Source organism: Streptococcus devriesei DSM 19639 (assembly GCF_000423725.1).
Classification (GTDB): Bacteria; Bacillota; Bacilli; order Lactobacillales; family Streptococcaceae; genus Streptococcus; species Streptococcus devriesei.
Map to the genome: position 1 here is coordinate 57672 of NZ_AUIN01000014.1, position 57671 is coordinate 115342.

54 protein-coding genes and 2 tRNA genes (2 of these 56 cut by a window edge) are annotated in these 57671 nt (G+C 42.8%); 45 read left to right on the forward strand and 11 right to left on the reverse strand.

Annotated features, from left to right (window positions below; all coding sequences use genetic code 11):
- From G573_RS0103780 to G573_RS0103805, 6 genes are all read left to right on the forward strand, one after another.
- A protein-coding gene (locus tag G573_RS0103780; protein WP_027975461.1) for a glycoside hydrolase family 1 protein crosses the window boundary here: on the forward strand, positions 1-1121 show its 3' portion. Its footprint begins 343 nt before the window's first position; the window shows 1121 of its 1464 coding nt (coding positions 344-1464); its start codon lies beyond the left edge, outside the window; it ends in the stop codon at positions 1119-1121.
- A 177-nt stretch (positions 1122-1298) separates the two neighbouring features.
- Entirely contained in the window at positions 1299-2306 is a 1008-nt protein-coding gene (mvk, locus tag G573_RS0103785) for a mevalonate kinase (RefSeq protein ID WP_027975462.1), read from the forward strand.
- A 185-nt stretch (positions 2307-2491) separates the two neighbouring features.
- Complete coding sequence (locus G573_RS0103790) at positions 2492-3211, forward strand: metal ABC transporter ATP-binding protein (RefSeq protein WP_027975463.1); 720 nt, start codon at positions 2492-2494, stop codon at positions 3209-3211.
- Positions 3212-4060 carry a metal ABC transporter permease gene (locus tag G573_RS0103795; protein ID WP_027975464.1) on the forward strand — a complete coding sequence of 283 codons (849 nt, stop codon included), beginning with the start codon at positions 3212-3214 and terminating at the stop codon, positions 4058-4060.
- A gap of 23 nt (positions 4061-4083) precedes the next feature.
- The gene (locus G573_RS0103800; RefSeq protein WP_027975465.1) at positions 4084-5004 is read left to right on the forward strand and encodes a metal ABC transporter substrate-binding protein; all 921 of its coding nucleotides are present in this window, start codon (positions 4084-4086) and stop codon (positions 5002-5004) included.
- Between the two features lie 109 nt (positions 5005-5113).
- The gene (locus G573_RS0103805; RefSeq protein WP_027975466.1) at positions 5114-5764 is read left to right on the forward strand and encodes a metal-dependent transcriptional regulator; all 651 of its coding nucleotides are present in this window, start codon (positions 5114-5116) and stop codon (positions 5762-5764) included.
- A gap of 174 nt (positions 5765-5938) precedes the next feature.
- On the opposite strand, the gene G573_RS0103815 is transcribed toward G573_RS0103805, so the two are convergent.
- A complete protein-coding gene (locus G573_RS0103815) occupies positions 5939-6625 on the reverse strand; it encodes a helix-turn-helix domain-containing protein (protein WP_027975467.1) in 687 nt (228 codons plus the stop codon).
- Positions 6626-6868: 243 nt separating this feature from the next.
- Here G573_RS0103815 and G573_RS0103820 point away from each other — a divergent pair, with 243 nt between their 5' ends.
- The 13 genes from G573_RS0103820 (at position 6869) to G573_RS0103885 (ending at position 19297) form a co-directional block, all read left to right on the forward strand.
- On the forward strand, positions 6869-7135 hold the full coding sequence (locus G573_RS0103820; RefSeq protein WP_027975468.1) for an ACT domain-containing protein: 267 nt from the start codon (positions 6869-6871) through the stop codon (positions 7133-7135).
- 17 nt (positions 7136-7152) lie between these two features.
- Positions 7153-8490: a PFL family protein gene (locus tag G573_RS0103825; RefSeq protein WP_027975469.1), complete on the forward strand. Its 1338-nt coding sequence runs from the start codon at positions 7153-7155 to the stop codon at positions 8488-8490.
- 72 nt (positions 8491-8562) lie between these two features.
- Positions 8563-9273, forward strand: coding sequence for a histidine phosphatase family protein (locus G573_RS0103830; RefSeq protein ID WP_027975470.1), 711 nt, complete (start codon positions 8563-8565; stop codon positions 9271-9273).
- Positions 9257-10009, forward strand: coding sequence for a M15 family metallopeptidase (locus G573_RS0103835; protein ID WP_027975471.1), 753 nt, complete (start codon positions 9257-9259; stop codon positions 10007-10009). The genes G573_RS0103830 and G573_RS0103835 overlap by 17 nt, the downstream gene beginning before the upstream one ends.
- Positions 10010-10012: 3 nt before the next feature.
- Positions 10013-10600, forward strand: coding sequence for a glycoside hydrolase family 73 protein (locus G573_RS0103840; protein WP_027975472.1), 588 nt, complete (start codon positions 10013-10015; stop codon positions 10598-10600).
- Between the two features lie 401 nt (positions 10601-11001).
- Positions 11002-12036 (forward strand): heat-inducible transcriptional repressor HrcA, encoded by a 1035-nt coding sequence (gene hrcA, locus G573_RS0103845; RefSeq protein ID WP_027975473.1) that lies wholly within the window; start codon positions 11002-11004, stop codon positions 12034-12036.
- Between the two features lie 77 nt (positions 12037-12113).
- Complete coding sequence (grpE, locus tag G573_RS0103850) at positions 12114-12656, forward strand: nucleotide exchange factor GrpE (protein ID WP_027975474.1); 543 nt, start codon at positions 12114-12116, stop codon at positions 12654-12656.
- Between the two features lie 460 nt (positions 12657-13116).
- Positions 13117-14949, forward strand: coding sequence for a molecular chaperone DnaK (gene dnaK, locus G573_RS0103855; protein WP_027975475.1), 1833 nt, complete (start codon positions 13117-13119; stop codon positions 14947-14949).
- Positions 14950-15354: 405 nt separating this feature from the next.
- Entirely contained in the window at positions 15355-16488 is a 1134-nt protein-coding gene (dnaJ, locus tag G573_RS0103860; protein ID WP_027975476.1) for a molecular chaperone DnaJ, read from the forward strand.
- A gap of 253 nt (positions 16489-16741) precedes the next feature.
- Positions 16742-17491: a tRNA pseudouridine(38-40) synthase TruA gene (gene truA, locus G573_RS0103870; RefSeq protein WP_027975477.1), complete on the forward strand. Its 750-nt coding sequence runs from the start codon at positions 16742-16744 to the stop codon at positions 17489-17491.
- A complete protein-coding gene (locus G573_RS0103875) occupies positions 17481-18248 on the forward strand; it encodes a bifunctional hydroxymethylpyrimidine kinase/phosphomethylpyrimidine kinase (protein WP_027975478.1) in 768 nt (255 codons plus the stop codon). Before truA ends, G573_RS0103875 begins: the two co-directional genes overlap by 11 nt.
- A complete protein-coding gene (locus tag G573_RS0103880; protein WP_027975479.1) occupies positions 18238-18702 on the forward strand; it encodes an ECF transporter S component in 465 nt (154 codons plus the stop codon). Before G573_RS0103875 ends, G573_RS0103880 begins: the two co-directional genes overlap by 11 nt.
- A gap of 31 nt (positions 18703-18733) precedes the next feature.
- A complete protein-coding gene (locus G573_RS0103885; RefSeq protein ID WP_027975480.1) occupies positions 18734-19297 on the forward strand; it encodes a TIGR01440 family protein in 564 nt (187 codons plus the stop codon).
- A gap of 45 nt (positions 19298-19342) precedes the next feature.
- Here the strand turns inward: G573_RS0103885 and G573_RS0103890 are convergent, their stop codons facing one another.
- Both G573_RS0103890 and G573_RS0103895 read right to left on the reverse strand, forming a co-directional pair.
- On the reverse strand, positions 19343-20206 hold the full coding sequence (locus G573_RS0103890) for a mechanosensitive ion channel family protein (RefSeq protein WP_027975481.1): 864 nt from the start codon (positions 20204-20206) through the stop codon (positions 19343-19345).
- 183 nt (positions 20207-20389) lie between these two features.
- Entirely contained in the window at positions 20390-21205 is an 816-nt protein-coding gene (locus tag G573_RS0103895; protein WP_027975482.1) for a formate/nitrite transporter family protein, read from the reverse strand.
- A 236-nt stretch (positions 21206-21441) separates the two neighbouring features.
- Here G573_RS0103895 and tig point away from each other — a divergent pair, with 236 nt between their 5' ends.
- The 7 genes from tig (at position 21442) to G573_RS0103935 (ending at position 27551) form a co-directional block, all read left to right on the forward strand.
- Positions 21442-22725 carry a trigger factor gene (gene tig / locus G573_RS0103905; protein WP_027975483.1) on the forward strand — a complete coding sequence of 428 codons (1284 nt, stop codon included), beginning with the start codon at positions 21442-21444 and terminating at the stop codon, positions 22723-22725.
- Positions 22726-22892: 167 nt separating this feature from the next.
- A complete protein-coding gene (locus tag G573_RS0103910; RefSeq protein WP_027975484.1) occupies positions 22893-23555 on the forward strand; it encodes an HAD family hydrolase in 663 nt (220 codons plus the stop codon).
- Between the two features lie 114 nt (positions 23556-23669).
- Positions 23670-24260: a DNA-directed RNA polymerase subunit delta gene (gene rpoE, locus G573_RS0103915; RefSeq protein WP_027975485.1), complete on the forward strand. Its 591-nt coding sequence runs from the start codon at positions 23670-23672 to the stop codon at positions 24258-24260.
- 153 nt (positions 24261-24413) lie between these two features.
- Positions 24414-26018: a CTP synthase gene (locus G573_RS0103920; RefSeq protein WP_027975486.1), complete on the forward strand. Its 1605-nt coding sequence runs from the start codon at positions 24414-24416 to the stop codon at positions 26016-26018.
- A gap of 169 nt (positions 26019-26187) precedes the next feature.
- A tRNA-Leu gene (locus G573_RS0103925) sits at positions 26188-26273 on the forward strand.
- Positions 26274-26405: 132 nt separating this feature from the next.
- A complete protein-coding gene (locus G573_RS0103930) occupies positions 26406-27287 on the forward strand; it encodes a class II fructose-bisphosphate aldolase (RefSeq protein WP_027975487.1) in 882 nt (293 codons plus the stop codon).
- 191 nt (positions 27288-27478) lie between these two features.
- A tRNA-Thr gene (locus tag G573_RS0103935) sits at positions 27479-27551 on the forward strand.
- A 64-nt stretch (positions 27552-27615) separates the two neighbouring features.
- Here the strand turns inward: G573_RS0103935 and G573_RS0103940 are convergent.
- Entirely contained in the window at positions 27616-28947 is a 1332-nt protein-coding gene (locus G573_RS0103940) for a hypothetical protein (protein WP_027975488.1), read from the reverse strand.
- A gap of 165 nt (positions 28948-29112) precedes the next feature.
- Between G573_RS0103940 and rpmB the strand changes: the two genes are divergently transcribed.
- The 4 genes from rpmB (at position 29113) to G573_RS0103960 (ending at position 32847) form a co-directional block, all read left to right on the forward strand.
- Entirely contained in the window at positions 29113-29301 is a 189-nt protein-coding gene (gene rpmB / locus G573_RS0103945; protein ID WP_027975489.1) for a 50S ribosomal protein L28, read from the forward strand.
- Between the two features lie 98 nt (positions 29302-29399).
- Positions 29400-29765 carry an Asp23/Gls24 family envelope stress response protein gene (locus G573_RS0103950; RefSeq protein ID WP_027975490.1) on the forward strand — a complete coding sequence of 122 codons (366 nt, stop codon included), beginning with the start codon at positions 29400-29402 and terminating at the stop codon, positions 29763-29765.
- Positions 29765-31426, forward strand: a complete 1662-nt coding sequence (locus G573_RS0103955; RefSeq protein WP_027975491.1) for a DAK2 domain-containing protein — start codon at positions 29765-29767, stop codon at positions 31424-31426. Before G573_RS0103950 ends, G573_RS0103955 begins: the two co-directional genes overlap by 1 nt.
- A 203-nt stretch (positions 31427-31629) precedes the next feature.
- Positions 31630-32847, forward strand: a complete 1218-nt coding sequence (locus G573_RS0103960; protein ID WP_027975492.1) for an MFS transporter — start codon at positions 31630-31632, stop codon at positions 32845-32847.
- Between the two features lie 4 nt (positions 32848-32851).
- Here G573_RS0103960 and G573_RS0103965 read toward each other — a convergent pair whose 3' ends face one another.
- On the reverse strand, positions 32852-33730 hold the full coding sequence (locus tag G573_RS0103965) for an Rgg/GadR/MutR family transcriptional regulator (RefSeq protein ID WP_027975493.1): 879 nt from the start codon (positions 33728-33730) through the stop codon (positions 32852-32854).
- 304 nt (positions 33731-34034) lie between these two features.
- On the opposite strand from G573_RS0103965, the gene G573_RS0103970 reads away from it, so the two are divergent.
- The 5 genes from G573_RS0103970 (at position 34035) to G573_RS0103990 (ending at position 39947) form a co-directional block, all read left to right on the forward strand.
- Complete coding sequence (locus G573_RS0103970; RefSeq protein ID WP_027975494.1) at positions 34035-35738, forward strand: acetolactate synthase large subunit; 1704 nt, start codon at positions 34035-34037, stop codon at positions 35736-35738.
- Complete coding sequence (gene ilvN, locus G573_RS0103975; RefSeq protein WP_003090251.1) at positions 35731-36213, forward strand: acetolactate synthase small subunit; 483 nt, start codon at positions 35731-35733, stop codon at positions 36211-36213. The genes G573_RS0103970 and ilvN overlap by 8 nt, the downstream gene beginning before the upstream one ends.
- Before the next feature lie 56 nt (positions 36214-36269).
- On the forward strand, positions 36270-37295 hold the full coding sequence (gene ilvC / locus G573_RS0103980; RefSeq protein ID WP_483855115.1) for a ketol-acid reductoisomerase: 1026 nt from the start codon (positions 36270-36272) through the stop codon (positions 37293-37295).
- A gap of 450 nt (positions 37296-37745) precedes the next feature.
- Positions 37746-38996, forward strand: a complete 1251-nt coding sequence (gene ilvA, locus G573_RS0103985) for a threonine ammonia-lyase IlvA (RefSeq protein WP_027975496.1) — start codon at positions 37746-37748, stop codon at positions 38994-38996.
- Between the two features lie 63 nt (positions 38997-39059).
- Complete coding sequence (locus G573_RS0103990; RefSeq protein ID WP_027975497.1) at positions 39060-39947, forward strand: SPFH domain-containing protein; 888 nt, start codon at positions 39060-39062, stop codon at positions 39945-39947.
- Positions 39948-40070: 123 nt separating this feature from the next.
- Here G573_RS0103990 and G573_RS0103995 read toward each other — a convergent pair whose 3' ends face one another.
- From G573_RS0103995 to G573_RS0104020, 6 genes are all read right to left on the reverse strand, one after another.
- Positions 40071-40715, reverse strand: a complete 645-nt coding sequence (locus G573_RS0103995; RefSeq protein ID WP_027975498.1) for a TetR/AcrR family transcriptional regulator — start codon at positions 40713-40715, stop codon at positions 40071-40073.
- 19 nt (positions 40716-40734) lie between these two features.
- Positions 40735-41886 (reverse strand): ABC transporter permease, encoded by a 1152-nt coding sequence (locus tag G573_RS0104000; protein ID WP_027975499.1) that lies wholly within the window; start codon positions 41884-41886, stop codon positions 40735-40737.
- Complete coding sequence (locus G573_RS0104005; protein ID WP_027975500.1) at positions 41886-42605, reverse strand: ABC transporter ATP-binding protein; 720 nt, start codon at positions 42603-42605, stop codon at positions 41886-41888. Before G573_RS0104005 ends, G573_RS0104000 begins: the two co-directional genes overlap by 1 nt.
- Before the next feature lie 241 nt (positions 42606-42846).
- Positions 42847-43455 (reverse strand): hypothetical protein, encoded by a 609-nt coding sequence (locus tag G573_RS0104010; protein WP_027975501.1) that lies wholly within the window; start codon positions 43453-43455, stop codon positions 42847-42849.
- A 144-nt stretch (positions 43456-43599) separates the two neighbouring features.
- Positions 43600-44340 (reverse strand): amino acid ABC transporter ATP-binding protein, encoded by a 741-nt coding sequence (locus G573_RS0104015; RefSeq protein WP_027975502.1) that lies wholly within the window; start codon positions 44338-44340, stop codon positions 43600-43602.
- Positions 44340-45893 carry an ABC transporter substrate-binding protein/permease gene (locus tag G573_RS0104020; protein WP_027975503.1) on the reverse strand — a complete coding sequence of 518 codons (1554 nt, stop codon included), beginning with the start codon at positions 45891-45893 and terminating at the stop codon, positions 44340-44342. The genes G573_RS0104015 and G573_RS0104020 overlap by 1 nt, the downstream gene beginning before the upstream one ends.
- A gap of 145 nt (positions 45894-46038) precedes the next feature.
- Between G573_RS0104020 and G573_RS0104025 the strand changes: the two genes are divergently transcribed.
- The 10 genes from G573_RS0104025 to G573_RS0104070 all read left to right on the forward strand — a co-directional run.
- Positions 46039-47934 (forward strand): DUF2207 domain-containing protein, encoded by a 1896-nt coding sequence (locus G573_RS0104025; protein WP_027975504.1) that lies wholly within the window; start codon positions 46039-46041, stop codon positions 47932-47934.
- Between the two features lie 50 nt (positions 47935-47984).
- Entirely contained in the window at positions 47985-48830 is an 846-nt protein-coding gene (locus G573_RS0104030) for an undecaprenyl-diphosphate phosphatase (protein ID WP_027975505.1), read from the forward strand.
- Positions 48831-48921: 91 nt separating this feature from the next.
- Entirely contained in the window at positions 48922-49641 is a 720-nt protein-coding gene (gene mecA / locus G573_RS0104035; RefSeq protein ID WP_027975506.1) for an adaptor protein MecA, read from the forward strand.
- Between the two features lie 5 nt (positions 49642-49646).
- Positions 49647-50807: a glycosyltransferase family 4 protein gene (locus G573_RS0104040; protein ID WP_027975507.1), complete on the forward strand. Its 1161-nt coding sequence runs from the start codon at positions 49647-49649 to the stop codon at positions 50805-50807.
- 74 nt (positions 50808-50881) lie between these two features.
- Complete coding sequence (gene sufC, locus G573_RS0104045; protein ID WP_027975508.1) at positions 50882-51652, forward strand: Fe-S cluster assembly ATPase SufC; 771 nt, start codon at positions 50882-50884, stop codon at positions 51650-51652.
- A 37-nt stretch (positions 51653-51689) separates the two neighbouring features.
- Complete coding sequence (gene sufD, locus G573_RS0104050) at positions 51690-52952, forward strand: Fe-S cluster assembly protein SufD (protein WP_027975509.1); 1263 nt, start codon at positions 51690-51692, stop codon at positions 52950-52952.
- Between the two features lies 1 nt (position 52953).
- On the forward strand, positions 52954-54195 hold the full coding sequence (locus tag G573_RS0104055; protein ID WP_027975510.1) for a cysteine desulfurase: 1242 nt from the start codon (positions 52954-52956) through the stop codon (positions 54193-54195).
- A complete protein-coding gene (sufU, locus tag G573_RS0104060) occupies positions 54173-54616 on the forward strand; it encodes a Fe-S cluster assembly sulfur transfer protein SufU (RefSeq protein ID WP_027975511.1) in 444 nt (147 codons plus the stop codon). Before G573_RS0104055 ends, sufU begins: the two co-directional genes overlap by 23 nt.
- 13 nt (positions 54617-54629) lie before the next feature.
- Positions 54630-56045, forward strand: coding sequence for a Fe-S cluster assembly protein SufB (gene sufB / locus G573_RS0104065; RefSeq protein ID WP_027975512.1), 1416 nt, complete (start codon positions 54630-54632; stop codon positions 56043-56045).
- A gap of 279 nt (positions 56046-56324) precedes the next feature.
- A protein-coding gene (locus tag G573_RS0104070) for an MmgE/PrpD family protein (RefSeq protein WP_027975513.1) crosses the window boundary here: on the forward strand, positions 56325-57671 show its 5' portion. Its footprint extends 15 nt past the window's final position; only the first 1347 of its 1362 coding nucleotides appear in the window; the start codon lies at positions 56325-56327; its stop codon lies off the right edge, out of view.

The following is a 57671-nucleotide window of genomic DNA, read 5'->3' on the forward strand; positions in this document are numbered from 1 at the left end:
TCTGCTGGAGCCGTATTTTTCCAACGGGTGAAGAAGAGTTACCAAATGAGGAAGGCTTGCAGTTTTACGACAAGGTCATTGATGAAATGGCCAAATATCACATGGAACCGCTGATTACTATCTGTCATGATGAGATGCCGATGCATTTGGCGCTTAAATATGATGGTTGGTCCTCTCGTTACTTAATTGATGCCTATGTTAAGTATTGCAAAGTTCTTTTTGAACGCTACGGAGATCGCTGCCGCTATTGGCTGACTTTTAATGAAATCAATGCAGTGCGGGGCTTTGGTCCGTGCGGCACCAGAAATTCAACAGGTCAGGATCGCTATCAGGCCGTACATCACATGTTTGTTGCCAGTGCTAAGGCTGTTAAACTGGGGCATGAAATGATGCCTGACAGTCAGTTTGGCGCTATGTATGCCATGAGTGAGCTTTATGCTGCCACCTGTAAGCCGGAAGATGTTTTTCAGCGTCTGCAGGAGCGGCGTGAAAATTGGTATTTTATTGACACAATGGGTCGCGGCTACTATCATCCTTATGCCAAAGATCTTTGGCGGAGACACGGCGTTAAAGCTATTCAGATGGCTAAAGGAGATAAAGAACTTTTGCGTGAAGGACAGCTGGATTTTATTTCTTTCAGCTACTATCGCTCTAACACAACTCAGGCGGGAGATGACTGGTTCAATGTCGGCGGCTCTGCTAATCCTTATCTCAAAGAAACACCTTGGGGCTGGGCTGTTGATCCCTTAGGGCTTCGCCATGTGATGAATGAAATTTATGACCGTATTCAAAAGCCACTCTTCATTGTTGAAAATGGAATGGGGGCTGTTGATCAGGCAGATGCAAACGGCTATGTGGAAGATAACTACCGAATTGAATATCTGCGGGATCATCTGCGTGCCATGGCAGATGCGGTGAATATTGACGGTGTTGCATGCCTAGGCTATACCATGTGGGGGCCTATTGATCTGGTTTCCCTTTCAACGGGCGAAATGAGGAAACGCTATGGTTTCATCTATGTTGATATGGATGATAAAGGACAAGGCAGTCTTAAACGAAGTCCTAAAAAATCCTATGCATGGATGAAAGAGATTATTTCCACCAATGGTGCAGCCCTTTAAATTTCTACAATATAGAAAACCTCTTTTTCGGTAAGCGTACGTTTATTAAAAACGGTCAGCAGGAAAAGAGGTTTTGCTGTGTGCAAAAATCACTGCTGCATTGGATCAATATTCTTTGAAAATCAAAAAATATTTTTTAGACTGAGCAGGTCTCAGAAAAGTGATATAATAAAAAGTATGATTAGTCCTCAATTAAAAGAAAAAAGAAACATTATTATTGAAAAGAAGGTTGCTTTAGGGAAGGCATCCGGGAAAATTATTCTAATGGGAGAACATGCGGTTGTCTACGGGGAGCCGGCGATTGCTCTGCCCTTTTCAGCGGTAGAAACAGTAGCAGAAGTAAAAGGAGAGGGTGAAGCGCTGACAGTCACTTGTGACTTTTATGACGGTCTGGTGCATAAAATGCCCGAGATCCTCGAAAGCCTTAAGCACGCCATACGTTTTTCCCTTTACCGGATTGGGGCGCCGCAAGATCCGCCTATCCATATAGATATCCGCTCCACTATTCCTGCTGAACGCGGAATGGGTTCCAGCGCAGCGGTTGCTGTTGCTATTGCCCGAGGCCTCTTTAATTTTTATGGCAAGGACTTAAGTGACAAGGAACTGTGGGAGATTGTTCAGTCATCAGAAAAAATTGCGCACGGCAATCCTTCCGGAATTGATACAGTCACGACCAGCGGTACAGCTCCTGTTTTTTTTGTTAAGGATCAGCCGATTGAGCAGTTAACCATTGACATGAATGCTTATCTGGTTGTTGCTGATACCGGTCAGACAGGACAGACCTTAAAAGCCATTCAAGCCGTTAAGGAGCTCTTGCATGGGGGGGAAAGGATGGATGCTGAGCTGTCTATTAAGGAATTGGGTGAGCTGTCCAGATTGGCAAAAGAAGCCCTTCTTGACAATCAGATTCAGGATTTAGGAGAGGTTATGAATGAGGCTCAGCAGCTTTTAGCTTCGCTGACAGTGTCTAATCCCATGCTTGATCGTTTGGCTCAGGTGGCAAGGCAGGCCGGTGCTTTAGGCGCTAAATTAACCGGCGGCGGCCGCGGAGGCTGTTTAATTGCTTTGGCGGCGACTAAAGAAAACGCAGCAGCGATTGCTGCCAGTCTTTTAGAAAATGGCGCCCGTAAAACCTGGTGTCAATACTTAGGCAGTGTGTCACGCCAGCCGAATAATAAGGTTTAAGAACGGCTGCCAGCAGTTTAACAGTGCATCATTTATTAAGAACAAGACAGCAGAGTGATTTTTCCAATCATTCTGCTGTCTTTTTTTGTTTTGAGCAGCTGCACCGACTTAAAGTCTGTTTAATATTAAAATTAACTTGACTTAATTTTAATATTAAGTTATATTATTTACAAAAGGAGGATAAGATGCTGAAAATAGAAAATTTAAGTGTTGCATATCAAAATCAGCTTGTTCTAGATCATATTTCTTTAGAAATCGCCTCTGCCGCCATTACCGGAATTATCGGGCCTAACGGTGCCGGCAAGTCAACTCTGTTTAAAGGGATTTTAGGAATGGTGGACCATCAGGGGGAGAGTTTCATTGATGGAAAAAAGCTGAGTCAGATGCTTGAACGGGTGTCATATGTCGAACAAAAAGCGGCCATCGATCCTAATTTTCCTATCCGGGTAAAGGAATGTGTGGCTCTGGGTCTGTTTTCTAGGTTAGGTTTCTTTTCGAGGCTGAAAAAACAAGACTGGGATCGTGTTCAGGAAGCCCTTGCCCGGGTTAATCTGGAGGCTTATGCGGAACGCCCTATCAGTCAGCTTTCGGGCGGTCAGTTCCAGCGCATGCTTTTAGCTCGCTGTTTGGTCCAAGAGGCGGATTATATTTTCTTAGATGAGCCTTTTGCAGGTATTGACACGGTCAGCGAAGAGATGATTATGGAGCTGCTGCAGGCGCTTAAAGCAAGGGGAAAGACGATTTTAGTCATTCATCACGACTTAAGTAAGGTTGAGGCTTATTTTGATCAGGTGCTGCTGTTAAACAGAAAAATTTTTGCATTTGGTCCTACTAAGGAGGTTTTTACGCAGGAAAATTTAAGCAAAACCTATGGTTCTTCATTTTTAGCGGCAGGAGGTGTTTAGGTGATTTTAGAATTTTTAACAGGCTTACAACAGTTTCATTTCTTGCAAAATGCCTTGATAACCGCTGTGGTTATCGGTATTGTCGCAGGAGCAATCGGCTGTTTTATTATTCTTCGCGGAATGTCTCTTATGGGAGATGCTATCTCTCATGCCGTTCTGCCGGGAGTGGCCTTATCCTATATTTTAGGGATTAACTTTTTTATCGGAGCCATTGTTTTTGGTCTTTTAGCTTCCCTGATTATTACATTTATCAGGGAAAACAGCATTATAAAGGGAGATACAGCTATCGGAATCACGTTTAGTTCCTTTTTGGCTCTGGGCGTTATTTTGATTGGCTTTGCCAACAGTTCAACCGATTTGTTTCACATTTTGTTTGGCAATATCTTAGCTGTCGAGGATACAGATAAATGGATCAGCTTAGGGATTTCACTGTTTGTTCTTCTAGCGATAGCTCTGTTTTTCAGACCTTTGCTGCTGACTTCTTTTGACCCTACTTTGGCTAAATCCATGGGAGTGCCGGTCACTTATTATCATTATCTGCTGATGGTTTTACTGACTTTGGTATCTGTGACAGCCATGCAAAGTGTGGGAACTATCTTGATTGTTGCCTTGCTGATAACGCCTGCAGCGACAGCCTATCTATATGCTAACAGCTTAAAAACCATGATTTTTTTGTCATCGGCTTTAGGGGCTCTGTCATCAGTCTTAGGACTGTTTGTCGGTTATAGTTTTAACATTGCTGCGGGCTCAAGTATTGTTTTGACCTCAGCGCTGATTTTCTTGTTTTCCTTTATCTTTGCTCCTAAGCAGAGATTTTTAAAAAAGAAAACTGAGAAGTACTCTATTTAAATACAACATAAAGGAGAATTTACATGAAAAAGTTTGCTTTATGCCTGCTTGCCTGCCTATCTCTGGCAATTTTAGCAGCCTGTTCCGGGCAAAAGACGGCCGCTAAAAAGCTGAATGTGGTCACTGCAAACTCTATTATTGCAGATATTACGAAAAACATTGCCGGCAGCAGGGTTAATCTGCACAGCATTGTTCCTGTCGGCCGTGACCCGCACGAATACGAACCCCTGGCAGAGGATGTCAAGAAAACCTCTCAGGCGGATTTGATTTTTTACAACGGCATTAATCTGGAAAACGGCGGTCAGGCTTGGTTTACCAAGCTCGTTAAGAATGCCGGTAAGAAGCCCGGAAAAGATTATTTTGCAGTCAGTGACGGAGTCAAGGTCATTTATCTGAAAGGCGGTAAAAGAAAGGGCAGAGAAGATCCTCATGCCTGGCTTAATCTGCAAAACGGCATTATCTATGCCCGCAATATTATGAAACATCTTTCGGAAAAAGATCCTAAAAACAGATCCTACTATGAGAAAAACTTCAATACCTACCGGGCGAAGCTGGAAAGGCTCCATCAGCAAGCAAAAGAAAAGATGGACAGCATTCCGGCTGAAAAGAAAATGATTGTCACCAGTGAAGGGTGTTTTAAGTATTTTTCGCAAGCTTATGATATCCCATCGGCCTATATCTGGGAGATCAATACGGAAGAAGAAGGAACACCGGATCAAATCAAAAATTTGGTTGAGATTTTGCGGGAAAAACAAGTTCCGGCACTTTTTGTGGAAAGCAGTGTTGATGCACGTCCGATGAAAGCTGTCGCTAAGGACACAGGACTTCCCATTGCCGCTAAGATCTTTACAGATTCCGTTGCTAAAAAAGGACAGGCAGGAGACAGCTACTATGCCATGATGAAATGGAATTTAGATAAAATCACTGCCGGTCTGTCCCGGTAGACTTAGTCACTGCAGCTGTCTGTGCTAAGCAAGGACCCAGACTGAAAACTTTTATCCACTTTTTGTTAACATTTTGATATAATGAGTTTGACAAAGAAGAGGATAAACTATGACACCTAACAAAGAAGACTACCTTAAAATTATCTATGAGCTCGGTGAGCACGGGGAAAAAATCAGCAATAAACAGATTGCGGCCAAGATGTCAGTCTCTGCTCCGGCAGTTTCAGAAATGGTCAAAAAGCTTCTGCAGGAAGGCCTGATTCTTAAAGATAAACAGGCAGGCTATCGTCTGACCAATGAGGGGATGGCTTTGACATCGGCCCTCTACCGCAAGCATCGCTTAATTGAAGTTTTCTTGATGAATCATCTGGGCTATACAGCAGATGAGATTCATGAAGAAGCTGAGGTGCTGGAACACACGGTCTCTGATATTTTCATCGAACGTTTGGACAAGCTGCTTAACTATCCCAAGGTCTGCCCGCATGGAGGTACTATCCCTCAGCAGGGGGAGCCTCTGGTTGAGAAATACCATACGACCCTAAAGGGAACAGCTAAGAAGGGTTCTTACATCTTAAAACGTGTTCAGGATAATTTCCAGCTGCTGAAATATATGGAGCAGCACGCTTTAAAGATTGGTGATGAATTGACGCTCTTAGAGTATGATGATTTTGCCGGTGCCTATACAATTGAAAAAGATGGCAGACAGCTGCAGATTACATCAGCTGTGGCTGCCCAGATTTACGTTGAAAAGAGAGCGTAAGCTGATTTTTACGGTTGTTAGGGTGTCTAAACAGCTAAAAAGCGGAACCAAACCGATTCTTTTTAAAATTATCGGTTTGGCCCCGCTTTTTGCTTTTGCTTGTTGATTTTAAACGGCAGGACTGCTGTTTGCAAGTAAAGATTACAGATGCCCTCATGTTTTTTGATGGCAATTTCAAGCTTCAAGAGGCATAAAGTTGCCGACAATCAGTCCGATAATGCGGGGATTGTCCTCGTAAGGAGCAAATTTATCGGCATATTTTTTATTGAGAGAGACCAAGCGCAGGCCCTTTTCCTCACGATAGACTTTTTTGATATAGGTTTGACCGTTCCAATCTACGGCATAAATAGCACCATCGTAGTCAAATCCTGTCTGCTTGATAAGAGCCACCTCACCGTTAAGAAAAGTGGGTTCCATCGAATCTCCAAAAATCCAAGCCGCAAAATCATGGTCAATTTCCTCATCGTAAAAGACCGTGTCAAAGTTACCGTCGCCAAAATAAGAGTAGCCGCTACCTGCAGATAATTTTTCGTAAACCTTGTAGCTGTAAAGCCTGCTTTCCATTGTTTTCACCGCCTCGTTTTGTTTCCTTAGTAAATCGTGTGAGTAGTTCAGTGTTTTTTTCTGATTTTCCGCATTTAGCTGGCTGTAAATCCGGACAATATCATATTGGGCTGAGAAATAAGCCGGTTCGACCCTCAGCAGCCGAGCTAATTTGGCCAAATTTTTTTGATTGGGTCGGGTTTTATCCGCTTCCCAATTAAAATAAGACGGCCGGGAAATTTCCAGCTGTTCAGCTGTCTGTGCTTGTGAAAGCCCAAGTTCTTCTCTTCTTTTTTTCAACCTTTTGCCTGAAAACATAAGCTCCCTCCTTGTTAGTTTATAAACTAATTACAGTTTATCATCTTTGATGATAAAAGGCAAGCAGGAGCTAGAATAATTCTTTTTCACGGTCAATGTTTAGGAATTTAACAGGTAATACAAACTTTTACGGCTGGACAAGGAGAAAATAGAGGAAAAACCGAACATTAATACATTTTTGAATATAGAATTTTCATCTTTTTTATGCTAAAATAAATAAAATATCATACTTTGGAGGCTTTTATGAAAGCGATTATTACAGTGGTTGGAAAAGATACAACCGGAATTGTAGCAGGTGTGGCAACGAAGATTGCAGAGCTCGGGCTTAATATCGATGACATTACCCAGACTGTTTTGGAGGGTTATTTTACCATGATGACAGTCGTGTCTGCTGATGAGAAAAAAGATTTTGCTCAGCTTAGGCGTGAATTTGAGGAGCTGGGTGATAGCTTGAATGTTAAGATCAATATTCAAAGCTCGGCTATTTTTGATGCCATGCATAACTTATAAGACGGGAGCTTGAAGTAATGGATATTAAACAGGTTACTGAAACAATCGCTATGATCGAAGAGCAGAATTTTGATGTCCGCACCATTACGATGGGGATTTCACTGCTCGACTGTATTGATTCGGATATCAACAAGGCGGCTGAAAAAATATATCATAAAATTGTTGCTAAAGCTGGCAAGCTGGTCGAAGTTGGCGATGACATCTCAGCAGAACTGGGGATTCCCATCGTCAATAAACGTATTTCTGTGACACCGATTTCCATCATCGGGGCAGCGACAGATGCCGATGATTATGTTCCTTTGGCAAAGGCGCTTGACCGTGCGGCTAAGGAGATTGGCGTGAACTTTATCGGCGGCTTTTCGGCCTTGGTCCAAAAGGGTTATCAAAAAGGCGATGAAATTCTCATCAACTCCATTCCGCGGGCTTTGGCGGAAACTGATTTTGTCTGTTCTTCTGTCAATATCGGATCAACCAAGTCCGGTATCAATATGACTGCGGTTGGTGACATGGGGCGGATCATCAAGGAAACGTCTGCAGCTTCTGAGATGGGACCGGCCAAACTGGTCGTCTTTGCTAATGCTGTTGAAGACAACCCTTTTATGGCAGGAGCCTTTCACGGTGTGGGTGAAGCTGATGTTGTCATTAATGTCGGGGTATCAGGTCCCGGAGTTGTTAAGCGTGCTCTGGAAAAAGTTCGCGGTCAAAGTTTTGATGTTGTCGCTGAAACGGTCAAAAAGACCGCCTTTAAAATTACCCGTATCGGTCAGTTAGTGGGAACACTGGCCAGCGAGCGCCTCGGCGTCAAATTCGGAATTGTCGATCTGTCGCTGGCTCCGACTCCGGCTGTCGGAGACTCGGTTGCCCGTGTTCTGGAAGAAATGGGACTGGAGACGGTCGGAACTCACGGAACAACGGCAGCGCTGGCTCTTCTCAATGACCAAGTCAAAAAGGGCGGTGTCATGGCCTGCAACCAAGTCGGCGGTCTGTCGGGAGCTTTTATTCCGGTTTCGGAAGATGAAGGTATGATTGCAGCAGTGCAAAACGGTTCGCTCAATCTTGAAAAATTAGAAGCAATGACAGCGATTTGTTCGGTCGGCCTGGATATGATTGCCATTCCAGCCGATACTCCGGATACAACGATTGCCGCTATGATTGCCGACGAAGCAGCGATTGGTGTTATCAATCAAAAAACAACAGCCGTCCGCATTATCCCTAAAGGCAAAGAGGGGGACATGATTGAATTCGGCGGCCTGCTGGGTGCTGCTCCGGTCATGTCAGTTAATAAAAATTCATCAGCCGATTTTATTGCTAGAGGCGGGCAGATTCCTGCGCCAATACACAGTTTTAAAAATTAAGAGAGCACTTGCAAGTTTTTTGCAAGTGTTTTCATTTAATGATATAATATAGGCTAGATTAGGAGGGTAAAAATGGCAAAGACAAAACTCTATATAGCTAGACATGGGAAAACAATGTTTAATACAATTGGACGTGCCCAAGGTTGGAGTGATACCCCTCTGACAACATTCGGTGAAGAAGGCATACGGGAATTGGGTGTAGGCCTGAGAGAGGCTAAGATCCCTTTTAAGGCGGCCTTCTCCAGTGACAGTGGCAGGACCATGCAGACCATGGAAATTATTCTTCGCGAGACGGGCAATGAAAATCTTCCTTACACACGTGATAAACGCATTCGAGAATGGTGCTTCGGCAGTCTTGACGGCGGTTATGACGGGGATCTGTTTCAGGGAGTTCTGCCGCGGACAGCAGCCTTTAACACAGGCAAGACTTTTACAGAAGTCACTTACCCTGAGCTGGCGGCCAGTCTCGTAGAAGTAGATACGGCTAATTGGGCGGAGCCCTGGGATGTTATTGAAAATCGTATTTACGGCGGTTTTGAAGCCATCGCTCAGTCTATTGAGAAATCCGGTGGCGGCAATGCTATCGTGGTCAGCCATGGTTTGACTATCGGAACTTTCGTGTGGCTGATTGATCATGAGCAAGAAAAGACGGCTATCGATAATGGCAGTGTGACGGTTGTTTCTTATGAGAATCAAAAATTTTCGATTGAAACAATTGCAGATATGGCTTATCGTCATCAAGGAAGACAAATTTTGAAAGAAGCTAATGAGAAAGAAATCTAGTTTACTAACTGTTTTATTGCAAGTTGGGGTTGTTCTGCTCTTTGTTTTTGGGATTTACCTTTTCCTGAATAAAGATCAGCAAGGCAGTCATCACGAGACTGCAAAAAACAAAACGGAACAGACAGCACAAAAGAAGACCTCGGCTCATCAGGCATCAAGTCTGCCTGATGTTTCGCCGGATGACTGGGAGCTGGTTTTGGTTAACCGAGACCATATAACAGCTGAGATGAATCCTGATTTGGCAGATATTAACGGTATTTCAGTAGATTCTCGTATTGCAGAGAATACCCGCAATTTTCTGGCAGCTGCTCAAAAAGTTGATGCCGGCGAACATTTGATATCAGGCTACCGCAGTGTTGCCTATCAGGAAGAGCTTTACAACAATTATGTGGCTCAGGAAAAAGCAAATAATTCCAGTCTGAGTCAGGAAGAGGCTGAAAAACAGGTTCAGACCTATTCGCAGCCGCCGGGAGCCAGTGAGCATCAAACAGGCTTGGCGGTTGATATGAGTACCGTTGACAGCCTGAATGAAAGTGATCCGGATGTTGTTGCCAAGATTGCTGAACTGGCGCCTAAGTATGGCTTTGTCCTGCGTTTTCCTAAGGACAAAAAGAGCGCAACAGGTATTGACTACGAAGATTGGCACTATCGCTATGTCGGCGTAAAATCGGCCAAGTATATGACCAAGCATAATCTGACCTTAGAAGAATATTTAGAAAAGTTAAAGGAGAAATAGGCGGTGAGAGCAAGACTCAAGTTTAAGTTTTTTGTGGTAATTAGTTCAGTTCTGCTTCTGGCTGTTTTCCTGCCGATTTTAGGCAGCGGAGGATTAGCGAGTGCTCAAAAGGAGACTGCCAGCACTTACAGCCATAAAGAATTTATCCGAGAAATTGCTCCGACAGCTCAGAAATTATCCAAAACGTATGGGGTGAGAAGCTCGGTAATCATCGGTCAGGCAGCTTTGGACAGTGATTTTGGCCGGACGCTGCTGGCTAATAAGTATCACAACCTTTTCAGCATCAAAGCCAAAGCCGGTCAGGGAGGTATCCGTCTGAAAAGCCGTGAATATGAAAACGGCCGCTGGCATCCGGTTACTAACCGCTATCTTGTTTATAAGTCGTGGGACGATTCTTTATATGATTATCTGGCGCTCCTGCGGCAGGATAAGATATGGGATAGGGCGCTCTATACGACAATGACGACTTCCAGCGGCTACAAAACAGTTGCCAGAGCTCTGCAGGCTGCCGGTTTTAACAGCGATCCCAACTACGCTGATAAATTAATTGCTACAATAGAAGAGAATGATTTGACAGATTATGACCGATAAAACCGGGATTTGTCCGAGTATGTGCACAGGCTCATACTTAGACAGCCCGGTTTTTTAGTGTACTGAGTGAGACAGCCCGCTCTTCTAGGTCTGAACACTGGCAGCTAGGAATTCTTAAGTGCAGTTACCAAGGTAGATTCCTTAAATGCAAAGCGCTGTTAATCACAGACGAAAAAGCAGAAATCGGGAAAGTCACTGTTCAGCCATGGCTTGGTTTTTATGCTATTTAAAAAACGGACTAGGTCCTGAGATGTATTTTTAGCACTCAAACAAAAAGAGTGCTAAAAAATGATGTTTTTTCCTTGACAGAAATTGTGAATGGAGTATAATGGAATCATGAAGTTAGCAGTCGGATATTGAGAGTGCTAATTTTATTGAGCAGAGATTGGAGGTCAGCTTAGATGATTACCCAACGTCAAAAAGATATTCTCAATTTGATCGTTGAGATTTTTACTAAGACGCATGAGCCCATCGGTTCTAAAACACTCCAAAATTCGATTGCTTCAAGCAGTGCAACGATCAGAAATGATATGGCGGCCTTGGAAAAGCTGGGGCTCTTGGAAAAGGCGCACACTTCCAGCGGACGTCTGCCCAGCCAGGAAGGTTTTCGCTACTTTGCGGAACACTCTTTAAATCCGGATAATCTGGATGAACAGGATGCCTACCAAGTTATCAAGGCTTTTGATTTTGAGGTCTTTCGTTTAGATGACCTTCTGCAAAAAGCCAGCGATGTTCTGGCAGAGCTGACAGGCTATACGTCACTGATTATGGATGTAGAACCAAAGAGGCAGTGTTTGACCGCCTTTGATATTGTTAAGCTCAGCAATCATGATGCCCTGGCGGTTTTAACCTTAGATGAGGCCAGTCCTATAACAGTGCAGTTTGCCATACCTAAGAATTTTTTGGACAGCGACTTGCTCACTGTTGTAAAAATTGTTCGGGAACGTCTCTTGAATCAAACGGTGCTGGATATCCATTACCGTTTGCGAACAGAACTTCCGCAGATTATCCAAAAGTATTTTCCGCGGACAGATAATGTTTTGGATTTATTTGACCATATTTTCAAGCAAATTTTTCAAGAGAAGGCTTTTATCGCCGGAAAAATTAAAACGCTGGAATTTGCAGGGCTTGATACCTATCAATTTCTGGATAATCCGCAATCGGCTGCTTTGGCCATTCGCGAGAGCATCCCGGAGGATGAAACCTATCGCGTACAAATTGCTGAAAGCCGTGAAAAGAGTTTATCAGAGCTTACCGTTATCAGTCAGAAATTTCTTATTCCTTACAGAGGATTTGGCATTTTGACGGTGATTGGTCCGGTAGACTTGGATTATCGGCGAACGGTCAGTCTGCTTACGATTATCAGCCGCATCTTGGCGATTAAGCTTGGTGATTTTTACCGCTATCTCAATAGCAATCACTATGAAGTTCACTGAGCTGATAAGATTTTCAGACCCTTACCGGTTTAAGAAGAAATTTGTTTCATAAAAACACAAAGAAAAGAGGTGCTACCTTGTCGGAAAAAGAGACTAAGGAAGAAATCAAGGAAGAAGCGCAGGCTGCCAAAGAGCAGGAAGAAACCAAATCTGTCGAAGAAACAGCTGAGGAAATTCCTGAAAACAAAGAACTGCAGGAAGCTCTTGAGCGGGCAGAAGATTTTGAAAATAAGTACCTGCGTGCTCATGCTGAAATGCAAAACGTTCAGCGCCGCGCCAATGAAGAGCGTCAAAGCTTGCAGAAGTACCGCTCGCAGGACTTAGCGAAGAAAATCTTGCCGAGTCTGGATAATCTGGAGAGAGCTCTGGCAGTGGAGGGCCTGACAGATGATGTCAAAAAAGGACTCGAAATGGTTCAGGAAAGTCTTGTTCAAGCGCTTAAAGAAGAGGGAGTTGAAGAAGTCGAACTGGAAAACTTTGATCCCAACCTTCATATGGCAGTACAGACTCTTGAAGCAGATGACGACCACCCTGCAGACTCTATTGCGCAGGTCCTGCAAAAAGGCTACAAATTGCACGAGCGCCTGCTGAGACCAGCAATGGTGGTGGTATATAGCTAGTCACTATTGATGGCCATTAGAATGGCTCATCATTAGACGGCAACCGCTGTGACGGATTGCCTAGACTACTTACTAGCTCGCTAGCAAAATGTTATCGATTTTGCTATCTCACGTCGCAACATAACCTGACCGAAATGTCATAAAACTATGAATATAATAATGTTTGCAAGCCATAGGCTTGCTCAAAAACGACATTTTTCGCCGTGGCGAAAGTCAGATAACAATACTTGTTATCTGACAGGGAAATTTTGAGACTTCTGGCTCAAAATTTAGCCATGAAACCAAAGGTTTGCTGGCGTCCCCGCCACCTAAGAAAAATATCAAAACGAAAAAATATTAAGAGGAAAAAAGAAAGGAATTGAACGTTATTATCAGTCACCAGAGGAAGAAAGCGGTGCTTTCTCCATCTCCTGATTGAAACAGTCCATCGGACTATTACAACGTTCTTGGTATCTTAACTATGTCTAAAATTATTGGTATTGACTTAGGTACAACTAACTCAGCTGTCGCAGTTCTTGAAGGAACTGAAAGTAAAATTATTGCAAACCCGGAAGGCAACCGTACAACACCTTCTGTTGTTTCATTCAAAAATGGTGAAATCGTTGTCGGAGATGCTGCTAAACGTCAAGCGGTAACTAATCCGGAAACAATTCTTTCCATCAAATCAAAAATGGGAACTTCTGAAAAAGTTTCAGCTAACGGTAAAGAATACACACCTCAAGAAATTTCAGCGATGATTCTGCAATATTTGAAGGGCTATGCTGAAGATTATCTTGGTGAAAAAGTGACAAAAGCGGTTATCACGGTTCCTGCTTACTTTAACGATGCACAGCGTCAGGCAACAAAAGATGCTGGTAAAATTGCCGGTCTTGAAGTAGAGCGTATTGTCAACGAACCAACTGCAGCTGCGCTTGCCTACGGTCTTGATAAGCAAGATAAGGATGAAAAAATCTTGGTATTTGACCTTGGGGGCGGTACCTTTGACGTTTCTATCCTTGAATTGGGTGACGGTGTCTTCGACGTACTGGCAACAGCTGGTGACAACAAACTCGGCGGGGATAACTTTGACCAAAAAGTTATTGACTGGCTGGTAGAAGAATTCAAGAAAGAAAACGGTATTGATTTATCAACAGATAAGATGGCTCTGCAGCGTTTGAAAGATGCGGCTGAAAAAGCTAAAAAAGATCTTTCCGGTGTCACATCAACTCAGATCAGCCTGCCTTTCATCACTGCCGGAGAAGCCGGACCTCTTCACTTGGAAACAAGCCTTTCTCGTGCTAAATTTGATGATTTGACTCGCGACCTTGTGGAACGTACGAAAACACCAGTTCGTCAAGCACTTTCTGATGCCGGTCTGTCATTGTCAGAAATCGATGAAGTTATCTTAGTCGGCGGTTCAACTCGTATTCCGGCTGTTGTTGAAGCGGTTAAAGCTGAAACCGGCAAAGAACCAAATAAATCAGTAAACCCTGATGAAGTCGTTGCTATGGGTGCTGCTATCCAAGGAGGTGTTATCACCGGTGATGTCAAAGACGTTGTCCTTCTTGATGTTACCCCATTGTCACTGGGTATTGAAACCATGGGCGGTGTCTTCACAAAACTGATTGACCGCAACACAACTATCCCAACATCTAAATCACAAGTCTTCTCAACCGCTGCTGACAACCAGCCTGCTGTTGATATCCATGTTCTTCAAGGTGAACGTCCGATGGCTGCAGACAACAAGACACTGGGCCGTTTCCAATTGACAGATATTCCTGCAGCTCCTCGCGGTATCCCACAAATTGAAGTAACATTTGATATTGATAAAAACGGTATTGTTTCAGTTAAGGCTAAAGACCTTGGTACGCAAAAAGAACAAACAATCGTTATCAAGTCTAATGACGGACTCAGCGAAGAAGAAATTGACCGCATGATGAAAGATGCGGAAGCAAATGCGGAAGCAGATGCAAAACGCAAGGAAGAAGTTGACCTTAAGAACGAAGTTGACCAAGCTATCTTTACAACTGAAAAAACCATCAAAGAAACTGAAGGCAAAGGCTTTGACAGCGAACGCGATGCTGCTCAGTCTGCTCTTGATGACTTGAAGAAGGCTCAAGAATCAGATAATATTGAAGATATGAAAGCTAAACTTGAAGCCCTCAATGAAAAAGCTCAAGCACTTGCCATGAAACTTTACGAACAAGCAGCTGCAGCTCAGCAGGCACAGGCAGGTCAAGAAGGCGCAGCTGATGCTGGATCATCAGATAAAGGCGGCGATGATGTCGTAGATGGTGAGTTTACTGAGAAATAACTCGTTAAGAATGACTAACCACTAAAGCGGTTGTCATTCTACGGCAATCGCTATGGCGAATTGCCTAAACGACTTACTAGCTCGAAAAGCATTTAATGTCGAAATGCTTTTCTCACGTCGTAAAACAATCAGCAGTACGTCTCAAAAATATTAACGGCTAAAAACCAATCGCAGAGGTTGCAACCCAGCCTCTGTTTTTGGGTAATAGCGTCAGCAATAAAAGCGGTCGAAGACCGCACAGCCGATAATTTTTGCCGTGGTGGGAGTAACAGTAGCTTTAGCTGCTGTTACGAGGGGATTTTTGAAACCTTTGGGTTCAAAAATAAGCAATGGAACGACATAGTCGGTCGCTTGCGTCCCCACCACCTAAGAAAATTATCAAAAAAATAACAAAAGGTATTTAAGATGAATAATACAGAATATTATGATCGTCTGGGGGTGTCAAAGAACGCCTCTCAGGACGAAATTAAAAAAGCCTATCGTAAGATGTCAAAAAAATACCATCCCGACATCAATAAGGATCCTGGGGCTGAGGAAAAGTATAAAGAGATTCAGGAGGCCTATGAAACGCTAGGCGATGAGCAAAAACGTGCCGCTTATGACCAATACGGTCCGGCGGGAGCTGGCGGCGGCTTCGGCGGTAATGGTGGTTTTGGCGGATTTGACAGCTCAGGCTTTGGCGGTTTCGAGGACATTTTTTCAAGTTTCTTCGGCGGCGGAGCTTCCAGAAATCCTAATGCACCCCGTCAGGGTGATGATCTCCAGTATCGTGTTAATCTTCAGTTTGAAGAAGCTGTTTTTGGTACGGAAAAAGAGGTTCATTATAACCGTGAAGCAACTTGTGGAACATGTAACGGATCGGGAGCCAAACCCGGCACCAGTCCTGTTACCTGCGCTAAGTGTCATGGATCAGGTGTTATCAATGTGGATACTCAGACACCGCTTGGCATGATGCGCCGCCAAGTGACTTGTGATGTCTGTCACGGCAGCGGTAAGGAAATCAAGGAACCTTGTCAGACTTGTCATGGAACGGGTCATGAAAAGCAAAACCATAAGGTCTCTGTCAAAATTCCTGCCGGTGTAGAAACCGGTCAGCAAATTCGTCTGGCAGGCCAAGGCGAAGCCGGCTTTAACGGCGGCCCTTACGGAGATCTCTTTGTCATTATCAATGTGATGAAGAGCGACAAATTTGAACGTGATGGCTCAACCATTTACTACAGTCTGAACATTAATTTTGTTCAGGCAGCTCTTGGCGATACTGTTGAGGTGCCGACTGTTCACGGTAATGTTGAGCTGGCTATTCCTGCCGGAACGCAGACTGGCAAGACCTTCCGTCTCAAAGGTAAAGGGGCACCGCGTTTGCGCGGCAATGGGCAGGGAGATCAGCACGTGACCGTTAATGTTGTTACACCGACAAAACTGAACGATGCTCAAAAAGAAGCCCTGCAGGCTTTTGCTAAGGCCAGCGGTATTGATCCGGTTCACCCTAAGAAAAAAGGATTTTTTAACAAGGTAAAAGATGCTTTTGATGATATGTAAGAAATAAAAGACCAAGGGAAATCTGAGCTGCCCAAAAGTTGGACAAAAATCTAACGATCAGGGCAGTTCAGGAAATCCTTTGGTCTTTTTTGATTTTAATCGTTTTTAAGACAGCAGCCAAGCTCGGTTTTTTTCTGTATGGCTGGTGCAGGTGGCTGCGACTTGTTCCAATTTCCAAGAGCTTCAAACTGTCCCCGTACAGACGGTGGCACTTTATCTTGTCTCTCGGTTTTCAGCGTGCTATAATGCAGCTATGGTACGTTATAAAGCGATTATTTCTTATGATGGTACAGCCTTTTCCGGCTTTCAGAGGCAGAAAAATGCCAGAACTGTTCAGGAAGAAATTGAGAAAACTCTTTGTCGATTAAATTCCGGTAAGGCTGTTAAACTTCACGGCGCAGGCCGAACAGATGCCGGCGTTCATGCTTATGGTCAGGTTATTCATTTTGATTTAGCTGAAAAACGTGATTTAGAAAGACTGCGGTTTGGTTTGGACACGCAGACACCGGATGATATTGATGTTATCAGGGTTGATTGTGTTTCTGAAAATTTTCATGCAAGGTATTGCAAACACAGTAAAACCTACGAGTTTCTAGTTGATCTGGGACGCCCTAAAAATCCCCTCATGCGCCACTATGCGACGCATTTTCCCTATGCCGTTGATGTTGCTGCTATTGAGCGAGCGATAAAAAAATTGCGTGGGACGCATGATTTTACAGGATTTACAGCTTCCGGAACGAGTGTTGACAACAAAATCAGGACTATTACCCGCGCAGATGTTGCTTTTGATGAGCAGAAACAATTTTTGATTTTTACTTTTACGGGGAATGGTTTTTTGTATAAGCAGGTTCGAAATATGGTCGGAACTCTGCTGAAAATTGGCAATGGGCGTATGCCGGTTGAGCAGATTGACCGTATTTTAGAGTCAAGAGATCGGCATTTGGCAGGGCCTACGGCCGCTCCCAACGGACTGTATTTAAAGGATATTAGTTATGACGAATAAGTTTGTTTTAGCCATTTCAGGCAATGATATTTTCAGCGGCGGCGGTTTGTATGCCGATCTGGCAACCTATACTGTTAATGGTTTGCAGGGCTTTGTAGCAGTGACCTGCCTTACTGCTGTGACAGAAGAAAAAGGCTTTGAAGTGTTTCCTGTAGACAGCGGCGTTTTTGCCAAGCAGCTAGACAGTTTGGCCGGTATCAATTTTTCTGCCATAAAACTAGGCCTTCTTCCCAATGTGGCAATAGCTGAAAAAGCGCTGGATTTCATTAAAAAACAAAAAGGTGTTCCTGTGGTTTTAGATCCGGTTCTTGTTTGCAAGGAAAATCATGATCTGGAAGTCAGCGCGCTGAGGGATGAGCTGCTTCAGTTTTTCCCCTATGCCACTGTTATTACACCCAATCTGGCAGAAGCACAGCTCTTGACCCAAACAACCATAAACAGTTTGGAGGACATGAAAGAAGCAGCCAGGATACTGCATGGTCTGGGGGCTCAAAATGTGGTTGTTAAGGGCGGCAATCGTCTCAGCAAGGATAGAGCTCTTGATGTCTTTTATGATGGCCAGCATTTTCAAGTCTTAGATTATCCTATCTTAGAAACTAATAATACAGGGGCAGGCTGTACGTTTGCATCAATCATTGCCAGTCATCTAGTGCTTGGAAAGACTGTTCAAGATGCGGTCAGGGAGGCGAAAGCGTTCGTCTATCATGCGATTGAAAACTCAAATGATTACGGAGTAAAACAAAATTATGAAAGATAACAAGGTGCGGCGGTTAAGTCTGCTTGCCGTCTTAACCGCCCTAACTCTTGTTCTGGGACTTTTTCTAAAGATTCCGACGCCAACAGGCTTTTTAACCTTTCTGGATGCCGGTATTTACTTTACTGCTTTTTATTTTGGCAGTAAGGCAGCGGCTGCTGTTGGCGGTCTGTCCGGCTTTTTGCTTGATTTGACAGCCGGCTATCCCAATTGGATGTTAATCAGTCTTTTGGCGCACGGAATGCAGGGATACTTTGCCGGCTGGCGCGGTAAGAAGCGCAGTTTAGGCCTCGTTTTAGCTTCCTTGGCCATGGTTGGGCTCTACTTTTTGTTTTCTATTCCTTTTTATGGTCTGGGAGCGTCGCTTGCAGGTATCTGGGGCAATCTGCTGCAAAATTTTTTGGGCCTGCTGGTCGGCTGGTTTCTTAATGCAGCGTTAAAAAGTATGAAGAAATAAAGCCTTATTTTAGAGCAATGTGAGGTGGAAGATGGATTTACAAGAGTTAGAAACAAAGGCACAGGCGATTATTGCTGATTTGGTTGAACGCAGCGGGATTAAAAAAGGTCAGATTTTTGTTCTTGGTCTATCCAGCAGTGAAGTTGCCGGCGGAGTGATAGGGCAGAATTCTAGCCTTGAAATTGGCGAAGTTCTTGTTAAGACGATTTTGTCTTATCTTGATGACAGGGAAATTTATTTGGCAGTTCAGGGCTGTGAGCACCTGAATCGTGCGCTGGTGGTTGAGCGTGAACTGGCTGAGAAAAAAGATTTGGAAATCGTCAATGTTCTGCCGACGCTGCATGCCGGCGGGAGCGGTCAGCTGGCGGCTTTTAAATACATGAAAGATCCTGTTGAAGTTGAAAGGATCACTGCCTATGCAGGTCTTGATATTGGTGATACGGCTATCGGTATGCATGTCAAGCATGTACAGGTACCCTTGCGGCCTGCCCTGCGTGAATTAGGCGGAGCCCATGTCACTGCCTTAGCCAGCCGTCCTAAGCTGATTGGCGGGGCGCGAGCGAACTATCAGCCTGATCCGATTCGTAAATTTTAAAAAACAGCTCCTCAGCAGAATGAATCTGCTGAGGAGCTGTTTTGTTTATTTTTGCGCTTGAGCCTGAGGCATAATATTAGCTGTTGGCAGGGCGATACCGGCAGCAGTGAGCGCTTCTTGATAAAGGCGGTAAAAGATGTAATAAATCTGAATTTGTTTGCCGTTTTGGACAAAGATATCTACTCGAAAAACCATTTGTCCTGTTAAGACAGACGTTGTCGCACCTAAGATATTGGGAACACCGACAATTTCAGGATAGGCCGAAATATTTTCCTCGTTGACCTTTTTGATGATAGAGGTCACTGTTTCAAGGTTAGTATTGGCATAGATGGGAATATCGATCTGAGCACGCATGTCACCGCGTGACAGATTGCTGACAATGGTAATGTTGCGGTTGGGAATGAAATGCAGTGTGCCGTCAAAGTCGCGGATTTGTGTGGTCCGGATGCCAACATTGGAAACCGTTCCGGCAATAGTTCCGGTCACTGCATTGAGCTTGACGGAATCGCCGACATCAAACTGACGCTCGAGCAAAATGAAAAAACCATTGACCAAATCAGAAAGGAAGCCCTGGGCGCCGAGTCCGATAGCAACACCGGCAATTCCTGCCCCGGCCAATAAACTAGAGACCGGCAGCCCGATAATCGCTAACATCCAGTAAATCAGCAGAAAATACAAGCTGTAATCCATCAGGTTATGAAAGAGTTTCGCCAAAGTTTTTTGCCGCGCCTGACTGTATTTAGCCAGAGAGATAGATTTCGAAATGGCTTTGTTAAAAAGGTAGTTGATGACCTTTTTAGCGATAGCGAAAACTAAGAGTAAAAGAATGATGGACAGAAGCTTAGAAGAGAAGTTAAATAGCATCTTCTCAAGATCAAAATTGCCCAGATAAGAAGTCATAAATTTCATGGTTTTAGTGTATCAAAAAAACAGAAAATAAAAAAGAGGATAAAAAGGAAAGTATCCTTCAATCAAGCTAAAAATAACCGGCGCTTTTCATTTTCTCTTTGTTTGCAGGGGCAGGGTAAAATAAAAAACGCAGTAAAATCAATGCTCTACCGATCCTGATTTTACTGCGTTTTTTATTCTTGTTTATTGTTCTTTGTGCGGAGTTTGTGTTTGATTGAGCCAAGCATAGGCTAGGCCGATGAAAACACCGCCGCCAATCCAGTTGCCAAAGAATACGACAGTCCACTGGCGCAGGACATTGATGAAATCAAGTCCTTTGATGCCTTCAACAGAACTGAAAGCCGCCAGCATGAAAGAGGCAAAGTTGGCAATCAAATGCTCGTTGACCAAAAAGACAAACATAAAAATAGCTGAAAGGGCAATTGTGATTTTGGCGCTTTCTTCTTTGAGAAGCATGTAGCCCAGAATAGCGATATTAACGAACATGTTGGCTGTAATGCCTTCAAAGAAGTTTTGCCAATCCGTTTTAGCCAGCTTGGTTTGAACGGCGTTGACTAAAAAACTCTTGTTTGTCAGCTGATCAAAGGAGAAAGACTGATTGAAGAGCCAGGCTAAAATAATAGCACCGATCAGATTGAAAAAAGTACAGGTTAGCAAAATGATTGCAGCCTTTTTGAAGGAAATGTGTTTGTAGTAAGCTCCTGAAGACAGAAACATCATGTTCGATGTTGCCAGTTCGCCGTTAAAGAGCAGGACATAAACCAAGCCGAAACTAAAAATAAAGGCGAAAGCGAAGCGGCCAAAAGCCGGCGAAAACTGGGAGATGATATCAGCGGCAATAGCACCGACAGCAGTACTCATTGTTAAATAGGCGCCTGCAAACATGGAACGCAAGGCATAACGGCCGAGACTTTCATCAAAAAGAGCCTCTTTTTTACGGCAGGCTGCAGCTATCTTTTCCTGAAAAGGACTGGGTGTAGCAGTTGTGGTATGAACCATAAGAGCACCTTTCTAAAAATGATTTTGAAAATTGTTGTTATTCTCCCCTATAGTATACCTTTTTTCGAGAAAAATGAAAAGGGTTTCAGAAAAGGCAGCGTATTTTCGCCGTTAAAAATACACTCAGGCTCTTTTTCTAAAATTTAGCCGCCCTTGAATAGAAGAAAAAACTTCCAAATTGACAATAAATGTGATAAACTGGAAAGTGCAAATAAATTTTAAGGAGAAATGACTTCATGTCTACATCATTTGAAAACAAAGCTACAAATCGTGGGGTTGTTACATTCACGATTGGCCAAGATAAGATTCAGCCGGCTCTTGACCAAGCCTTCAATAAAGTGAAGAAAGATATTTCAGTCCCAGGATTCCGCAAGGGACATATTCCTCGTGCTGTTTTTAATCAAAAGTTTGGTGAAGAAGCTCTTTATGAAGAAGCTTTAAACAGTGTCTTGCCATCAGCATACGAAGGAGCTGTTGCTGAACTGGAGCTTGACGTTGTAGCTCAGCCAAAAATTGATGTTAAATCAATGGAAAAAGGCCAAGACTGGGAAATCACTGCAGAAGTTGTTACTAAACCAGAAGTAAAACTTGGTGACTACAAAAACCTTGAAGTATCAGTAGAAGAGTCTAAAGAGGTTACTGATGCAGAAGTAGATGAAAAAATTGAACGCGAACGCAGCAATCTGGCTGAACTCGTTCTTAAAGAAGATGCAGCAGCTGAAGGCGATACTGTCGTTATTGACTTTGTCGGTTCGGTTGACGGCGTTGAATTTGACGGCGGTAAGGGTGATAACTTCTCACTTGAACTGGGCAGCGGACAGTTTATCCCCGGCTTTGAAGACCAATTGATCGGTAAAAAAGCTGGTGAGACAGTTGACGTTAACGTGACTTTCCCAGAAGATTACCAAGCAGCCGATCTTGCCGGCAAGGATGCTAAATTCGTAACGACTATCCACGAAGTAAAAGCTAAGGAAGTTCCGGAATTAGACGATGAATTGGCTAAAGATATTGACGAAGAAGTGGAAACTTTGGATGAGCTGAAAGCTAAGTACCGCAAAGAACTTGAAGCTGCTAAGGAAACTGCTTATGATGATGCGGTTGAAAGTGCAGCGATTGACTTGGCAGTTGCTAATGCTGAAATTGTTGAATTGCCTGAAGAAATGGTTCACGATGAAGTTCACCGTGCCATGCAGGAATTCATGGGCAATATGCAGCGTCAAGGAATTTCATCAGAAATGTATTTCCAATTGACGGGTACAACTGAAGAAGACCTTCACAAACAATACGAAGCTGATGCTGATAAGCGCGTGAAAACAAATCTGGTTATTGAAGCGATTGCTAAGGCAGAAGGATTTGAAGCTTCAGATGAAGAAATCGAAAAAGAAATCACTGACCTTGCAGCTGAGTACAGCATGGATGCTGAACAAGTGCGTTCACTGCTTTCACCGGATATGCTCAAACACGATATTGCTATGAAAAAAGCTGTTGATACTATTACAAGCACAGCAAGTGTTAAATAAAAGTCAGCGATACGCGGCTTTACTGCTTTTTGTAAATAGGACTTGGGGAATGCTGCTCCAAGTCCTTAATTTTTTCATGTTTTCCAGTAAGAATTTAGCAGCTTGTCATAATAAGGAAGAAGAAATACTTAATTATGTCAGGTTTTTAATACAATAAGGAGTTGTCTATGATAAAACTAATTGTTTTTGATATGGATGGTGTCATTGTTGATACGGAATATCTGGATTTTCAATTACAGCAGGCCTATATAAAAGAAATTGCCAAAGAGCCGTCTAAGCTGACGCATGACGATTTTTCCCGGCTTGTCGGACGATCCGGCAAAGATTTGCTAAGGAGAATTAGAAAACTTAGTCAGTCAGACCTTGCTGAGGAAGAAATTGAGCGTGGCCTGCAAAGGGTTGAGGCGCAAAAATATCGTAAGGAGAGCTACCTGCCGCTGTTTCGACAAGATATCCTTGCTGTTTTAGACTATGCCAGAGCTCATGATATCGCTTTAGCAGTCGCTTCGTCAACGCAAAAGAAATACATTTTTGAAATTCTGACCAATTGCGGGATTCAAGACTATTTTGATGCTGTTGTCAGCGGTGAAGATTTTGAAACCAGTAAGCCCAATCCGGCCATTTATCTGTCAGTCCTTAATCGTTTAGGCATCCCGAGTGAACAGGCGCTTGCTGTTGAAGACTCAGCTTCAGGGATTGCGGCGGCTAAGAAAGCAGGCATGAAGACGGTCGCCTATGAAGAAAAACGCATGGCTATTGACCAGTCGCAGGCTGATTATGTGGCTAAGGATATGCTTGATATTTTGGACTATATCAAATCTTTCAGCTGAGGACAGTGCTGTTTGTACAGAGCCGGCAAAGGGCGGCTCTTGCATAAATCTCTTTTGACTTACTGCTAAAAATATCGTAAAATATAAGTTAACGACAAAATAAGGAGAACCACCTTGGAATTAGAAGTATTTGCTGGACAAGAAAAAAGTGAACTCTCAATGATTGAAGTTGCCCGTGCCATTTTAGAAGAACGCGGCCGTGACCATGAAATGTATTTTAGTGACCTTGTTAATGCTATTCAAGTTTATTTAGAAAAGTCAGATGCAGACATTCGTGAAGCCTTGCCGTTTTTCTACTCAGATTTAAATGTTGACGGCAGCTTTATTCCGCTTGGTGACAACAAATGGGGTCTGCGTTCTTGGTACGGCATCGATGAAATTGATGAAGAAATTGTCACTCTCGAAGATGATGAAGACGGTGCGCCAAAACGTAAGAGAAAACGCGTCAATGCCTTTATGGATGGTGATGAGGATGCTATCGACTACAGCGATGACGATCCTGAAGATGAGAGCTTCGATGCAACTGAAGAAGACACTGACTACGATGATGACAATCCGGATGATGAGAAATCGGAAGTTGAGTCTTATGATTCTGAAATCAGTGAAATTATTCCGGAGGAAGATCTGGATGAAAATGTTGATTTAGATGAAGAAGATGAAGATTACTCCGACGATGAGGAAGAGGAAGACGACGAAGAAGAGTAACTTCCTTCGTCTCAGATGTGTCCATTTCTGCATTGACAAATGAAGTCAGATAGTTTATATTATTTACTGGGCACCTCTTTTGAGGTCGGATAAGCTCCCTAGTTTTAGGGGGCATTTTTCTTTTTTCTCCCAAATTAAGTAAAGGAGCATTTAATGACAAAGTATATTTTTGTAACCGGCGGTGTTGTTTCTTCAATTGGTAAAGGGATTGTGGCTGCAAGTCTCGGCCGCCTTTTGAAAAATCGCGGTCTCAAGGTAACCATTCAAAAATTCGATCCATATATCAATATTGACCCTGGGACTATGAGCCCTTATCAGCACGGTGAAGTTTATGTGACCGATGATGGTGCTGAAACAGATCTGGATCTGGGACATTACGAGCGTTTTATTGATATTAATCTTAATAAATATTCAAATGTGACAACAGGAAAAATATACAGCGAAGTCCTTCGCAAGGAGCGCAAAGGGGAATACCTCGGAGCTACCGTTCAGGTTATTCCTCATATTACAGATGCTCTCAAAGAAAAGATTAAACGTGCCGCTACAACGACCGATTCTGATGTGATTATCACTGAAGTCGGAGGAACGGTCGGCGATATCGAAAGTCTTCCTTTCCTGGAAGCTCTGCGTCAAATGAAGTCTGATGTAGGTTCTGATAATGTTATGTATATTCATACCACTCTGCTGCCTTACCTGAAGGCAGCAGGTGAGATGAAAACCAAGCCAACTCAGCACTCAGTGAAAGAGCTCCGCGGTTTGGGAATTCAGCCCAACATGCTTGTCATTCGGACGGAAAAGCCTGCTGGGCAGGGCATTAAGAATAAACTGGCTCAATTTTGCGATGTGGCTCCGGAAGCCGTCATTGAATCGCTTGATGTGGACCATCTCTATCAGATTCCGCTTAATTTGCAGGCGCAAAATATGGACCAGATTGTCTGTGATCACTTAAAACTGAATGTGCCGCCGGCAGATATGACGCAGTGGTCTGCTATGGTTGATAAGGTGATGAACCTGAAGAAAACCACAAAGATTGCTCTTGTCGGCAAATATGTGGAACTTCCGGACGCTTACCTGTCTGTTGTTGAAGCTCTGAAGCATTCAGGCTATGTCAACGATACAGCTATTGATTTTGACTGGATTAATGCTAATGATGTTAGCGCTGAAAATGTTGCTGAATTGCTGAAAGACGCAGACGGAATTATTGTTCCGGGCGGCTTTGGCCATCGCGGTACCGAAGGCAAAATTGAAGCTATTCGCTATGCGCGTGAAAATGATGTGCCCATGCTTGGTATTTGCCTTGGCATGCAGCTGACCTGTGTGGAATACGCCCGCCATGTTCTCAATCTTGAAGGGGCTAATTCTGCTGAGCTGGATCCGGACACTAAGTATCCGGTTATTGATATTATGCGCGATCAAATTGATATTGAAGATATGGGCGGCACACTGCGTCTGGGTCTTTATCCATGTAAATTAAAACCCGGCAGTAAGGCAGCAGCGGCCTATGACAACCAAGACGTTGTTCAGCGCCGCCACCGCCATCGCTATGAATTTAACAATGCCTATCGTCAGCAATTTGAAAAAGCCGGCTTTGTCTTTTCAGGAGTGTCTCCGGATAATCGTTTGGTAGAAGTTGTCGAGCTTTCAGACAAGAAATTCTTTGTTGCAGCCCAATACCATCCGGAACTGCAATCACGCCCTAATCGTCCTGAGGAATTATATACGGCCTTTGTGACAGCAGCAGTAGAAAACAGTCACTAATTTAAACAGAAAAAGCAACGGCATCAAACCGTTGCTTTTTGAATATTAGAAAGGCATGCTTTAGCTAAATACTGATTGTCTCTGTAAAGACAATTTGAGGATTTTTATAAAAATATGGGAAATATCCTTGACAGCAATATAGGAAGTTGATATAATTTATTTTGTTGCTGCGGGGATGGCGGAATTGGCAGACGCGCAAGACTAAGGATCTTGTGACCGCTTTTGGTCGTGAGGGTTCAAGTCCCTCTCTCCGCATATCAGCTGGCCTTTGGCCGGCTTTTTTGTTTTGATGAGTTTTCAAGAAAAGGCTGGAAATTTTACTGTAAAAGTGATAAAATAAACAATGTAATGGGTTTGACCCAAAAAATATTTAGGAGGCCTTTAAAAATGGCAATCGTTTCAGCAGAAAAATTTGTCCAAGCAGCTCGTGACAACGGTTATGCAGTTGGTGGATTTAACACAAACAACCTTGAGTGGACACAAGCTATCCTGCGTGCAGCGGAAAGCAAGAAAGCTCCAGTTCTTATCCAAACTTCAATGGGTGCTGCTAAATACATGGGCGGTTACAAACTTTGTAAAGTTTTGATTGAAACTCTTGTAGAATCAATGGGTATTACTGTACCAGTTGCAATTCATCTTGACCATGGTCATTATGAAGATGCTCTTGAATGTATCGAAGTTGGTTATACATCAATCATGTTTGACGGCTCACACCTTCCAGTTGAAGAAAACCTTGAAAAAGCTAAAGAAGTTGTTGAAAAAGCACATGCTAAAGGTATTTCAGTTGAAGCTGAAGTTGGTACTATCGGCGGTGAAGAAGACGGTATCGTCGGCCGCGGTGAATTGGCACCAATCGAAGATGCTAAAGCAATGGTTGAAACAGGCATTGACTTTTTGGCAGCAGGTATTGGTAACATCCACGGTCCATATCCAGAAAACTGGGAAGGTCTTGACCTTGGCCACTTGAAGAAATTGACAGAAGCTGTTCCAGGTTTCCCAATCGTGCTTCACGGCGGATCAGGTATTCCTGATGATCAAATTCGCGAAGCTATCAAACTTGGTGTTGCTAAAGTCAACGTTAACACTGAATGTCAAATTGCATTCTCAAATGCAACTCGTGCCTTTGCGCGTGCTTATGATGCAAATGAAGCTGAATACGATAAGAAAAAACTCTTTGACCCACGTAAATTCTTGGCTGATGGCGCTAAAGCTATCCAAGAAGCAGTTGAAGAACGTATTGATGTCTTTGGTTCAGAAGGTAAAGCTTAATTGTCTGACCATAGAAGTAACAAAAAATCTCGCCTAGGCGGGATTTTTTGTTACGATGAAGTCTTCAATAAAAAAAGCTTGTTTTACTTTTTTCAGCAATTGAAAACAATTATTACTTTTGAATGCTAAATCGTAAACGATTGCCTGTTTCTATTGACAAAATTTTTAGAAATAGTAAAATATTACTGTTAGCCGATTTAGCTCAGCTGGTAGAGCAACGCACTCGTAACGCGTAGGTCACAGGTTCAAGTCCTGCAATCGGCATCAAATAAGAGCTATGATAAAGCACTCTAAGAGTTATTTAGAATATCTTGGAGTGCTTTTCTTTTTATCTCATCATATGTTTTAAGGTCAATCTTACTAAAAATAATCCTGACGTTACAATGAAAGCAAGACAGATTAATTTTGTGCAGAAAAAAGCTCCTTGTATATGCTCAACACTGTCAGCAAGTGAATAAGCACTCAAAGCTGAATTATGGTTTTTAATCCAAGATACTGCTATCAGCGTTGATAATAAAACTACCTGCTGGATAATAGCGCCCAGCCCATAAAATTTAGAACGGATGACTCTTCTTTCTAAAGTGGGAAGCCGATTATCTGTAATATAGTTTTGCAGAACTAAACGATTGCCTGAGGCGATAAATGCACAGCTCAGCAGGATTCCTAAAAGATAAGTCCAAGGCGACAGGAGAAATAAAAAACATGCCATGCTGCTGACTAAAAAAATGATTTGCAATTGCTGTTCTTCTTTAATAGCTTTAAAATACTTTTGTGCGGCCATTGATAAAAACAATCCTAAAACAATCATGATGTAAGAAAGTCCAACCATGTAAAGTTTATTAATAGCTATAAAATAGATGAGACTGTAAATAACCAAAAAATTTCTTGCAGCTCCAAACCACATGGTATACAAGGCCTGTAGGGAAAAAGTCAAGGGGTTAAAAATCAGTCCGACAATCAGAAATAAACATAAAGCAAGGCCTACATAGAGAATATAATTGCTATTTGCTGTCTGTTTTAATAATCTTGTGAAAAAGGCAAATAGTAGCATGCAGCCGGCTGGCAAAAAATGCAGCCAGGATTTTCTCTTTTTTTCAAAAGCGGCTTGATTGTGCATCCCGGACTCCCATTCCAGCTGGGAAATAAAGGTGTATAGCATAAGTAAAATCATTAAAAAAATGGCAAATACGAATGTTATTGACACATGGCGAAGGCTTAAAAGCAAAGCAATAATGATTCCTAAAATCAGATAGCCTTTAATCAGTACGCCTTTTTTTGCTTGATTGTTATTTTCCGCTGAATAATCTTTGATTGTTTTAAAAAGAGCATTATAATTAGATAAGCCAAGACCTGTTAAGACAGCGCCTGCTTCCCAAAATATAAAATGCACATTTCCAAACAGACAAAGGCAGCACCCTAAAATAGCCAGCAAAAGACTGTATCTTAAAATTTTATATAAATTTTTCAGTTTTCCAAAACCTTGCAAGGCAAAGGAACCGGCTTTTTCAAATGAATATAATAATACAAAAGGCAGTAAAAAATGGTAATGGCCATAATGTTGGTATAATAAACCTGCGAAGATAATATTTGGAATAATGACTGCGCCTTCTGCCAAGGCTTCTCCAAGTGCAGGAGCAGTATTTTTGATTATTTTAGTCATTAAATTCACCAACTCTCTGTTTAGTAATAATTATAATAGCTTCCATTTTGATGTGCAAGCTGAGAAAAATGTTTAAAGACCTATTGTCAAACGATTGGTATTTTGCTATAATATTACGGTATGTGGTGACTTCACCCCTAGACTAAGCAGGAGGATGACAGATAAATGGCTAAAGTATGTTATTTTACAGGACGCAGAACTGTGTCAGCAAATAACCGTTCACACGCAATGAACAAAACCAAACGCACAGCAAAACCAAATCTTCAAAAAGTGACTGTTCTTATTGACGGAAAACCTAAAAAAGTTTGGGCTTCAGCGCGTGCGCTTAAATCTGGTAAAGTAGAACGTGTTTAAAATGAAAGAAGAGTCTTCGGACTCTTTTTTTGTTAATTTTTTACAAGCTATCTATATTATGGTAAAATAAGCTGATAAAAACTTTTTGAGGTAGCGAAATGACAGTAAAAATTAACACAAAAGACGGTCAAATTGAATTGTCAGATGACGTGATTGCCACAGTTGTTGGCGGTTCAGCCAATGAAATCTTCGGGGTAGTCGGCATGGCCAGCAAGAGTGCTATCAAAGATAATTTTCAGGCACTGCTGCGCAAGGAAAACTATTCTAAGGGTGTTGTCATAAAATCAACAGATGCCGGTATTTCAGTTGATGTATACACTGTGATGAGTTACGGTGTTAAAATCAGTGAAGTATCTAAAAATATCCAAGAGCGCGTTAAGTTTAATCTTGAAAATCAGCTGGGCATTTCTGCTGATACGGTTAATGTCTATGTACAAAATATTAAAGTTGTGGGAGAAGATTAGTGGCTAATATTACAACAAGTTTATTCCAAGGGATGGTTCAGGCAGCTGCAACACGCCTTGGTAAACAAGCAGAGTATGTCAATTCACTGAATGTCTTTCCTGTCCCGGATGGTGATACAGGTACCAATATGAGCATGACCATGGACAATGGTGCTAAGGAAGTCTCTGATAAACCGGCTTCAACAGTTGGAGAAGTCGGTCAAATTCTTTCTAAAGGATTGCTGATGGGAGCGCGCGGGAACTCAGGTGTTATCACTTCTCAGCTTTTCCGCGGTTTTGCCCAAAGCATCAAGAATAAAAAAGAACTGACAGGTAAGGACTTGGCCCAAGCGCTTCAAGCCGGGGTTGAGGTAGCTTATAAGGCCGTTATGAAGCCGGTTGAAGGAACCATTTTGACAGTATCGCGCGGAGCGGCATCAGCAGCCATTAAAAAGTCTGAAAATACGGATGATGCTGTTGACGTGATGCAATCTGCGCTAAATGGTGCTAAAGCGGCCTTGGCTAAGACGCCGGCTCTGCTTCCTGTTTTAAAAGAGGTAGGTGTTGTTGACTCGGGCGGCCAAGGCTTAGTTTTCATCTACGAAGGTTTTTTGTCGGCCTTAACAGGTGAGTATATCATGTCAGAAGACTTTCAGGCTACTCCTGCTAACATGACAGAAATGATTAATGCTGAACATCATAAGTCTGTTGTCAGTCATGTGGCAACACAAGACATTACCTTTGGCTACTGTACAGAAATTATGGTGGCACTTAAGCAGGGTCCGACTTATGTCAAAGATTTTGACTACGAAGCCTTTCAAAATTACCTGAGTAACTTAGGGGATTCTCTGTTAGTTATCAATGATGATGAAATTGTTAAGGTTCATGTTCATACTGAAGATCCGGGTCTGGTTATACAAGAAGGACTCAAATACGGGGCTCTTGTCAAGGTAAAAGTTGACAACATGCGCAATCAGCATGAGGCTCTTCAGGAAAAAGAGTCAGAACCAAGAGCTAAAGAGCTGAAAGAATATGCTCTGATAGCCGTTGCGGCCGGTGACGGTTTGGCGGAAATTTTTAAATCACAAGGTGTAGATTATATCATTTCCGGCGGTCAGACCATGAATCCGTCAACGGAGGATATTGTCAAGGCTATTGAGTCTGTTAATGCGAAGAACATTATTATTTTACCGAATAATAAAAACATCTTCATGGCTGCCCAAAGTGCCGCGGACGTTGTTGATGTTCCGGCTGCGGTTGTGGAAACGCGGACTATCCCGCAAGGTTTCACCAGCCTTTTGGCCTTCAACCCTGCCAATTCCTTGGAAGATAATGTCGCGGCTATGACAGACAGTCTCAAAGAGGTTGTCAGCGGTAGTGTAACGATGGCTGTTCGTGATACGACTATTGATGGTCTGACTATTCACAAGGATGATGTTTTAGGAATGGTTGACGGCAGTATTTTGGTTTCAACGCCAGATATGGATCAAGCCCTGCGCCAAACCTTTGATAAAATGATTGACGGTGACAGTGAAATTGCCACTATTTATGTTGGGGAAGACGGCAGTCAGGATCAAGCCCAAAGCCTGTCAGATTATCTGGAAGACCATTACGAAGATTTAGAAGTTGAAATCCATCAAGGCAGCCAGCCTGTCTATCCTTATATAATGAGTGTGGAATAAAAAATAATATTAAAGAAAGCAGATGGTGCTTTCTTTTTTGTTTTGCCAATAACTGGGTTCACTGTCAGAGGTGAAAAATTTAAAAAGCTGATATTCGTATTTGAATATTTCTTAAAGCGGCAATTTTCTGTGATAAAGTATATTCGGAACTGTTAAACAAAAGAGTTCACTTTGTATTAGATAGGCTAACAAAAGGAAAATTTATGCGGACATTTTTTACCGAAAATAAACGCTTTACACAATTAGTTAGTATTAATTTACTGTCGAAAGCCGGTGATAGATTATTTTATACTGCGATGTTAACAGCAGCGGCTTCTTTACCGAATGGCAGTTTAGCAGTTATGATTGTGTCGGCTTCAGAGACACTTCCTATTTTGATAAGTTTATTTCTAGGTGTGGCAGCTGACAGACAGCAGCAAAAACTAGGTCACTTAGTTAGCAGCTCGCTTTTTAGAACACTGATGTATCTTGGTATCGGCTTTATCTTTAGCTATCCGCCAACCCTGCTTTTAATCCTGGCAGCTTCGCTTTTAAATTTATTATCAGATATTAGTGGAAATTATTCGACGGCACTTTTTTCACCCTTTACTAAAACTTTGGTGAAAGCAGACGATATGGAAGAAGCTCAGGGACTTGTTAGTTTGGGAACCCAGTTGGTGAGTGTCTTAGCAACTTTTGCCGGAGCATCCTTGCTGACAGTTTTTAGGGAAAGTTCTTTAGCGCTGATAAATGCCTTGATTTTTTTAGCGGTGGCAATACTTTATGGGCTGATGCGGCCCTTTCTTAAAGAGCAGGAATCTAAAATAAAGACAATTAAAGAAAAAACGACTCTTTCAGCGGTTAAAGATAATTTCAAATCTTTTCTGGATGACCGGATTTTACTGATTAATCTGATTCAGTTAGCCCTGTTAAATGGTTTCTTCGGTGGCTTGATGCCTTTGTTTGCTTTATTTATCAAGGAAAATCAGGAATTAGCGACGGTGAGCAATCCCCTTAAAATTTCGGTCTTATCAGGGATCATTACCCTGTTTATGATAATCGGAAACAGTTTAACAGCTAAGGTGTTTAGAAAGCATTCTATTTTTGTTATCAATCTTTGGGCTGATATAACAATTCTTCTGGCAGGGCTGGGTTTTATAGCTGATAATATTTGGCTAATTTTCTTGGCAGACAGTCTCCTTGCTTTTTTAGTAGGAATTATTTCTCCGCGCTTTTCAGCGGATATTGTCAATCGTTACCCCGTCGAAAGAATTGGCGGCATTGTCACCAGTGTTAATTCTCTTTTGGTATTGGCACCGCCTGTGACAAGCTTGCTGTTTCCGCTCTTATCAACCATCAGCAGATCTCTGGCTTACTTTGGCTTCATCATTTATGCCTTATTATTACTAATCATCAGTTTAGGTATGAAAAAGAACTCTTGATGTCTCAAGAGCTCTTTTCATCAGCTAACAGATTCGTTAAGTTTTCTTGGAGAAATGCTGCAGTTTCTTCCTGTCCCACGTTTCTGACATCATGAATATAATCGTCCAAGACAGACTTATCGGTGATTTTTCTTTCCTGATAGGCGAGAACTTTCTTTAAAAAAATGAGAACCGTCTTTGCAAACATATCTTGATAGGTCAGGGTATTTTCCAGGTGTTTCATAAAATAATCGGCATGGCTGTTCTGCTTTCTCTCTAATAACACAAAGATAATATTTAAGAAAAGCAATTGTGTTCGATGTTTGTTATTGGGGATTGACAGATAGGCGGTGGCTCTTTCAATAAAAGCTTTCCCCAGAAAAATTAAGTCACTGTCCGATAAAATGAACAAAGTGTTTCCAAAAATATAGAGCTCATATTCTGTCCACGCTTCAATATTATAAAGATAGGCTGTGACTAATTCTCTGTCCTTTTCTGTGATACGATGCTCTGGCTTTAAATCATGAATGGCACAGCGGATGACAAGTTTATTGAGCTGATTGTATGTATCGTAAACTTCAGAATTTTCATCATAACTGTTCAGAAGTTCTTCCAATCCCGTTATATCCTTATTTGCATGGTGTTCAGCGATTTTTTTGGCCAGCTGGAAAAAGGAACTGTCTTCATACTGATGATAAGCATGTTCAAATTCAGCAAGGCTCATGTGGATAGCGGAGATGGCAGTTATTAGTTTATCTGCAGAGAGCATGGTCTGTCCGTTTTCAAATTTAGACAGCTGAGATTGTGATAGCCTGTCATTTGCAATATCTTTCATTTTAAGTCCTCTGGCTAGTCTGAGCTCTCTGTAAAGTTCGCCGAGATTGAATGAATCTAATTTGGTCAAAGCAGCCTCCTTTGCTTATCTTCATTATTATTTATTCTAGCAAAAAAATCTTCTTTGCAACAGAAGTCAGCTACGTGACTGGCCATGCTAAGTTGTTAAGCATTTGATGGATGATGCGAAAAAGCATTTGCGTCGGCACGGTCATTCATAAGAATTCACCAACCTTTTTTGCCTATAAAAAGAATGAAAGCAAAGATTAGATAATTGCAGAAGGGACTTGCAAAATTTTTCAAAAATGTTATGATATTAACTAAGTGATTTGAATTTTTTGAAAATTTGAACAATAATTGCAAAGGAGGTTCCCGTGGAAAAAATACAGCTTAAAAATCCGAGATCAGGATCAGAATTACTGCTTGATACCTTGGAAAGTTTAGAAATCACAACCATTTTTGGGTATCCCGGCGGTGCTGTCTTACCGCTCTATGATGCGATCTATAAAAATGATACGATCCGCCATATTTTAGCCCGTCATGAGCAGGGAGCAGTGCACGAAGCGGAAGGATTTGCCAAATCTACCGGAAAACTTGGTGTCGCTGTGGTGACAAGCGGTCCCGGTGCAACAAATGCTATCACCGGTATTGCTGACGCCATGAGTGACAGTGTGCCTATATTGGTCTTCACTGGTCAGGTTGCAACCCCCGGTATTGGTAAGGATGCCTTTCAGGAGGCTGATATTATTGGTGTTACGATGCCTATCACCAAGTACAATTATCAAGTCCGCGATGCAGCAGATATTCCGCGTATTGTAACAGAGGCTGTTCATATTGCAACGACCGGTCGTCCCGGTCCGGTTGTCATTGACCTGCCTAAAGATGTTTCTGAGAAAATGGTCAATTTTTATTACAAGACCGATCTTAACGTCCCCGGCTATCAGCCGACCGTTGAGCCCAATAATTTGCAGGTCAGAAAAATTTTGTCCCAGCTTAAAAAGGCGAAAAGACCGTTGATTTTAGCAGGCGGAGGCGTTAATTATTCGGGAGCTTCTGCGGAATTAGTTGCCTTTGCCGAGCGCTATAATATCCCTGTTGTATCGACGCTTTTGAGTTTGGGAGTAATGCCGATTGAACACCCTCTGTCTCTGGGTATGGGGGGCATGCACGGGTCTTACGCGTCTAATATGGCGCTGACAGAGTGCGATTTCCTGCTTAATTTTGGTTCGCGCTTTGCCGATCGGCTGACAGGCAATCCTAAAACCTTTGCTAAAAAGGCAGTGGTTGCCCATGTGGATATTGACCCTGCTGAAATTGGGAAGGTTGTCAAGACTGCTATTCCGGTTGTCGGAGATGCCAAACAGACTTTGAAACAGCTCTTGGAAGCAGATAAAGTTTCCACAAGACATCGGGAGTGGACAGACAAGGTCTTGCAAAACAAGGCCAAGGCTCCTTTTAGCTATAAGTTTGATGAAGACATTATCAAACCGCAGCATGCGATTGAAACGATTGGCAAGCTGACTAAAGGAGAGGCGATTGTTATCACAGATGTCGGACAGCATCAGATGTGGGCGGCTCAGTTTTATCCTTATAAAAATGAACGTCAGATTATCACATCAGGAGGGCTCGGAACAATGGGCTTTGGTATTCCTGCAGCCGTTGGTGCCAAGTTGGCAAATCCTGACAAAGAAGTTGTCCTGTTTGTAGGTGACGGCGGTTTTCAAATGACCAATCAGGAACTGGCTATTTTGAATGGTTATGGTGTTCCAATCAAGGTCGTTTTGATCAACAACCATTCGCTGGGCATGGTTCGCCAGTGGCAGGAGTCCTTCTATGATGAGCGCCGGAGTGAGTCAACTTTTGATGATGAGCCTAATTTCCAGCTTTTGGCTGAATCTTACGGTATCAGTCATTATAAGTTTTCTGATCCTATGACTTTGGAAAAAGATCTGGAAGTTATTTTGGAAAACAAGCCGATGCTGATAGAAGTTAATATTTCCAATCGTGAACATGTTTATCCAATGGTACCGTCAGGTAAGAGCAATGCGGAAATGTTGGGGGTGACTTTTAATGCGTAGAATGTTAACAGCCAAACTTCAAAATTCCACCGGAGTCCTCAATCGTTTTACCGGGGTGCTTTCCCGCCGGCAGGTGAATATTGAGTCTATTTCAGTCGGTCATACCGAGGTACCCAATATTTCCAGAATTACCATCATTATTGATGTTGATTCACTGGAAGAAGTGGAACAGATTATTAAGCAGCTCAATCGTCTGATTGACGTTGTCCGTGTCCGCGATATTACGGATCAGCCTCATTTGGAACGTGAAGTCATCCTGATAAAAGTAGCCGCTCCGACCAGCAAGCGTGCCGAAATTTTAGCGATTATTCAGCCTTTTCGTGCCAGTGTCATTGATGTGGCACCAAAGTCAATCACTATTCAGATGACCGGCGATGCCGATAAGATTGAAGCTTTGATTCGAGTGATTCAGCCTTACGGTGTTAAAAATATTGCCCGGACAGGCGCAACAGGATTCACAAGGGATTTATCTTAAAAGCTTTAAAGAAGTTATCCAACCTTAGCAATAATAAAAATAGAAAAGAGAGATATATTATGGCAGTAGAAATGTTATATGAAGCAGATGTAAAAGTAGCAGCACTTGACGGTAAAAAAATTGCCGTTGTCGGATATGGTTCACAGGGTCATGCACATGCGCAAAACTTACGTGATTCCGGTCACGATGTGATTATTGGTGTGCGTCATGGTAAATCTTTTGACAAGGCTAAAGAAGACGGCTTTGATGTCTATGAAGTGGCAGAAGCTACTAAATTGGCCGATATCATCATGATTTTGGCACCGGATGAAATTCAGGCAAAACTCTATGCTGATGAGATTGCACCAAACTTAAGTGCCGGTAAAGCTCTCGGCTTTGCCCACGGCTTTAACATCCGCTTTGAATACATCAAAGCACCTGAAGATGTTGATGTATTTATGGTTGCGCCAAAAGGACCCGGTCACTTAGTGCGCCGTACCTACCAAGAAGGCTTCGGTGTACCTGCGCTCTTTGCTGTTTATCAAAATCCAAGCGGCAATGCACAAAATATTGCTATGGACTGGGCTAAAGGCATTGGTGCTGCACGCGTTGGGCTTTTGGCAACAACCTTCAAAGAAGAAACAGAAGAAGACTTGTTTGGTGAACAGGCTGTTCTTTGCGGCGGTTTAACTGCTCTTATCGAAGCTGGTTTTGAAGTGCTTACTGAAGCTGGCTATGCGCCGGAATTGGCTTATTTTGAAGTACTTCATGAAATGAAATTAATCGTTGATTTGATTTACGAAGGCGGCTTCAAGAAAATGCGTCAGTCTATCTCAAACACCGCTGAATTTGGCGATTATGTATCAGGTCCGCGTGTCATTACGGAACAAGTTAAAGAAAATATGAAAGCTGTCCTTGCTGATATCCAAAACGGCAAATTTGCTCAGTCATTTGTGGATGATTACCAAAACGGACGTCCGCGTCTGGAAGCTTACCGCAAAGAAGCTGCCAATCTTGAAATTGAAAAGGTCGGAGCAGAGCTTCGCAAGGCAATGCCATTTGTTAATCAAAATGATGACGATGCTTTCCAAATTTATAACTGATAGAATTGCTGAAGAAAAAGTCTATTTTCTCAAAAAGTAATATTTTGTTATGATACTTTCCTTAGGTAGCACGGACGATAGCGACTTCCTTCGGAATTCCATATCTAGATTTTGAGCCTAGGTCTCAAAATCTCCGAGAGGCAGAAACTCAATGTTTCTGCCTCTTTTGCTACATCGGAAAGTATCGGGTTAGGTTTTGATCGTTTCTATATCATTTTACAAAATGGGAAAGCAATACTATTCTATGCTGAAATTTTAGAGAGAATTTAGTTTTGAGAATTTGTCTACAACCTGAAATACCGGATTTTTTCCGGTATTTTTTAGTTTTAAACGATGGCTTTTCAGAGCTGCCATAGATTGAGGCTTGTCTGCCTCGCAAGCTCTGTCTATCATTTTGTGACTTTTTTTGTTATAATGAATAGACTGAATATTTTGAAAAAGAGGAGAATTATGATTTCAGCTAGAGACGTGGTTGCGGCCCACGATGTGTTAAAAGATGTCGTTGTCCGTACACCGCTTGAATTTGACCGTTATTTGTCTGAAAAGTACCAAGCGACTGTTTATTTAAAACGTGAAAATATGCAAAAGGTGCGTTCCTTTAAACTGCGCGGGGCTTATTATGCCATTTCACAGCTGTCTGATGAGGAGAAGAAAAGCGGTGTTGTCTGTGCTTCCGCAGGTAATCACGCGCAGGGTGTTGCTTATACTTGTCATGAAATGAAAATTCCTGCAACTATTTTCATGCCTGTAACAACTCCTCACCAAAAAATCAACCAAGTACGATTTTTCGGCGGCTCCTTTGTTGATATCAAATTGGTGGGAGATACCTTTGATGCCTCAGCTCAGGCTGCCCAGGACTATACTAAGTCCGAAGGAATGACCTTCATTGATCCTTTTGATGATGAAAACGTTCAGGCCGGACAAGGAACTGTTGCTTATGAGATCTACGAACAAGCTCAGGAAGATGGTCTGAGTTTTGATGCTATTTTGGTACCGGTTGGCGGCGGCGGTTTGATTTCAGGAATTGCTGCTTACATCAAAGATGTCGCACCGGAAATTGAAGTAGTCGGCGTTGAGGCTATGGGAGCACGCAGCATGAGAGCTGCTTTTGATAAGGGCCATCCGGTTAAATTGGAACACATTGATAAATTTGCTGATGGCATTGCAGTGCAAAAAGTCGGGCGTTCAACCTATGAGGTGGCCAGAAAATATGTTGACAGACTAATTGGTGTTGATGAAGGCCTGATTTCTGAAACCTTGATTGATATGTATTCTAAACAAGGCATCATCGCTGAACCGGCAGGCGCAGCCTCCATTGCAGCGCTGGAAGTCATGAAAGAAGATATCAAAGGCAAGACAGTTGTCTGTGTAATTTCCGGCGGTAATAATGATATTAACCGTATGCAGGAAATGGAAGAGCGTGCCTTGATCTATGATGGCGTTAAACATTATTTTGTTGTTAATTTTCCACAGCGTCCGGGAGCCTTGCGTGAATTTGTTAATAACATTTTAGGGCCTGATGATGACATCACACGTTTTGAGTACATCAAACGTGCCAATAAAGGAACAGGTCCTGTTCTGATCGGCATTACTTTGGCTGATAAGAATGACTATCAGGCGCTGATTGATCGCCTGAGTGCTTTTGATCCAAGCTATATCAACCTTCATGGAAATGAAAGTCTCTATAATATGCTGGTTTAGTTTTTCTTGTCAAGCACCAAAGAATAGTTTATAATAAGTGAAACACAGAAATAGGAGATTGTTATGATCATTTTTATCTTTCTTTGCCTTGTATTGTTATTTTGCATTATTTTAATTGCCAGCGGTCTGTATGTTGTCCGTCAGCAGACAGTTGCTATTATTGAACGTTTTGGGCGCTACCAAGTAACAGCCAGCAGCGGGATTCATATCCGTCTGCCCTTTGGTGTTGACAAGATTGCTGCGCGTGTTCAGCTGCGTTTGCTGCAGACTGAAATTATCGTTGAGACCAAAACCAAGGATAATGTCTTTGTTACCCTTAATATTGCGACGCAATACCGTGTCAATGAACAAAATGTAACAGATGCTTACTATAAACTGATGCGTCCGGAAGCACAAATTAAATCTTATATTGAAGATGCCCTGCGTTCATCTGTTCCCAAGCTGACCTTGGATGAACTCTTTGAGAAAAAAGATGAAATTGCTCTTGAAGTTCAGCATCAAGTGGCAGAAGAAATGTCAACTTACGGCTACATTATCGTTAAGACCTTGATTACCAAGGTTGAACCGGATGCTGAAGTTAAGCAGTCAATGAATGAAATCAATGCGGCTCAGCGTAAACGGGTAGCCGCTCAGGAATTAGCAGAAGCTGATAAGATTAAGATCGTTACGGCAGCCTCTGCAGAAGCAGAGAAAGACCGTTTACATGGTGTCGGTATTGCCCAACAGCGTAAGGCGATTGTTGATGGTTTGGCTGAGTCTATCGCTGAGCTTAAACAAGCTAACGTTGGAATGACAGAAGAACAAATCATGTCTATTCTCTTGACCAACCAATATCTCGATACTTTGAATCAGTTCGCTGCAGGCGGCAATCAAACCCTCTTTTTGCCTAATAATCCGGAGGGTGTCGAAGATATGCGGACCCAGATTTTGTCAGCTTTAAAAGCGCAATAAAATCATCATGATGTGATAAAGAACATAAAAAGAGAGCAGCTCAAACCGTTTTCTAAGGGAAAATGACTTGGGCTTTGCTCTCTTTTTGTTTATGCAAAAAGGCCGGCTGCTTAATCAGTTTTTTTAGGAGTCTTTGTGCGGCAGAGTCAAGAGTGCCAGAATTTGTTTTTCGATGAGAGCCAAATCCTCTTTTTCAGCTGAGCTGGGAATGTTGAGAATAAAACGCTGGGCAAAGTAAGCAAAGAGCGGACCGATATTAATTCGAGCAACCTCCAAAGGACTGAGATCACTGAGCTGAGGGTTGTTTTCTTTTAAAATCTGCCAATAGTCCGCAAAATCTGTGGTAACAGCAGATTCAATATTTGCCAGCAGTGCCTGCCGCAGTTCAGCGTTGACCAGACACTCTTGGATAAGAATTTTAATCAGCTCTGCATTTTGTACCAAAAATTGGAAACGATCCTGAACGATAAAGTGAACGGCCTCTTCCAAATTAGTATGAGCTTTTAATTGAGGAAGAAAGGCTTTTTTTAATTCAGGAATCATGGGCTGCATGATTTCTGTCAGGAGGTCGCTTTTGGTTTTAAAATATTTAAAAATAGTTGCCTGACTGATGCCGGCCCTGTTGGCAATTTGAGCGGTAGACGTACCATTGTAGCCTTTTTGAGAGAAAAGCTCGATAGCAGCGGCCAGCGTTTTCTTTTTGCCGGCCGGCATTTGATGATGTTCCAGCCAGTCACGGTAGTTGCCTAAAATATTATTTTTGTCCATAATTACCTCTTTATCTTAATTATACCTTGCGGTAACGCTTAAGTCCAATAATGTTTAAAATTGTAAGGACAAGCAGGAAAAGAAAGAGAATGAACAAATCGTCTTTAAGGCTCAACAAATTGGTGCCGTGCAGAATAACTTTTGACAGAGCATGTCCGGCATAGTACAGAGGGAAAATTTTTCCGGCAGATTGCACCCAATCTGCCATGGTATCCAAAGGAATAATTCCTGAAAAGAACAGCTGGGGCACAATGATCAAGGGAATAAACTGCATCATTTGAAATTCTGAGCCGGCAAGTGTTGACAGCAAAATACCAAAGGATAAAGCGACGAGTGCAAAAAGAATATTAATCAGAATGACATCAATCATACTGCCGACTACCTGAAGGTCTAAAAGCCAGATGGTTGACAGAACAATAACCGTTGTTTGGATAGCGGCGACAAGGCCGTAAGACAGCATATAGCCAAAGACGATGTCAGAGCGTTTAACAGGCGTTGCAAGGAGTCTGTCCAGAGTTCCAGAGGTTCTTTCTTTAAGAAGAGCCATACCCGAGATGAGAAAGACAAAGAAGAAGACGAAAAAGCCCATAAGAATTGGTATCATTTTAGTAAAGAAAGTTGTATCTTTGTCTCCGTAAATATAGTTTTCCGACAGTTTTACCTTGCTCTGCAAGCTGTCTGCGGGCTTTATTTGCTGAGGCTGAGTTTGAGGAACTTGTCTATTGCCAGCCTGCGCTTGTTTTGCAGCTGTTTTTTGTGCTTTCTTTAGCTGTTTGATCAAATCCTGAATCTGTCCTTGTTTTAGAGTGCTTTTTAGGGTCTGCCGTGTCAGACTGGTTTTGCTGGGATCCGTATTGGCATAGGCAATTTCGTAATGTTCCTTGTCTTTATAAACAAGAAGGGCATCTGCTTTTTCATCTTTTAATGCTTTGAGGGCAGTGCTTTTGTCATCATAAGCTTTAAGGCTGATATGGTCAAGTTTATCCAATGAAGCAGAGAGTTCTTGCGGGACATCAACCGCAGCGAATGTGACCTTGGTTTCAGTGCTGACAGAAAAGGCTACATTCATAAGCCACATAACGAGGATTGGTGCTAAAAACAGCAGTGCCAGCGAGCGCTTATCACGCAGCAGTTCAGTTAAAACTTTTTTTGAAATGGCTAAAATTCTCATCATAATTCTCCTTCTGCTTTTAAGAAAACCTCTTCAATGGAATGAACACCATAGGCTGACTTCAGATTTTCCGGACTGTCAAAGGCCATCATTTTGCCATCAAGCAATAAACCAACCTTATCTGTCAGTTCAGCTTCACTCATCACGTGTGTAGTCACTAAAATCCCCACACCGTCTTGTTTTAATTGGCGCAGTTCCTGCCAGACTTTGCGGCGCAGAGCGGGGTCAATTCCAACAGTGGGTTCGTCCAGAATCAAAAGCCGCGGATTTCCCAGCAGAGCAATGGCTAAAGACAAACGGCGTTTCATACCTCCGGAATAACCTGAAACAGCTTTGTTCAGATGCTCAGATAAGTCAACAACCTGACAGGCATGGTCAATGGCTTTTGGAATATCACGTCTAGACAGCCCCTTCATTTGGGCGAAGAATTCCATGTTTTCTAAACCGGAGAGTGATTCATAAAGGGCATCGGACTGAGCCATATAGCCGATTTCCCCAAGAATATGGCGGTTGGGCATGCGATGGCTGAGAACGAGAGCATCTCCACTGTCAGCTTTTTCCATGCCCAGCATGGTTTTAATCATAGTTGATTTCCCCGCTCCGGACGGGCCGATCAAACCGACAATTTCACCTGAATTTAATTCAAAACTGACTTTATTGAGAACAACCTGCTTGCCGAAGTTTTTCCTCAAGGCCTGCAAATTTAGTAATTTTTCCATAGCATCCTCCATAAGATGGTTAGTGATTAATCACTAACTTTTTACGACAACTATTATAGTGAGTGCTTGCTCACTTGTCAAGAAAAAGATTTTTTTCATAAAATTTACGGCAAATAAATAAGGAAGAGGGAAAATTAATGTCATTGACAGACCGATTTTCCCTGTTTCCTTATGCCAGAGTATGATGAATGATTTGTGAATTTAAGGCTGTTCTTGAAACTTTGTCGAGTTTTAAGAACAGCTATGATTGATGAGATCGGCTGACTGTGTGCCCTTCAATCCATCTGGGCAGGCAGCTGATATGGAAACTGTTGCCGATGAGCAAACTAATAAAATTTAAGCTAATATCTCCTAAATCCAAAACGCCAAGATGAAAAACATACTGGCAGCTTTCTAAAAGAATCAGTCCCAGCAAAGATAAACTGAGATTAGCTTTTGACGGCGGGTACAAAAATCCTATGGGAATAAACATCAGTAAGTTCATCGCAGGAACGAATCTGCTGCCGTTGGCTATATCATGGATAAAAGAGAGAGGGTCGAGCACCAGCCCTTGGTGGCCTATATTTTTTAAGAGGATAGCATAAACAAGCAGAAGGCTGTATATGAGGTAGGAGATAATGATACTGGTGCTTTTAATTTGCTGGGTGCAGCAGAATTTGAGCAGGACAAAGGTAAAATAGGACAAGATAAGAGTAATGATGACATTTAAAAATAAGGCAAAGTCCAGACCGTAATTTGAAATATAATGGGCATAGACTCTGAGAAAGGTGTCATAAAACCATTTTGCGGCAATAAAAGAGGTAAAAAAGAGCAGGATATTGGCAGCAGAATGATGTTGTTTGGTTACCATAGCTGTGTCCTCCTTTACGTTTTCATCAAGTATAGCGGAGAAAACTTATAGTTTCTTTAAGGCAAAAAATAACGAGCCTGGAACACACTTCCGGACCCGTTTGGTGTCTAGTAAAATCAGCTAATAAGAAATTTATATCCTTCCCTATTTCAAAAAACGCTGTAAGAAAATCTTAGTTCTTTCTTCCTTAGGGTTTTCAAAGATTTGCTGAGGAGTGCCGCTTTCGGCAATAACTCCTTGGTCCATAAAGATCACGCGGTCTGATACATCGCGGGCAAAGTCCATTTCATGCGTAACAATCAGCATGGTGAGCCCTGACTGAGCCAGATCTTTAATTGTTTTTAAGACCTCTCCGACCATTTCAGGGTCAAGAGCGGAGGTCGGCTCATCAAAAAGAATGGCTTCAGGGTTGACAGACAAGGCACGGGCAATAGCGACACGCTGCTTTTGGCCGCCGGAGAGCTGACTGGGTTTTGCTTTCCAGTACTGCTCAGTCATTCCGACCTTGTTGAGGTTTTCCTTGGCGATTTTTTCAGCCTCGGCATGCGGCCGCTTGAGAACGGTGGTTTGAGCGACAATGGCATTTTCCAAAACATTGAGGTTGTTGAACAAATTGAAAGATTGAAAGACCATACCTAGATTTTCACGGTATTTTGTCAGGTCATACCCCTTTTCGAGGACGTTTTGGCCGCGGTAGAGAATTTCACCGCCGCTGGGCTCTTCAAGCAGGTTGATCGAGCGCAGCAAAGTGGATTTACCGGAACCCGAGGAACCGATGATTGAGATGACCTCTCCCTTGTTGACAGTCAGAGAAATATCCTTGAGGACCTCGTTTTTGCCGAAGGATTTTTTTAAATGTTTGATTTCTAAAATAGTATCGGTCATTAATGAGCCTCTCCTTCAATTTGGGTATAATTATCTTGGTCCATCTTTCTCTCAATCAAGCGAAGAATCCGCGTCACTGTGAAGGTTAAAATGAAATAGATAACAGCGATAATAAAGAACGTTTGGAAATATTGGTAGGTTTGTGTGGCTACGGTGTTTCCGGAGAAATAAAGTTCCACAACGGAGATAACATTCAAGACTGATGTATCTTTGATATTGATAACGAATTCATTGCCCGTAGCTGGCAGAATATTGCGGATAACCTGAGGAAGCACAATTTTTCTCATGGTTTGCCCATGGGTGAAACCAAGGGCTGTTGCAGCTTCGAACTGCCCTTTATCAACGGCAAAGATACCGCCGCGGACAATTTCACTCATGTAGGCTCCGGTATTGATGGAAACGATGAAAATCGCAGCCAGCGTACGGTCAAGGGAGACACCGAAAGCTTGGGCGGTACCGTAATAGATAACCATGGCCTGTACAATCATTGGCGTTCCGCGGAAGACTTCAATATAGACATTGAGCAGCCAGCCGAAAAGTTTTTGCAGCCAAGCCAAGATAAGATTGGAGGCTTTTGGTGCTGTGCGGTAGACGCCGATTAAAAGACCGATAAGGAGCCCTGCAATCGTACCGATGATTGAAATCAGCAGGGTTACTCCGGTTCCGCGCAGCAGAGCTTTCCAGTTGTTTTTAAGAATCTTGCTGACCTGATTAAAAAAGCTGGTTTTAGTTTTTCCTTGGCTGCTGTCATCATGACTGGGCTGCAGCGGAATGATCTTATCCATCAAAGCAATCTGCTCTTTTAAAGGAAACTGAGCGAGGGCTGCATTAACCTGCCCCAAGCGCGGATCGCCTTTACGCATACCAACAGCGATGGCAACGTCAGATGCACTGACCTTAAAGCCCTTCTTCAAAGAGACCATTTTAAAATCTTTATTGGCTTTGATAGATGAAGTAGCCTCAGGCCGCTCGGAGACATAAGCATCAATAACGTTAGAAGCTAAGGCCTGTCTCATCTGAGAAAAGTCTCCCATGGCTGTTTCCTGCGAAACGTCAGGAATCTGGCTGATAAGATTATAAAGGTAAACGCCTTGCTGAGAGGTTACCTTGGCACCTGAAAAGTCATCAAGGCTCTCAGCTTTAGCATATTTTCCGTCTTTGCGAACCACAAGAACGGGCTCGCTGGTATAATAGCTGTCAGAAAAGGCAATTTGCTTTTTGCGTTCTTCTGTCGGGCTCATGCCGGCGATAATCATATCGATTTTACCGGATGTCAGGGCCGGCACAAGTCCCTCCCATTTCGTTTTTACAATTAACGGCTTTTTGCCTAAAGCCTTGGCAATTTTTTTAGCTGTCTGCACATCATAACCGTTGGCATACTGCTTTGTGCCTTCAATTGGAACAGCGCCGTTGCGGCTGGTGTCTTGGGTCCAGTTGAAAGGAGCATAAGCAGCCTCCATCCCAACACGTAAATACTCATCTGCCTGAGCTCTTGTCATACCTGCAAACAGTATAAAAAGAGCAGCAAGACAGCTTAAAAATGTCTTTTTCATTAGAAGACTCCTGTATAAAATTTTTCCTCTATCATTTTACAGGAAAAAGAGCTGTATTTCAATATGGGTGGCTGAATATAAACAAAGTTTATCTTTAAACAGTTTTTATGATAGAATAGGGAAAAGGATTTTTGGGAGAGAGCATATGAAAAAATTACTGCTACTTTTGACCATCTGCTGCAGTTTGATGATATCCGGTCTGGCTGCGGCTGACGATGTTAATTACAGCATCCGTCTTTATAAGGGGGATCTGACTGTTAATAAGGATAACAGCGCTGATTTTCATCAGAAAATTGTTTACAAATTTGATTCCAGGTATAAGGGACAGTATGTTACTTTAGGAACGGCTGGGAATGTTCCTAAAGGTTTTAAGATTAACAGTCGTCCTAAGATCAGGGCCTATACAATGGATAAAAACGGCCGGCTTCATGATCGGTTAGTTGGTGCAGAAGTTGAAAAACTGTCTGATGGTTATCGTGTCAAAGTTTATAATAGCGGCAGGAGCGGGGATCGCATTGTCCTGTCTTTGAACTGGGAAATTAAACATTTAACGAGTGTCTATTCTGATATTGCTGAGCTTAATTGGGTGCCAATCAGTGACTGGGATGCTGCCTTGGATAAGGTTGTCCTGACTGTTAAAGGGCCGGGAAGTTCACTCAAAGGCAGCAAGCTCTACGCGCACACAGGCTATTTTAAAAGGCAGCCTAAGGTCAGCCGCAAAAGCGATACCTATAAAATAAGCCTCAATCATTTAGGCGAAGGCAAAAAAGTGGAGCTGCATGCTTACTGGCCAAGTTCGGCGTTTTCTCTTGCTGCCGCTGCGTCCGGTAAAAATTTAGGCAAGTTTCAGGCTGTTGAAAAGGAAATTGCCCGCAAGCAGCAATTCTATCCTTTCCTTGTCGGTAAGCTCTTGCCGCTTATTGCTTTTGGTTTACTGCTGCTTTCTGTCATCCTTTATATCATCTGGCAAAAGATGCTGGGACAGAAAAAGGTTTCTAAGCATACCCATCTCTTCAGTCCGCCGGCAGACTTATCTCCCCTGCTTTTGGCACGCTATGTTTATGATTTAGAAATCAAGGAGCTCGCTCCCTTAAAGGGGCAACGCCGCCACTATGATCTGGGCTTCAAGGAATTAGTTCAGGCTGGTCTGTTGGATTTAATTGATCAAGGAAAGCTTAAAATCTCCGATGATCACAAGTATTTTAGCATTTCTGAACAGCATCAGCTGGAGCCCTATGAGCAGGCACTTATCACTTTTGTTTACGGGGAAGGTGCCATGCCGATTGAAGATGCTTTTGCTGACTATAAAATAGACAAGAGCTCTTTCAAAAACAGCAGCCAAACACAAATTCGCCGGAAGGGCACAAAGATTCTTAATTTGTTTGAAAAACGTGTTCAAAAGTTAGATAATCAGATTACAGAGGCTATTGAAAAGCTAGGATTGGAAAATCTCCACCGCGATAGGACAGAAAAAGAGCAGTCTCTCCTAACTACAGTTTATTTGCTTACAGTCCTTGTTTTATTTTTTGGCTTAGCTGTAGCCATCTTCAGTCTGGTTAAGGGCTACTGGTTTGGTCTGGGAACCAATGGCATGATGGTTGTCTTATCCTTAATCTTTTTGATTATTTGTTCGCGCAAAGATGATTATTATAAGATCGCCGGTCTTCTGACTGAGGAAGGTCTTATCGTCAGACAGGGCTGGGATGCCTTTAGAAATATGATTCGCGATGTGAAGACATTTGATGATGTTGACTTAGAAGGTGTTGTTGTCTGGAACCGGATTCTGGTTTATGCGACCTTATTCGGCTATGCCGATCAAGTGCAGGACTATCTAAAAGTTAAAGACATCAAACTTGATAATCCGCAGATGAACAGCTATATCGATATCAACCCCGGTTATTATGTGGGCCTGTCGGCTGGTTATTTGTCAAGCTATACCTCGGTCGCCGGCATGGCTTCAAACTTTTCGGTGTCGTCAGGAGGCTCAATAGGCGGCGGCTTCTCCGGAGGAGGCGGAGGAGGCGGAGGCGGAGCCTTTTGAGCCACAGGCTTTTGCCGCTGAGCCGTTCAAAGTAAATAAAAGGAGACTATATGTTATTAATTGAAATCATCAAGGCCATTATTTTCGGAATCGTAGAAGGCATCACGGAATGGCTGCCCATTTCCAGCACCGGTCACTTGATCCTGGTGGAGGAATTTATTAAATTTAAGGATGCCAATGCTCCTTTTACCAACATGTTTAATGTGGTCATTCAGCTGGGAGCCATTTTGGCCGTTGTCGTCATTTATTTTGACAGACTGAATCCTTTTAAAAAGGGAAAAACAAAGCGTGAAGTGCAGCTGACTTGGCAGCTTTGGCTCAAAGTCATTGTTGCCGCCTTGCCGGCAGCTGTTATTGGTTTGAAAATAAACGACTGGCTGGATGCGCATTTTCAAAACTTTTTCACCGTAGCTTTGATGCTGATTATCTACGGTATCGCCTTTATTTATGTGGAAAAGCGTCATGAAGGCATTGAGCCTGTCGTCACTCGCTTAGCCAATATGCCCTATAAGACAGCCATTTATATCGGACTGTTTCAGGTTCTCTCCCTCATTCCGGGTACCAGCCGTTCAGGAGCGACTATCCTAGGCGGGATTCTAGTGGGTACCAGCCGGGAAGTTGCGACGGAATTTACCTTTTTCCTAGGTATTCCGATTATGTTTGGTGCCAGTCTGTATAAGATTTTTAAATTCATTAAAACAGGTACCGTGTTAATGGGCAGTCAGCTTCTTATCCTGCTGGTTGCTATGCTGGTCGCTTTTGCAGTCAGTCTTTACGTTATTCGCTTCCTGACAGATTATGTTAAAAATCATGACTTCACTTTCTTTGGAAAATACCGTATTGGCCTGGGTGCTCTCTTGGTAATGTATGGCCTGATTACAGCCATTTTTGGTTAAGCCGGCTGCTTTTGCTGTTTTTCTTCTCCAAAATTGAAAAAAATAGGCTTTTCTTGTATAATGAAATAACTACTCGCATGAGGTAAAGACTATGGAAATGAAACAAATCAGCGAAACAACGCTAAAAATCACCATCAGCATGGAAGATTTGGAAGAAAGAGGCATGGAATTAAAAGACTTCTTGATTCCGCAGGAAAAAACAGAAGAATTTTTCTATACTGTTATGGATGAATTAGATCTGCCTGAGAATTTTAAAGACAGCGGCATGCTAAGCTTTCGTGTGACACCGAGAAATGACCGTATAGATGTTTTTGTGACCAAATCAGAGATCAATAAAAACCTTAATTTAGAGGACTTGTCTGACTTTGACGATATCTCAAAAATGTCTCCTGAAGATTTCTTCAAAACTCTGGAAGAAACCATGAGAGAAAAAGGCGATACGGCGGCTTTGGATAAACTGGCCGAAGCAGAAAGAAAAGAAGAAGAGGAAGCCCAAAAACAAAAAGAAGAGAGCGATCAGCCGGACTATATCCATTTTGTGCTGGATTTTCCAAGCTTGAAAGAAGCGGTTAGCTTTGCTAAAACAGTTGATTATGATGTTGAAGCATCAGAACTTTTTAAGGAAGCCGATGCCTATCACATGACCATTCTTCTCAGTCTTGAAAACAAGCCGGATTATTATGCTGATCTGATGTTTGCCAGAATGTTAGAACATGCTGACAAAGGGACTAAGACGCGGGCTTATCTGTTAGAACACGGCGTTCAGCTTATTATGTCAGATGCTCTGCAAGAACTACAAATGATTGGATGACATAGATGATACCAATTACACTAAAATTTGTTCTCGTATTGATTGCGACGTTGCTGATGTCCCTTATTTTGACACCTTTAGTCAGATTTTTATCTTTCAGAGTGGGCGCAGTGGACAATCCTAACGCCAGACGGATCAACAAGGTTCCTATGCCCAGTGCCGGCGGACTGGCCATTGTTATTTCCTTTACTATCTCTGCGCTGGTGCTGATGCCCATGATTTTAAAAACGCAGATCTGGGGTCAGTCCTATTTTGAATATATACTGCCGGTTGTTATCGGAAGTTTGGTGGTTATGCTGACCGGTTTTCTTGATGATGTCTATGAACTGTCGCCCAAAGCAAAGTTTCTGGGTATTCTAATCGGGGCCGTTATTATCTGGAGTTTTACGGACTTTCGTTTTGACAGCTTTAAAATTCCTTTTGGCGGCCCTATGCTGCAGTTTAACCCCTTTTTAAGTTTCTTTCTGACTATTTTATGGGTCGTGGCTATTACGAATGCAGTTAATTTGATTGACGGCTTAGACGGTTTAGTCAGCGGTGTCTCCATTATCAGTCTGACAACCATGGGTTTGGTTTCCTACTTTTTCCTGTATGATTCCGATATCTTTTTAACCTTTACCATTTTTGTTTTGATTTTTGCTATCGCCGGTTTTTTCCCCTATAATTACCATCCCGCCATCATTTATCTCGGGGATACCGGTGCTCTCTTTATTGGCTTTATGATTTCAGTTTTGTCGCTGCAAGGGCTGAAAAATGCCACGGCGGTTGCTGTGGTGACGCCGATTATCGTTCTGGGAGTGCCGATTGTGGATACAGGTGTTGCTATTATTAGGCGGACTTTGTCAGGGAAAAAGTTTTATGAAGCGGATAACATGCACCTGCACCATAGACTGCTGGCTATGGGCTTTACGCATCGCGGAGCCGTTTTAGTCGTCTATGGTATTGCCATGTTCTTTTCCCTTGTCTCCCTGCTGCTAAATATCTCCAGCCGTCTGGGGGGGATTCTCCTTATGCTGGGGGTTGGCTTTGCTTTGGAAGTCTTCATCGAAGGTTTGGAGTTTTGGGGGCCCAAGCGAACACCGCTGTTTAAGCTTCTGGCCTTTATCGGAAACAGCGACTACCGTCAGTCAGTGGTTGCCAAACATCGCCAAAAGAAGAAAAAGTAATTTATGAACGCGAGAAAAGTCCAATCGGACTTTTTTTGTTATAATGATTACTGATAAGATGAAAGGAGTGTACTATGTCTGTACTAGAGATAAAAGATCTTCATGTGTCTATTGAAGATAAAGAAATTTTGAAGGGAGTTAATCTGACGCTTAAAACCGGAGAGATTGCCGCTGTTATGGGTCCTAACGGAACAGGGAAATCAACCCTTTCGGCAGCTATCATGGGAAATCCCGCCTTTGAAGTCACACAAGGAGAGGTGCTTTTGGACGGTGAAAATATCCTGGAGATGGAAGTCGATGAGCGCGCTCGTTTGGGGCTTTTTCTTGCTATGCAGTACCCGTCTGAAATTCCGGGAATCACTAATGCTGAGTTTATCCGTGCGGCTATGAATGCCGGCAGAGAAGATGATGATAAGGTTTCTGTCCGTGATTTTATTACCAAATTAGATGAAAAAATGGAACTTCTCGGCATGAAAGAAGAAATGGCTGAACGTTACCTTAATGAAGGTTTCTCAGGCGGTGAGAAAAAGCGCAATGAAATCCTTCAGCTGCTGATGCTGGAGCCTAAGTTTGCCCTCCTTGATGAAATTGACTCTGGTCTTGACATTGATGCACTTAAGGTGGTTTCTAAAGGTGTTAATGCTATGCGCGGTGAAAACTTCGGTGCTATGATTATTACTCACTATCAGCGCCTGCTTAACTATATTACGCCGGATGTCGTGCATGTGATGATGGATGGGCGTGTTGTATTGTCAGGCGGGGCAGAGCTGGCTGCTCGTCTTGAAAAAGAGGGTTATGCTCAAATCGCTGAAGAACTCGGTCTTGAATACAGCGAAGAAGTCTAATTTGTAACTTCTAACAGATCAGAAAAAGGAGTAACAAATGACAAGAGAATCTATTTTAAATTTTTCACAGTCAAAGGCAGAGCCTAAATGGCTGCAAGAGCGGCGTTTGGCGGCCTTTGATAAAATTGATGACTTGGATCTGCCAAAAATTGAACGGGTCAAATTTCGGCGTTGGAACCTCGGTGACGGAACGATTTCAGAAAGTCCTGTTTCCGCCAATGTTCCTGATTTTACTGCTGTGGGAGACAATCCTAAGTTGGTTCAGCTGGGTACCCAGACAGTCTTAGAAAGTCTGCCTGCAGCGCTGGCTGAACAAGGTGTGGTCTTCACCGATTTTCATTCAGCCTTGGAGGAAATCCCGCAGATTGTTGAGAAACATTTTGCTACAGCTCTCAAATTTGATGAGGATAAATTGGCAGCCTACCACACAGCTTATTTTAACAGCGGAGCTGTCCTTTATGTGCCGGATAATGTTGAAGTGGATCTGCCCATTGAAGGTATTTTTCTGCAAGACAGTACAAGTGATGTTCCTTTCAATAAGCATATTTTAATTATTGCCGGGCGCAACGCTAAAGTGAGTTATTTGGAGCGCTTTGAAACAATCGGTGAAGGTGATGTTAAAACCAGTGCTAACATTGCCGTCGAAGTTCTGGCACAGGACGGCAGTCAGGTTAAGTTCTCAGCTATTGACCGTTTGGGCGAGCATCTGACAACTTATATCAGCCGCCGCGGCCGTCTGGGCAATGATGCCAGCATTGACTGGGCGCTCGGTGTTATGAATGAAGGCAATGTTATTGCCGACTTTGACAGTGATTTGATAGGAAACGGCAGTCATGCAGAGCTCAAAGTTGTCGCTGCTTCAAGCGGCCGTCAGGTTCAAGGAATTGATACGCGGGTAACCAACTATGGGAATAATTCCGTCGGACATATTCTTCAGCACGGGGTTATCTTAGAGCGCGGAACTCTTACCTTTAATGGTATCGGCCATATTATCAAGGGTGCAAAAGGCGCAGATGCTCAGCAGGAAAGCCGTGTTCTCATGCTGTCTGATAAGGCCAGAAGTGATGCCAACCCTATTTTGCTGATTGATGAAAATGAGGTTACGGCAGGACACGCGGCTTCTATCGGTCAGGTTGATCCGGAAGACATGTACTATCTGATGAGCCGCGGCATTGATAAGGAGACAGCTGAACGTTTGGTTATTCGCGGTTTCCTTGGAACTGTTATTACTGAAATTCCGATTAAGGCCGTGCGTGATGAAATGATAGCTGTCCTCGATGAAAAATTGGACAAGAGATAAAATGGCTAAGTTAGATATTCAAAAAATCAGGCAGGATTTTCCGATTTTAGACCAGTATGTTAACGATGAACCGCTGGTTTATCTGGATAATGCTGCAACCACACAAAAGCCCAATCAGGTTCTGACTTGTTTGAGCGATTATTACCATCAGGACAACGCCAATGTGCACCGCGGGGTTCACACTTTAGCAGAGCGGGCGACACATGAATATGAGGCCGCGCGTGAGAAATTGCGTGCCTTTATTAAAGCTAAATCAACCAAGGAAGTCCTTTTTACAAGAGGAACTACCACCGGTCTTAACTGGTTGGCACGGTTTGCAGAAGAAGTGCTGCAGCCGGGAGATGAAGTAGTTGTCTCAATTATGGAGCACCACTCCAATATCATACCTTGGCAGCAGGCTTGCCGCAAGACCGGCGCTAAACTGGTTTATGTCTATCTAAAAGACGGTCAGCTGGATATGCTTGATCTTGAGAATAAAATCAGCGATAAGACCAAATTCGTCAGTCTTGCCCATGTTTCAAATGTGCTGGGATGCATCAATCCAATTAAAAAAGCAGCGCTGCTGGCCCATCAGCACGGAGCTTATATGGTTGTTGATGGGGCTCAGTCTGTTCCTCATATGAGTATTGATGTTCAAGATTTGGACTGTGATTTTCTGGCTTTTTCAGGTCATAAAATGCTGGGTCCGACAGGTATTGGTGTTCTCTATGGTAAAGAGGAGCTGCTCAATCAGATGAGCCCTGTCGAATTTGGCGGTGAGATGATTGATTTTGTCTATGAGCAAGAAGCGACTTGGAAGGAGCTTCCTTGGAAATTCGAAGCAGGCACTCCTAATATTGCTGATGCCATTGCTTTGGGAGCAGCAGTTGACTATCTTGAAAATCTGGGGATGGACAATATTCATGCTTACGAACAGGAATTAGTCCGCTATGTCCTGCCTAAACTGCAGGCCATTGAAGGTGTAACCATTTACGGTCCTCAAGATGCTTCTGAGCGTTCCGGCGTTATTGCTTTCAATATTGCCGGACTTCATCCTCATGATGCAGCAACGGCGCTTGATTATGAAGGAGTTGCCGTTCGTGCGGGGCACCACTGTGCTCAGCCTTTGATCAATCATCTGGGCATCTCTTCAGCAGCGCGGGCCAGCTTTTATATTTACAACACAAAGGAAGATTGCGATAAATTGGTGGAAGCAATCATCAAAACAAAGGAGTTCTTTAATGGCACTCTCAAGATTAGATAGTCTTTATATGGCTGTTGTCGGGGATCATTCAAAAAATCCCCATCATCACGGTTTTTTAGAAGGTGTAGAGCAGGTCAATCTCAATAATCCGACTTGCGGCGATGTGATTAGTCTGTCTGTTAAATTTGACGGCGACCGCATTGCAGACATTGCTTTTGCAGGTGAAGGCTGCACCATCTCAACAGCTTCGTCCAGTATGATGACAGATGCAGTGATCGGAAAGACCAAAGAAGAAGCGCTTGAATTGGCCGATGTTTTTTCTAAAATGGTTCAAGGAGAAAAAGACAAGCGGCAAAAAGAATTAGGAGATGCAGAATTTCTTGCAGGCGTTTCAAAATTTCCTCAGCGGATCAAATGCTCAACCTTAGCATGGAATGCTTTGAAAAAAGCTATTGAAAGACAAGAAACATTAGAAGAATAAGAGAAAGGACATTATGCCCGAAAACGAACAAGTAAAACCAAAACCTATTGATTTGGGAGACTATCAGTTTGGCTTTCACGATGATGTAGAGCCTATTGCGACAACTGGAAAAGGACCGACAGAAGCAGCCGTCCGCGAAATGTCTCGAATCAAAGGCGAACCGGAATGGATGCTGGATTTCCGCCTTAAGTCTCTGGAAGTGTTTAACAAAATGCCCATGCAGGAATGGGGTCCGGATTTATCGGGAATTGATTTTGATGATATTATTTATTATCAAAAACCAACCGATAAACCTGCCCGTTCTTGGGATGAGGTGCCCAAGAAAATCAAGGACACTTTTGAAAAAATCGGAATTCCTGAGGCAGAGCGTGCCTTTTTAGCCGGCGCTTCTGCCCAATATGAATCAGAAGTCGTTTATCATAATATGAAAGATGAGTACGATAAACTCGGTATTATCTTTACAGATACAGATTCGGCTCTCAAGGAATATCCGGAACTCTTCAAAAAATACTTTGCTAAATTAGTGCCGCCGACAGATAATAAACTGGCTGCGCTGAATTCAGCCTTTTGGTCTGGCGGGACTTTTATCTATGTTCCTAAAGGTGTCACTGTTGATATTCCCTTACAAACCTATTTCCGTATTAACAATGAAGGAGGCGGGCAGTTTGAACGTACTCTCATCATTGTGGATGAAGGTGCCAGCGTTCACTATGTTGAAGGCTGTACAGCACCGACTTATTCAACAGCCAGCCTTCACGCAGCTATTGTAGAAATTTTTGCTTTGGACGGGGCTTATATGCGTTATTCAACCATTCAGAATTGGTCGGATAATGTCTATAATCTAGTTACTAAACGGGCCAAGGCAACTAAAAACGCGACCGTTGAGTGGATTGACGGCAATCTCGGCGCCCATACAACTATGAAGTATCCTTCTGTTTATCTTGATGGTGAGGGAGCACGCGGCACCATGCTGTCAATTGCTTTTGCCAATCAGGGGCAGCATCAGGACACAGGGGCTAAAATGATTCACAACGCTCCGCATACTTCCTCGTCCATCGTCTCAAAATCTATCGCCAAAGGCGGCGGTAAGGTGGACTACCGCGGTCAGGTTACTTTCAATAAAGCTTCCAAGAAGTCAGTCAGCCATATTGAGTGCGACACCATTATTATGGATGATATTTCAGCATCGGATACTATTCCCTTTAATGAAATTCATAATTCACAGGTGGCGCTGGAACATGAAGCTAAGGTTTCAAAAATTTCTGAAGAACAGCTCTATTATTTGATGAGCCGCGGTCTTACAGAATCAGAAGCCACTGAGATGATTGTCATGGGCTTTGTTGAACCTTTTACCAAGGAACTTCCAATGGAATATGCTGTAGAGCTCAATCGTCTCATTTCTTATGAGATGGAAGGCTCTGTCGGTTAATCAAAAAAATTAAGCTTTAGAAACATTGTTGCAACAATGTTTCTAAAGCTTTTTTCTTTTGTTCGGATAGAAAATAAAGAAGTGGAAATCAGCTTAAAAAAGAAGAATCATAGGTTTAGACTATATAAAATATAAAAAATATCAATTTGAACAATGTATCCGGTTACATTATAATTGATGTAATCAAAAAATTGAAGCCGCTTGCGATTCTTTGGAAAAAGACAAGCATTTCCTTTGGATCGCTTAAGGGCTCAGTATCTTATAAAAAGGAGAAAAACAATGGGAAAAACAGTTGTTGAACAAATGGGTCAATGGGTCGCTGAAAGAAAGTTTGAGGATCTCAGCGCAGAAGAAGTGGCTGCTCTTAAAGGGAGGGTCTTGGATGCAATCGGCTGTGCTGTGGGAGCTCTCAGCAGCACGACTATTAAGAACATTCAAAAAATGACACATGACCTGACACAAGAAGGCTCTGCCACCTTAATCGGCGGCGGGAAAACAACACCCGATTATGCAGCCTTGTTTAATGGAGCCGCTATCCGTTATTTGGACTACAATGACTCTTATTTGGCAAAAGGCGAAACTTGCCATCCTTCAGATAATATTTCGGCTGTTCTTGCGGCAACAGAACACAACCAAGGAACAGGCAAAGATTTCTTACTGGGACTTGCTATTGCTTATCAAATTCAATGCCGCTTGTCAGATGAGGCGCCTGTCAGAAAACATGGTTTTGACCATACGGTTCAGGAAGCTTACGGGGCTGCCGCCGGAGCAGCAAAGGCGCTCGGCTTGACCGAAAAGCAAATTGCCAATGCTGTTGCTATCTCAGGAACCAGCTATAATTCCTTGCGGGTAACCAGAACAGGTGCCCTATCTAACTGGAAAGGGTTGGCAGCGCCAAATACTGCGCGCGGTGCCATGTCTTCTGCCTTGTTGGCTAAATATAACATTACCGGGCCTCGTGAAGTATTTGAAGGCAATAAAGGTTTCTATGAAACCATTGCCGGTAAATTTGATATTGATTGGGAAAAAGAAGGCTTAGAACGCGTCTTAAAAACGATTATCAAGCGCTATAATGCCGAAATTCATTCTCAGTCTTCTATTGAAGGTTTGATTGAATTTAGAAATAAGGAGCACCTTGCCCCTGAGGACATTAAGGAAATCCGTCTGGATACTTTTGATGTTGCCTTTCATATTATCGGCGGCGGTGAAGAAGGAGATAAGAAGCAAATCAGACTGAAAGAAGAAGCCGATCACTCGCTTCCTTACATGCTTGCTGTGGCTTATCTGGATGGTCAGGTGCTGCCAGACCAATATGAACAAGACAGAATTTTACAGCAGGATGTTCAGGATCTGCTGCAAAAAGTTGCGGTTAGGGAAAATCCTGCCTTTAGTGAACGTTTCCCGGCAGAAATGGCCATTAAATTGGAAATTGAAACCAAGGACGGTCAGGTTTATACAGTCGAAAAAGATGACTATCAAGGATTCACATCAAGACCTGCCAGCTGGGATGTTCTTTTGGAAAAATACTACTCACTGACAGCCAATATCGACAGAGAATTAGCTGAAGAAATTGCTAAGACAATTGAAAAGCTGGAAGAAATTGATATCAGTGAGCTGACCGCACTC

Coding starts and splice junctions, on each gene's coding strand:
- mvk (WP_027975462.1), top strand. CDS start 1,299: ATGATTAGTCCTCAATTAAAAGAAAAAAGAAACATTATTATTGAAAAG.
- G573_RS0103790 (WP_027975463.1), top strand. CDS start 2,492: ATGCTGAAAATAGAAAATTTAAGTGTTGCATATCAAAATCAGCTTGTT.
- G573_RS0103800 (WP_027975465.1), top strand. CDS start 4,084: ATGAAAAAGTTTGCTTTATGCCTGCTTGCCTGCCTATCTCTGGCAATT.
- G573_RS0103805 (WP_027975466.1), top strand. CDS start 5,114: ATGACACCTAACAAAGAAGACTACCTTAAAATTATCTATGAGCTCGGT.
- G573_RS0103815 (WP_027975467.1), bottom strand. CDS start 6,625: ATGTTTTCAGGCAAAAGGTTGAAAAAAAGAAGAGAAGAACTTGGGCTT.
- G573_RS0103820 (WP_027975468.1), top strand. CDS start 6,869: ATGAAAGCGATTATTACAGTGGTTGGAAAAGATACAACCGGAATTGTA.
- G573_RS0103825 (WP_027975469.1), top strand. CDS start 7,153: ATGGATATTAAACAGGTTACTGAAACAATCGCTATGATCGAAGAGCAG.
- G573_RS0103830 (WP_027975470.1), top strand. CDS start 8,563: ATGGCAAAGACAAAACTCTATATAGCTAGACATGGGAAAACAATGTTT.
- G573_RS0103835 (WP_027975471.1), top strand. CDS start 9,257: ATGAGAAAGAAATCTAGTTTACTAACTGTTTTATTGCAAGTTGGGGTT.
- hrcA (WP_027975473.1), top strand. CDS start 11,002: ATGATTACCCAACGTCAAAAAGATATTCTCAATTTGATCGTTGAGATT.
- dnaK (WP_027975475.1), top strand. CDS start 13,117: ATGTCTAAAATTATTGGTATTGACTTAGGTACAACTAACTCAGCTGTC.
- dnaJ (WP_027975476.1), top strand. CDS start 15,355: ATGAATAATACAGAATATTATGATCGTCTGGGGGTGTCAAAGAACGCC.
- truA (WP_027975477.1), top strand. CDS start 16,742: ATGGTACGTTATAAAGCGATTATTTCTTATGATGGTACAGCCTTTTCC.
- G573_RS0103875 (WP_027975478.1), top strand. CDS start 17,481: ATGACGAATAAGTTTGTTTTAGCCATTTCAGGCAATGATATTTTCAGC.
- G573_RS0103880 (WP_027975479.1), top strand. CDS start 18,238: ATGAAAGATAACAAGGTGCGGCGGTTAAGTCTGCTTGCCGTCTTAACC.
- G573_RS0103885 (WP_027975480.1), top strand. CDS start 18,734: ATGGATTTACAAGAGTTAGAAACAAAGGCACAGGCGATTATTGCTGAT.
- G573_RS0103890 (WP_027975481.1), bottom strand. CDS start 20,206: ATGAAATTTATGACTTCTTATCTGGGCAATTTTGATCTTGAGAAGATG.
- G573_RS0103895 (WP_027975482.1), bottom strand. CDS start 21,205: ATGGTTCATACCACAACTGCTACACCCAGTCCTTTTCAGGAAAAGATA.
- tig (WP_027975483.1), top strand. CDS start 21,442: ATGTCTACATCATTTGAAAACAAAGCTACAAATCGTGGGGTTGTTACA.
- G573_RS0103910 (WP_027975484.1), top strand. CDS start 22,893: ATGATAAAACTAATTGTTTTTGATATGGATGGTGTCATTGTTGATACG.
- G573_RS0103920 (WP_027975486.1), top strand. CDS start 24,414: ATGACAAAGTATATTTTTGTAACCGGCGGTGTTGTTTCTTCAATTGGT.
- G573_RS0103930 (WP_027975487.1), top strand. CDS start 26,406: ATGGCAATCGTTTCAGCAGAAAAATTTGTCCAAGCAGCTCGTGACAAC.
- G573_RS0103940 (WP_027975488.1), bottom strand. CDS start 28,947: ATGACTAAAATAATCAAAAATACTGCTCCTGCACTTGGAGAAGCCTTG.
- rpmB (WP_027975489.1), top strand. CDS start 29,113: ATGGCTAAAGTATGTTATTTTACAGGACGCAGAACTGTGTCAGCAAAT.
- G573_RS0103950 (WP_027975490.1), top strand. CDS start 29,400: ATGACAGTAAAAATTAACACAAAAGACGGTCAAATTGAATTGTCAGAT.
- G573_RS0103960 (WP_027975492.1), top strand. CDS start 31,630: ATGCGGACATTTTTTACCGAAAATAAACGCTTTACACAATTAGTTAGT.
- ilvN (WP_003090251.1), top strand. CDS start 35,731: ATGCGTAGAATGTTAACAGCCAAACTTCAAAATTCCACCGGAGTCCTC.
- ilvA (WP_027975496.1), top strand. CDS start 37,746: ATGATTTCAGCTAGAGACGTGGTTGCGGCCCACGATGTGTTAAAAGAT.
- G573_RS0103990 (WP_027975497.1), top strand. CDS start 39,060: ATGATCATTTTTATCTTTCTTTGCCTTGTATTGTTATTTTGCATTATT.
- G573_RS0103995 (WP_027975498.1), bottom strand. CDS start 40,715: ATGGACAAAAATAATATTTTAGGCAACTACCGTGACTGGCTGGAACAT.
- G573_RS0104000 (WP_027975499.1), bottom strand. CDS start 41,886: ATGAGAATTTTAGCCATTTCAAAAAAAGTTTTAACTGAACTGCTGCGT.
- G573_RS0104005 (WP_027975500.1), bottom strand. CDS start 42,605: ATGGAAAAATTACTAAATTTGCAGGCCTTGAGGAAAAACTTCGGCAAG.
- G573_RS0104010 (WP_027975501.1), bottom strand. CDS start 43,455: ATGGTAACCAAACAACATCATTCTGCTGCCAATATCCTGCTCTTTTTT.
- G573_RS0104015 (WP_027975502.1), bottom strand. CDS start 44,340: ATGACCGATACTATTTTAGAAATCAAACATTTAAAAAAATCCTTCGGC.
- G573_RS0104020 (WP_027975503.1), bottom strand. CDS start 45,893: ATGAAAAAGACATTTTTAAGCTGTCTTGCTGCTCTTTTTATACTGTTT.
- G573_RS0104025 (WP_027975504.1), top strand. CDS start 46,039: ATGAAAAAATTACTGCTACTTTTGACCATCTGCTGCAGTTTGATGATA.
- G573_RS0104030 (WP_027975505.1), top strand. CDS start 47,985: ATGTTATTAATTGAAATCATCAAGGCCATTATTTTCGGAATCGTAGAA.
- mecA (WP_027975506.1), top strand. CDS start 48,922: ATGGAAATGAAACAAATCAGCGAAACAACGCTAAAAATCACCATCAGC.
- G573_RS0104040 (WP_027975507.1), top strand. CDS start 49,647: ATGATACCAATTACACTAAAATTTGTTCTCGTATTGATTGCGACGTTG.
- sufC (WP_027975508.1), top strand. CDS start 50,882: ATGTCTGTACTAGAGATAAAAGATCTTCATGTGTCTATTGAAGATAAA.
- sufD (WP_027975509.1), top strand. CDS start 51,690: ATGACAAGAGAATCTATTTTAAATTTTTCACAGTCAAAGGCAGAGCCT.
- G573_RS0104055 (WP_027975510.1), top strand. CDS start 52,954: ATGGCTAAGTTAGATATTCAAAAAATCAGGCAGGATTTTCCGATTTTA.
- sufU (WP_027975511.1), top strand. CDS start 54,173: ATGGCACTCTCAAGATTAGATAGTCTTTATATGGCTGTTGTCGGGGAT.
- sufB (WP_027975512.1), top strand. CDS start 54,630: ATGCCCGAAAACGAACAAGTAAAACCAAAACCTATTGATTTGGGAGAC.